This window comes from Collimonas sp. PA-H2 (assembly GCF_002564105.1).
Classification (GTDB): Bacteria; Pseudomonadota; Gammaproteobacteria; order Burkholderiales; family Burkholderiaceae_D; genus Collimonas.
This window is the reverse complement of sequence record NZ_PDBX01000001.1, coordinates 4,756,876-4,814,546: the sequence shown is the minus strand read 5'-3', so window position 1 is coordinate 4,814,546 and position 57,671 is coordinate 4,756,876. Positions and strand designations below refer to the sequence as shown.

The 57,671-nt window shown below is 57.0% G+C and carries 48 protein-coding genes and 1 pseudogene (2 of these 49 only partly in view); 18 read left to right on the top strand and 31 right to left on the bottom strand.

What is annotated here, in order from left to right:
- The 4 genes from greA to BCF11_RS22090 all read right to left on the bottom strand — a co-directional run.
- On the bottom strand, window positions 1-430 hold the 5' portion of the coding sequence (gene greA / locus BCF11_RS22105; protein ID WP_098496648.1) for a transcription elongation factor GreA. It extends 47 nt beyond the left edge of the window; the window shows 430 of its 477 coding nt (coding positions 1-430); its start codon is at window positions 428-430; its stop codon lies off the left edge, out of view.
- A 217-nt stretch (window positions 431-647) separates the two neighbouring features.
- A complete protein-coding gene (gene carB / locus BCF11_RS22100; protein WP_098496647.1) occupies window positions 648-3,869 on the bottom strand; it encodes a carbamoyl-phosphate synthase large subunit in 3,222 nt (1,073 codons plus the stop codon).
- Complete coding sequence (carA, locus tag BCF11_RS22095) at window positions 3,862-5,040, bottom strand: glutamine-hydrolyzing carbamoyl-phosphate synthase small subunit (protein WP_098497644.1); 1,179 nt, start codon at window positions 5,038-5,040, stop codon at window positions 3,862-3,864. Before carA ends, carB begins: the two co-directional genes overlap by 8 nt.
- A gap of 405 nt (window positions 5,041-5,445) precedes the next feature.
- A complete protein-coding gene (locus BCF11_RS22090) occupies window positions 5,446-5,853 on the bottom strand; it encodes a heme-binding protein (protein WP_098496646.1) in 408 nt (135 codons plus the stop codon).
- A 273-nt stretch (window positions 5,854-6,126) separates the two neighbouring features.
- On the opposite strand from BCF11_RS22090, the gene BCF11_RS22085 reads away from it, so the two are divergent.
- Window positions 6,127-6,693, top strand: coding sequence for a C40 family peptidase (locus tag BCF11_RS22085; protein WP_098496645.1), 567 nt, complete (start codon window positions 6,127-6,129; stop codon window positions 6,691-6,693).
- A gap of 210 nt (window positions 6,694-6,903) precedes the next feature.
- Window positions 6,904-7,260, top strand: coding sequence for a hypothetical protein (locus BCF11_RS22080; protein ID WP_098496644.1), 357 nt, complete (start codon window positions 6,904-6,906; stop codon window positions 7,258-7,260).
- A 40-nt stretch (window positions 7,261-7,300) separates the two neighbouring features.
- Here the strand turns inward: BCF11_RS22080 and BCF11_RS22075 are convergent, their stop codons facing one another.
- The 8 genes from BCF11_RS22075 to pstS all read right to left on the bottom strand — a co-directional run bounded on the left by BCF11_RS22075 (window position 7,301) and on the right by pstS (window position 15,262).
- The gene (locus tag BCF11_RS22075; protein WP_098497643.1) at window positions 7,301-8,239 is read right to left on the bottom strand and encodes a patatin-like phospholipase family protein; all 939 of its coding nucleotides are present in this window, start codon (window positions 8,237-8,239) and stop codon (window positions 7,301-7,303) included.
- Between the two features lie 91 nt (window positions 8,240-8,330).
- Window positions 8,331-9,635 (bottom strand): phosphate regulon sensor histidine kinase PhoR, encoded by a 1,305-nt coding sequence (gene phoR, locus BCF11_RS22070; RefSeq protein ID WP_098496643.1) that lies wholly within the window; start codon window positions 9,633-9,635, stop codon window positions 8,331-8,333.
- Window positions 9,636-9,738: 103 nt separating this feature from the next.
- A complete protein-coding gene (locus BCF11_RS22065) occupies window positions 9,739-10,428 on the bottom strand; it encodes a winged helix-turn-helix domain-containing protein (protein WP_098496642.1) in 690 nt (229 codons plus the stop codon).
- 33 nt (window positions 10,429-10,461) lie between these two features.
- Window positions 10,462-11,166, bottom strand: a complete 705-nt coding sequence (gene phoU, locus BCF11_RS22060) for a phosphate signaling complex protein PhoU (RefSeq protein ID WP_098496641.1) — start codon at window positions 11,164-11,166, stop codon at window positions 10,462-10,464.
- A gap of 48 nt (window positions 11,167-11,214) precedes the next feature.
- A complete protein-coding gene (gene pstB / locus BCF11_RS22055; protein ID WP_233212591.1) occupies window positions 11,215-12,015 on the bottom strand; it encodes a phosphate ABC transporter ATP-binding protein PstB in 801 nt (266 codons plus the stop codon).
- A gap of 52 nt (window positions 12,016-12,067) precedes the next feature.
- On the bottom strand, window positions 12,068-12,958 hold the full coding sequence (gene pstA / locus BCF11_RS22050; protein WP_098496640.1) for a phosphate ABC transporter permease PstA: 891 nt from the start codon (window positions 12,956-12,958) through the stop codon (window positions 12,068-12,070).
- On the bottom strand, window positions 12,958-13,986 hold the full coding sequence (gene pstC, locus BCF11_RS22045) for a phosphate ABC transporter permease subunit PstC (RefSeq protein ID WP_098496639.1): 1,029 nt from the start codon (window positions 13,984-13,986) through the stop codon (window positions 12,958-12,960). Before pstC ends, pstA begins: the two co-directional genes overlap by 1 nt.
- A gap of 232 nt (window positions 13,987-14,218) precedes the next feature.
- Entirely contained in the window at window positions 14,219-15,262 is a 1,044-nt protein-coding gene (gene pstS, locus BCF11_RS22040; RefSeq protein WP_098496638.1) for a phosphate ABC transporter substrate-binding protein PstS, read from the bottom strand.
- A gap of 351 nt (window positions 15,263-15,613) precedes the next feature.
- On the opposite strand from pstS, the gene ppk1 reads away from it, so the two are divergent.
- The 6 genes from ppk1 (at window position 15,614) to BCF11_RS22010 (ending at window position 21,883) form a co-directional block, all read left to right on the top strand.
- Entirely contained in the window at window positions 15,614-17,770 is a 2,157-nt protein-coding gene (gene ppk1 / locus BCF11_RS22035; RefSeq protein WP_098496637.1) for a polyphosphate kinase 1, read from the top strand.
- Between the two features lie 13 nt (window positions 17,771-17,783).
- Entirely contained in the window at window positions 17,784-18,242 is a 459-nt protein-coding gene (locus BCF11_RS22030; RefSeq protein WP_098496636.1) for a histidine phosphatase family protein, read from the top strand.
- 198 nt (window positions 18,243-18,440) lie between these two features.
- Complete coding sequence (locus BCF11_RS22025) at window positions 18,441-19,676, top strand: polyhydroxyalkanoate depolymerase (RefSeq protein ID WP_098496635.1); 1,236 nt, start codon at window positions 18,441-18,443, stop codon at window positions 19,674-19,676.
- Between the two features lie 122 nt (window positions 19,677-19,798).
- Window positions 19,799-20,533, top strand: coding sequence for an electron transport complex subunit RsxB (gene rsxB / locus BCF11_RS22020; protein WP_098496634.1), 735 nt, complete (start codon window positions 19,799-19,801; stop codon window positions 20,531-20,533).
- Window positions 20,530-21,180, top strand: a complete 651-nt coding sequence (gene nth, locus BCF11_RS22015) for an endonuclease III (RefSeq protein WP_098496633.1) — start codon at window positions 20,530-20,532, stop codon at window positions 21,178-21,180. The genes rsxB and nth overlap by 4 nt, the downstream gene beginning before the upstream one ends.
- Window positions 21,181-21,184: 4 nt before the next feature.
- Window positions 21,185-21,883, top strand: coding sequence for a VIT1/CCC1 transporter family protein (locus BCF11_RS22010; protein ID WP_098496632.1), 699 nt, complete (start codon window positions 21,185-21,187; stop codon window positions 21,881-21,883).
- Window positions 21,884-22,481: 598 nt separating this feature from the next.
- Here the strand turns inward: BCF11_RS22010 and BCF11_RS22005 are convergent.
- From BCF11_RS22005 to BCF11_RS21975, 7 genes and pseudogenes are all read right to left on the bottom strand, one after another.
- Window positions 22,482-22,940: pseudogene (locus tag BCF11_RS22005) on the bottom strand (IS3 family transposase); the annotation flags it as partial.
- A 98-nt stretch (window positions 22,941-23,038) separates the two neighbouring features.
- Window positions 23,039-23,737: a group II intron maturase-specific domain-containing protein gene (locus BCF11_RS22000; protein ID WP_233212590.1), complete on the bottom strand. Its 699-nt coding sequence runs from the start codon at window positions 23,735-23,737 to the stop codon at window positions 23,039-23,041.
- A 391-nt stretch (window positions 23,738-24,128) separates the two neighbouring features.
- On the bottom strand, window positions 24,129-24,407 hold the full coding sequence (locus BCF11_RS21995; RefSeq protein ID WP_098496631.1) for a PAAR domain-containing protein: 279 nt from the start codon (window positions 24,405-24,407) through the stop codon (window positions 24,129-24,131).
- A gap of 35 nt (window positions 24,408-24,442) precedes the next feature.
- Window positions 24,443-25,093, bottom strand: coding sequence for a M949_RS01915 family surface polysaccharide biosynthesis protein (locus BCF11_RS21990; protein ID WP_098497641.1), 651 nt, complete (start codon window positions 25,091-25,093; stop codon window positions 24,443-24,445).
- A gap of 11 nt (window positions 25,094-25,104) precedes the next feature.
- Complete coding sequence (locus tag BCF11_RS21985; RefSeq protein ID WP_098496630.1) at window positions 25,105-26,844, bottom strand: LysM peptidoglycan-binding domain-containing protein; 1,740 nt, start codon at window positions 26,842-26,844, stop codon at window positions 25,105-25,107.
- A gap of 9 nt (window positions 26,845-26,853) precedes the next feature.
- A complete protein-coding gene (locus BCF11_RS21980; protein WP_098496629.1) occupies window positions 26,854-27,420 on the bottom strand; it encodes a hypothetical protein in 567 nt (188 codons plus the stop codon).
- A complete protein-coding gene (locus BCF11_RS21975; protein WP_233212589.1) occupies window positions 27,417-30,230 on the bottom strand; it encodes a type VI secretion system Vgr family protein in 2,814 nt (937 codons plus the stop codon). Before BCF11_RS21975 ends, BCF11_RS21980 begins: the two co-directional genes overlap by 4 nt.
- A gap of 450 nt (window positions 30,231-30,680) precedes the next feature.
- Here BCF11_RS21975 and BCF11_RS21970 point away from each other — a divergent pair, with 450 nt between their 5' ends.
- On the top strand, window positions 30,681-30,998 hold the full coding sequence (locus BCF11_RS21970; protein WP_098496628.1) for a hypothetical protein: 318 nt from the start codon (window positions 30,681-30,683) through the stop codon (window positions 30,996-30,998).
- Between the two features lie 147 nt (window positions 30,999-31,145).
- On the opposite strand, the gene BCF11_RS21965 is transcribed toward BCF11_RS21970, so the two are convergent.
- The 4 genes from BCF11_RS21965 to BCF11_RS21955 form a co-directional block, all read right to left on the bottom strand.
- Window positions 31,146-31,508 carry a hypothetical protein gene (locus BCF11_RS21965; protein WP_098496627.1) on the bottom strand — a complete coding sequence of 121 codons (363 nt, stop codon included), beginning with the start codon at window positions 31,506-31,508 and terminating at the stop codon, window positions 31,146-31,148.
- A gap of 453 nt (window positions 31,509-31,961) precedes the next feature.
- Entirely contained in the window at window positions 31,962-34,223 is a 2,262-nt protein-coding gene (locus tag BCF11_RS21960) for a M9 family metallopeptidase (RefSeq protein WP_098496626.1), read from the bottom strand.
- A 220-nt stretch (window positions 34,224-34,443) separates the two neighbouring features.
- Complete coding sequence (locus BCF11_RS27740; RefSeq protein ID WP_143751408.1) at window positions 34,444-34,662, bottom strand: hypothetical protein; 219 nt, start codon at window positions 34,660-34,662, stop codon at window positions 34,444-34,446.
- A gap of 18 nt (window positions 34,663-34,680) precedes the next feature.
- Window positions 34,681-35,985, bottom strand: a complete 1,305-nt coding sequence (locus BCF11_RS21955; RefSeq protein WP_158229256.1) for a hypothetical protein — start codon at window positions 35,983-35,985, stop codon at window positions 34,681-34,683.
- Window positions 35,986-36,054: 69 nt separating this feature from the next.
- Here BCF11_RS21955 and BCF11_RS28070 point away from each other — a divergent pair, with 69 nt between their 5' ends.
- Window positions 36,055-36,612, top strand: a complete 558-nt coding sequence (locus tag BCF11_RS28070; RefSeq protein WP_158229255.1) for a tyrosine-type recombinase/integrase — start codon at window positions 36,055-36,057, stop codon at window positions 36,610-36,612.
- An 83-nt stretch (window positions 36,613-36,695) separates the two neighbouring features.
- Window positions 36,696-37,121 carry a DUF1841 family protein gene (locus tag BCF11_RS21945; protein ID WP_098497640.1) on the top strand — a complete coding sequence of 142 codons (426 nt, stop codon included), beginning with the start codon at window positions 36,696-36,698 and terminating at the stop codon, window positions 37,119-37,121.
- Between the two features lie 80 nt (window positions 37,122-37,201).
- On the opposite strand, the gene BCF11_RS21940 is transcribed toward BCF11_RS21945, so the two are convergent.
- From BCF11_RS21940 to BCF11_RS21925, 4 genes are all read right to left on the bottom strand, one after another.
- Window positions 37,202-40,375, bottom strand: coding sequence for a CusA/CzcA family heavy metal efflux RND transporter (locus tag BCF11_RS21940; protein ID WP_098496623.1), 3,174 nt, complete (start codon window positions 40,373-40,375; stop codon window positions 37,202-37,204).
- Between the two features lie 23 nt (window positions 40,376-40,398).
- The gene (locus BCF11_RS21935; RefSeq protein ID WP_098496622.1) at window positions 40,399-41,979 is read right to left on the bottom strand and encodes an efflux RND transporter periplasmic adaptor subunit; all 1,581 of its coding nucleotides are present in this window, start codon (window positions 41,977-41,979) and stop codon (window positions 40,399-40,401) included.
- Window positions 41,980-41,988: 9 nt separating this feature from the next.
- Window positions 41,989-43,299 carry a TolC family protein gene (locus BCF11_RS21930; protein WP_098496621.1) on the bottom strand — a complete coding sequence of 437 codons (1,311 nt, stop codon included), beginning with the start codon at window positions 43,297-43,299 and terminating at the stop codon, window positions 41,989-41,991.
- A gap of 145 nt (window positions 43,300-43,444) precedes the next feature.
- Window positions 43,445-43,678 (bottom strand): hypothetical protein, encoded by a 234-nt coding sequence (locus BCF11_RS21925; protein WP_098496620.1) that lies wholly within the window; start codon window positions 43,676-43,678, stop codon window positions 43,445-43,447.
- Window positions 43,679-43,859: 181 nt separating this feature from the next.
- Between BCF11_RS21925 and BCF11_RS21920 the strand changes: the two genes are divergently transcribed.
- Window positions 43,860-44,531 carry a heavy metal response regulator transcription factor gene (locus BCF11_RS21920; protein ID WP_098496619.1) on the top strand — a complete coding sequence of 224 codons (672 nt, stop codon included), beginning with the start codon at window positions 43,860-43,862 and terminating at the stop codon, window positions 44,529-44,531.
- On the top strand, window positions 44,528-45,937 hold the full coding sequence (locus tag BCF11_RS21915) for a heavy metal sensor histidine kinase (protein WP_098496618.1): 1,410 nt from the start codon (window positions 44,528-44,530) through the stop codon (window positions 45,935-45,937). The genes BCF11_RS21920 and BCF11_RS21915 overlap by 4 nt, the downstream gene beginning before the upstream one ends.
- Before the next feature lie 62 nt (window positions 45,938-45,999).
- Here the strand turns inward: BCF11_RS21915 and BCF11_RS21910 are convergent, their stop codons facing one another.
- The 3 genes from BCF11_RS21910 to BCF11_RS21900 form a co-directional block, all read right to left on the bottom strand.
- Window positions 46,000-46,353, bottom strand: a complete 354-nt coding sequence (locus tag BCF11_RS21910) for a cytochrome c (protein ID WP_098496617.1) — start codon at window positions 46,351-46,353, stop codon at window positions 46,000-46,002.
- 12 nt (window positions 46,354-46,365) lie between these two features.
- Complete coding sequence (locus BCF11_RS21905) at window positions 46,366-46,686, bottom strand: cytochrome c (protein ID WP_098496616.1); 321 nt, start codon at window positions 46,684-46,686, stop codon at window positions 46,366-46,368.
- Window positions 46,687-47,046: 360 nt separating this feature from the next.
- Window positions 47,047-49,260, bottom strand: a complete 2,214-nt coding sequence (locus BCF11_RS21900; RefSeq protein WP_098496615.1) for a site-specific recombinase — start codon at window positions 49,258-49,260, stop codon at window positions 47,047-47,049.
- Between the two features lie 151 nt (window positions 49,261-49,411).
- Between BCF11_RS21900 and BCF11_RS21895 the strand changes: the two genes are divergently transcribed.
- Window positions 49,412-50,266, top strand: coding sequence for a MoxR family ATPase (locus BCF11_RS21895; protein WP_098496614.1), 855 nt, complete (start codon window positions 49,412-49,414; stop codon window positions 50,264-50,266).
- A 27-nt stretch (window positions 50,267-50,293) separates the two neighbouring features.
- The gene (locus tag BCF11_RS21890) at window positions 50,294-51,463 is read left to right on the top strand and encodes a VWA domain-containing protein (protein WP_098496613.1); all 1,170 of its coding nucleotides are present in this window, start codon (window positions 50,294-50,296) and stop codon (window positions 51,461-51,463) included.
- Between the two features lie 44 nt (window positions 51,464-51,507).
- Here BCF11_RS21890 and BCF11_RS21885 read toward each other — a convergent pair whose 3' ends face one another.
- A complete protein-coding gene (locus BCF11_RS21885; RefSeq protein WP_098496612.1) occupies window positions 51,508-52,353 on the bottom strand; it encodes a PleD family two-component system response regulator in 846 nt (281 codons plus the stop codon).
- 338 nt (window positions 52,354-52,691) lie between these two features.
- Here BCF11_RS21885 and BCF11_RS21880 point away from each other — a divergent pair, with 338 nt between their 5' ends.
- The 3 genes from BCF11_RS21880 to parC all read left to right on the top strand — a co-directional run.
- Window positions 52,692-54,680, top strand: coding sequence for a DNA topoisomerase IV subunit B (locus tag BCF11_RS21880; protein ID WP_098496611.1), 1,989 nt, complete (start codon window positions 52,692-52,694; stop codon window positions 54,678-54,680).
- 321 nt (window positions 54,681-55,001) lie between these two features.
- Window positions 55,002-55,862: a lytic transglycosylase domain-containing protein gene (locus tag BCF11_RS21875; protein ID WP_098496610.1), complete on the top strand. Its 861-nt coding sequence runs from the start codon at window positions 55,002-55,004 to the stop codon at window positions 55,860-55,862.
- 37 nt (window positions 55,863-55,899) lie between these two features.
- Window positions 55,900-57,671: the 5' portion of a DNA topoisomerase IV subunit A gene (parC, locus tag BCF11_RS21870; RefSeq protein WP_098496609.1), read on the top strand. 550 nt of this gene lie beyond the right edge of the window; only the first 1,772 of its 2,322 coding nucleotides appear in the window; its start codon is at window positions 55,900-55,902; its stop codon lies beyond the right edge, outside the window.

Here is a 57,671-nt window from a genome sequence, read left to right as displayed (position 1 = left end):
GCGCTTGCACGCCGACCACGTCGCCGGCGGTCTTGCCGATCAGCGCACGGGCAATCGGTGATGTCACGGAAACCTTGGACAGCTTGATGTCGGCTTCGTCAGTACCGACGATTTGATAAGTTACCTTGTCGCCCGATTCCAGGTCTTCCAGATCGACCGTAGAGGCAAACACCACGCGCCCGTCCGCATCCAGGGTTGCCGGATCAATAACCTGTGCGGCTCCCAGCTTCCCTTCCAGGTCGGCAATCCGGCCTTCGACAAAACCTTGCCGCTCTTTCGCCGCATCGTAATCCGCGTTTTCCGAAAGATCGCCATGTGCGCGCGCTTCTGCGATGGCCTTGATGACAGTTTGACGCTCTTTGGTTTTCAAATGATGCAACTCATCTTTCAACAATTGTGCGCCATGCTTGGTAAGAGGTACTGAGCTCATAGGGATGGTATTCAACAAATATTAAATAAGGTTTATGACGCTGGTTTTATCACGTACGCAATAAAAGGTCACGGAGGTCAAAAACGTACCGAAAAAGGGCGCGCTTATGACCTCCGCAGGAACTTCTGTAGCTAAATTGTACGTTTCGGCGGCTTCCAGACAGCAAATGCGACCCGGAAGCGATTCAGGATGTGCCTAGGCACATCCTGATCTGACCTTAGTGTAAGGTTTTATGCAGCCCTTGTAAATCATAGACGTGCAACTCGTCCAGATGGCGCATTCCCTCGACTGCCGCTTCCGCACCGGCAATCGTGGTGTAGGTGGTGGCGTGGGCTGCCAGCGCCGAAGTGCGGATCGCCCGCGAATCGACAATCGCGCTGCGTTTTTCTTCGACAGTGTTGATCACCAATGAAATTTCATTGTTCTTGATCATGTCGACAACGTGCGGACGTCCTTCGACCACCTTGTTGACGGTTTCCACAGGAATCCCGGCAGCACTGATAGCCGCAGCCGTACCCTTGGTCGCCACCACGCTGAAGCCGATCGCCACCAGATCCTTGGCGACCTGCACCGCGCGCGGCTTGTCGCTGCCCTTGACGCTGAGGAACACCTTGCCCGATTTCGGCAGCTTGATGCCGGCGCCCAGCTGCGACTTGACGAACGCTTCGCCGAAGGTCTTGCCAACGCCCATCACTTCACCGGTGGATTTCATTTCCGGTCCGAGAATGGTGTCGACGCCCGGGAATTTAACGAAGGGGAATACCGCTTCCTTGACGCTGAAGTACTTCGGCACCACTTCGTTCTTGATGCCCTGGCTGTCGAGCGACTGGCCGACCATGCAACGCGCTGCGATCTTGGCCAGCTGCAAGCCGGTCGCCTTGGAGACGAACGGCACGGTACGCGAGGCGCGCGGATTGACTTCCAGCACGAACACTACGTCCTGGCCATCGATCTGCTGGATTGCGAACTGCACGTTCATCAGGCCGACCACGTTCAGCCCCTTGGCCATCAACGCTGTCTGCCGCTTGATCTCTTCGATGGTTGCCGGCGCCAGCGAATACGGCGGCAGCGAACAAGCCGAGTCGCCGGAGTGCACGCCAGCCTGCTCGATATGCTCCATCACGCCACCGATAAAGGTGCGGTCGCCGTCGGACAAGCAGTCGACATCGACTTCGATGGCGTCGTTCAGGAAACGGTCCAGCAACACTGGGGAATCGTGCGAGACCTTGACCGCTTCGCGCATATAGCGCTCGAGGTCGCGCTGCTCATGGACGATTTCCATCGCCCGGCCACCCAGCACGTACGATGGACGCACCACCAGCGGATAACCGATTTCCTGCGCCAGGCGCAAGGCATCTTCTTCCGTACGCGCGGTGCGGTTTGGCGGCTGGCGCAAGTTCAGGTCGTGCAGCAGTTTCTGGAAACGCTCGCGGTCTTCGGCAGCGTCGATCATGTCCGGCGAAGTGCCGACGATAGGCACGCCGTTGGCTTCCAGGTCGAGCGCCAGCTTCAAAGGCGTCTGGCCGCCGTACTGCACGATCACGCCGTACGGCTTTTCCTTGTCGACGATTTCCAGCACGTCTTCCAAGGTCACCGGTTCGAAATACAGGCGGTCGGAAGTGTCGTAGTCGGTCGATACGGTTTCCGGATTGCAGTTGACCATGATGGTCTCGTAGCCATCTTCGCGCATCGCCAGCGCCGCGTGCACGCAGCAGTAATCGAATTCGATACCCTGGCCGATACGGTTAGGACCGCCGCCCAGCACCATGATCTTCTTTTTGTCAGTCGGATTCGATTCGCACTCTTCCTCGTAGGTCGAGTACATGTAGGCCGTGTTGGTCGAGAATTCGCCGGCGCAGGTATCCACCCGCTTGTAGACTGGACGGATATTCAGCGCCAGGCGCTTCTTGCGCACGTCGGTATCGGTGGTCTTCAGCAGCTTGGCCAGGCGGCGGTCGCCAAAGCCCTTTTGCTTCAGGCGGAACAAGGTGTCGCGATCCAGCGCTTCCAGCGTCTGGCTGTTTTCCAGCCACAGTTCGATATCGACGATTTCCTTGATCTGCGACAGGAACCATGGATCGATATGGGTCAGCTGATGCACTTCTTCCAGCGTGAAGCCCTGGGCGAACGCATCGCCCACATACCAGATACGGTCCGGACCCGGCTCGCCAAGTTCTTCTTCGATGACTTCGCGGTCTTGCGTTTTTTCGTTCATGCCGTCAACGCCGACTTCGAGGCCGCGCAAGGCTTTCTGGAACGATTCCTGGAAGGTGCGGCCGATCGCCATCACCTCGCCCACCGATTTCATCTGGGTGGTCAGGTGGTTGTCGGCCGTCGGGAATTTTTCAAATGCAAAGCGCGGGATCTTGGTGACCACGTAGTCGATTGATGGCTCGAACGATGCCGGCGTGGCGCCGCCGGTGATTTCATTGCGCAACTCGTCCAGCGTGAAGCCAACCGCCAGCTTGGCCGCGATCTTGGCGATCGGGAAGCCGGTCGCCTTCGACGCCAGCGCCGAAGAACGCGATACACGCGGATTCATTTCGATGACGATCATGCGGCCATCGGCCGGGTTGACCGAGAACTGCACGTTGGAGCCGCCGGTGTCGACGCCGATCTCGCGCAATACCGCCAGCGAGGCGTTACGCATGATCTGGTATTCCTTGTCGGTCAGGGTCTGCGCCGGCGCCACGGTGATCGAGTCGCCGGTGTGCACGCCCATCGGATCCAGGTTTTCGATCGAGCAGACGATGATGCAGTTGTCCGCCTTGTCGCGCACCACTTCCATCTCATACTCTTTCCAGCCGATCAGCGATTCTTCGATCAGCAGTTCCTTGGTCGGCGATGCTTCCAGGCCGCGCTTGCAGATGGTTTCGAATTCTTCCGCGTTGTAGGCGATGCCGCCGCCGGTGCCGCCCATGGTGAACGAAGGCCGGATGATGACCGGGAAGCCAAGTTCCTTCTGCACGCCCCACGATTCATCCATGGTGTGGGCGACGCCGGAACGGGCCGAACCGAGGCCGATCTTGGTCATCGCTGCCTTGAACTTGGAACGGTCTTCCGCCTTGTCGATGGCTTCCGGCGAAGCGCCGATCAGTTCGACCTTGTACTTTTCCAGGATGCCGTGGCGATGCAGGTCCAGCGCGCAGTTCAGCGCGGTCTGGCCGCCCATGGTCGGCAGGATCGCGTCCGGCTTTTCCTTGGCGATGATGCGTTCCACCGCCTGCCAGGTGATCGGCTCGATGTAGGTGACGTCGGCCATTTCCGGGTCGGTCATGATGGTCGCTGGATTGCTGTTGACCAGGATCACCTTGTAACCCTCTTCGCGCAACGCCTTGCAGGCCTGGGCGCCGGAATAGTCGAACTCGCAAGCCTGGCCGATGATGATCGGGCCGGCGCCGATAATCAGAATATTTTTTAAATCACTACGCTTAGGCATTTTTATTTTTCTCCAACATCGTTTGATTCATCAATTGAATGAAACGATCGAACAAGGGGGCGATGTCATGCGGGCCAGGCGACGCTTCCGGATGACCCTGGAAGCAGAACGCCGGCTTGTCGGTGCGGGCGAAGCCTTGCAGCGAACCGTCGAACAACGATACGTGGGTCACGCGGCAATTCGCCGGCAGGGTCGCGCCATCGACGGCGAAGCCGTGATTTTGCGAGGTGATCAGCACTTGCTTGCTGTCCAGGTCCTGCACCGGGTGATTGGCGCCATGGTGGCCGAACTTCATCTTCAGCGTCTTGGCGCCGGAAGCCAGCGCCATGATCTGGTGGCCGAGGCAGATGCCGAAAGTCGGCACGCCGCGCTCGATCAGCTCCTTGGTGGCGGCAATCGCGTAATCGCATGGCTCCGGATCGCCCGGGCCGTTGGACAGGAAAATCCCGTCCGGATTCAGCGCCAGAGCATCGGCAGCCGTAGCCTGGGCCGGCAGCACGGTGATCTTGCAGCCGCGTTGCGCCAGCATGCGCAGGATGTTGAACTTGACGCCGTAGTCGAACGCCACCACGTGGTACTTAGGCGTGATCTGCTGGTCGTAGCCGCGGCCGAGGCGCCATTCCGTCTCGCTCCAGCTGTAAGCCTTGGTGGTCGACACCACCTTGGCCAGGTCCATGCCGGCCAGGCCGGGGAAGCCGCGCGCCAGTTCCAGCGCTTTCGCGGTAGCTGCTGCAATGTCCGTCTCGCCGGCGACGATGGCGCCGCCCTGCGCGCCTTTTTCACGCAGGATGCGCGTCAGCTTGCGGGTATCGATGCCAGCGATGGCGACGATATTCGACTCCTGCAGGTAGGCATCAAGGCTTTGGGTGGAACGGAAATTCGATACCAGGCGCGGCAGATCACGGATGATCAGGCCGGCGGCGTGGATCTGGGAAGATTCGACATCCTCTTTATTGACGCCGGTATTGCCGATATGCGGGTAAGTGAGAGTGACGATCTGGCGGCTGTAGCTTGGATCGGTAAGGATTTCCTGGTAGCCGGTCATGGCAGTGTTGAATACGACTTCACCTGTCGTATGACCAACGGCGCCAATGGAAATACCTTGGAAAATCGTCCCATCTGCTAGCGCGAGGATGGCCGGTACGGTGAGGCCAGAAAAAAATGGCTGCAAGGGGTAACTCCTGATGTTGTTACCGCCGCTGCGCTGCGCCAAACGACCGCTATAAAACCCCAAACAGTGTTGATTTGGCGGCTTTATCAGTCTTTTTGGGACGAAATGGAAGGTGGTATGCGCTACGGCGGAGTAAATTGGGCTAAACCCTGCAATTATAGCCGACAACCACCTGCCCGGCAATCTGAACCGATGCCATACCGAGGATTTTTGTATAAATAATTACGCAAGACGATTGCCGTTGATGCGGCGACAACAAACCTGACAAACGAGGCTCGCAAAACCGTCAAATCTGCCAATAATTGTCAGCTTGCCGGTTTGGCATTCAAACACGGACGCACACAGTTGCAGATTGCCGGGACGGCAATCCCGCCCCTCTCCGCAACTGCATTTCACAACTTCCGCTTACACGCCCAAGGCAGCAATACCAGCCTTGGCGATTTGCACGTCTTCAGTCGACTTCACGCCGGATACGCCGACCGCACCCAGATATTCACCGCCGACGACGATAGGCACGCCGCCTTCGAGCAGGCCTTCCAGGTTTGGTGCAGTGATGAACGAAAAACGCCCGTTATTGATCATGTCTTCGTAAATCTTCGATTCGCGCTGACCCAGAGCGGATGTCTTGGCCTTGGCCGGCGAAATGTGCGCCGAAATCGGAGCCGCGCCATCCATGCGCTGCAGCCACAGCAGGTGACCGCCGTCGTCGACGATGGAAATCGTCACCGCCCAGTGATTCGCCAGCGCTTCCGCTTCTGCTGCAGCGGCAATTTTCTTGACATCATCGAGTGTCAACACTTGTTTCGATTTCATTTTTGCTCCTTGTGAAAATAACTGATTATTGTACTTTAGTGCCTCGCAATAGACATCAACCACCAACACCTCCCGCCCAGATAATTTCTGGCGCGATATTTGCTTTACAGAAACCACGAAAATCGAAGCATGCCGGCCATCTGTCAGATACATCTGATATTAATTGCAACATTGTCATGGTAAAGTAGCTCCCTTTCGCCTCTCCGGTTTGACAGGCGACTCTTATTCACTTACATTCATGCGGTCGTAATGTCACAGAGCCCATCTAACACGATGACGATTAAAGAAGCCTTTCCCTATTTCCAGACCTTGGTCCTGGCTTGCACGCTGATCGCCAGTTTGTGGCTGTGCAGCCCCGCGCGGGCTTCTGACATTACCGTCTTTGAGCCACAACCCCAGCCTCTCACCACCCGCAGCAAACTCCAGCAATTTACAGACCGGGCCTCGGACTTGGCGGTGAGCGCGATGGGCATGATCGGAATTCATTATAAATACGGCGGCAACAACCCGGAAAACGGCCTCGATTGCAGCGGTTTGGTACGCTATGTATTCAAAGACGCTTGGGGCGTCAACGTTCCACGCACAGCGGCGGAGCTGAGCCGCAGCGGCGAAAAAATCGACAAGCAGGATTTGAAGCCGGGCGACCTGGTGTTCTATAACACTTTGCGCCGCAGCTTCTCCCACGTCGGTATCTACCTCGGCGACAACAAATTCATCCATGCCCCATCCAGCGGCGGCAAGGTTCGTATCGAGAGCATGGACCTGGCCTACTGGAAATCGCGCTTCAATGGTGCGCGCCGCATCAACGACCCGGAACCGGGTAGCGACAACCAGCAATAAGCAGTGCTCAATTACAATTGAGCGCAAAAAATCCCCTGCCAGTGCGAGACTGCCAGGGGATTTTTGTTATTTGGCGCCACTCACCACTTGTCGATTACAGCCAAATGCCTAAAACACTGCATTTTTTCGTTCAGTGCGCGACAGCGGCGGTAGCATGATAAAAACGTAGCGCACAGCAGCGCGGATTCCAAGGGTAAGCGTGATTCTCAAATGCACAATCCGAAGCCTTCGCAACTGGACAAACCACAAACAAGCATTGACAAACCTGTCATGTCGCAACAAGATAATCCAATGGAACGTTTAGCTACCTTGGAAGCAAGATTTGATGCGGTGTTGCTTACCTTGGCGACACGGGCAGATATTCAGTCCGTGAAAAGCGAGATTCACAAGGCTTCCGGTGAAACGCACAAATGGATGCTGGCTACCGTTATCGGCCTGTTCCTAGGATTTGGCGGCCTGTTCCTGGCCATGAGCAACACTCTCAAACCGGCGCCGCAATCATCGTCGCAAGCGCCAGTGGTGATACAGCTACCGGCAACTCCGCAACAGAATCTCAATAAAAACTAGGCATACTGCCGGTCCCCGAATGGGATTGCAGTACGTACAGTCATTCTTCGCGCTTGTCCTTCAGCTTCTTCTTGATGGCGGCCATTTGCGCCATTGCCGCCTGCTCGCCCGCCAGGATCGCGGTATTGCGAGCGGCAAAGTCATTGCCCTTCATCGCCCCCAGCTCAGGACGGATGACGATGTCCGCATCTTTCAATTCATAGCTATTGATGCTTTGGCCCATGATGGCAAAAGTCTGCAGCAGCACATCGACCGAGCTGGAAGCGGCCTGCGCTTCCGGCGATGCGGAAATATTCACGGCGATCACGAAATCCGCTCCCATTTCATGGGCAAAACGCACCGGTACCGGCGATACCAGGCCGCCATCGACATATTGGCGGCCGCCGACATTCACTGACTGGAATACGCCCGGCACAGCTGAAGATGCGCGCACGGCAGTGCCGGTATTGCCACGACGGAATAATATCGGCGCGCCGCTATTCAAATCGGTCGCCACTGCGCCGAACGGGATCTTCAGTTTTTCAATCGGCACATTGTGGATAGTCTTGTTGACATAGTTCTGGATCGCCTCACCCTTCAGCACGCCGCTGACCTTGGCAAAAAACGGCACCGACCAGTCTGAAATCGCCGCCTCGTCCATCTGCAGCGCAATTTTTTGCAGCGCAAAGCCATTGTTGCCGGCCGCGTACAGGGCGCCAACAACACTGCCGGCGCTGGTGCCCACCACGATGTCAGGGACGATTCCTTGCGACTCCAGCGCCTTGATCACGCCGATATGGGCAAAGCCGCGCGCTGCGCCACCACCCAGCGCCAGGCCGATCTTGACCGGCTTGCTGACTTTCGGCTGCACAGTGGGTACCACCGCCACCGGCTGTACCGGCGGTGTTATCAAACCGCCGCAAGCCGACAAGATGACGGACAAGACGGCACACAAGGCAAGACTGATGGCAAGACGTGGTGATGGGCGCAAAGATGGCATGGCGGTCGGCAGGTTGGCGGGCAAATGGGCGACAGGTTGTCGCCGCAGAATTGTAGCCGATGTTGACGATTTCAGCCCGTGCCGCGGAGACTCAAGCTTCCTCCTCAGCAACAATCGAACTTGCCGGCAGCCTGACGGTGAAGACGCTGCCCTCGCCCGGCCGCGACTCGACGCCCAGAGTGCCATGATGGCGCAGCAGCACATGCTTGACGATCGCCAGGCCGAGGCCGGTGCCCTGGGTTTCCCGCGAACGGCTCTTGTCGACCCGGTAAAAGCGCTCGGTGAGGCGAGAAATATGCTCGCTGCTGATGCCGATGCCCGAATCCCTGACCACCAGCTGCGGACCGGCTTTGCTGTTTTGCCAGGCGATCTGGATTTTGCCGCCGGCCGGCGTGTAGCGCACCGCATTGGAAATCAGATTGCTGAAAGCGCTGCGCAACTCGTCGCTGCTGCCATTGATGTCCGGGCCGTCGACCGTCAGCGACAGCACATGCTTGCCGGCCGACAGGATTTCCGCCTCCAGCAGCAGGTTGTGCAGCATGGCGTCGATATTCACACGCTCCGGCCGCAAGGGATAATCGACCGATTCCAGCCGGGTCAGGGTCAGCATGTCGCCGATCAGATTTTGCATGCGATGACCCTGTTCTGTCATCAGCTGCAAATGCGCGGAGCGGGTTTTCTGGTCCAGGTCGGGCTGGGTCTGGGCGATTTCCAGGAAGCCGTTGATGACGGTCAGCGGGGTACGCAGTTCATGCGAAGCATTGGCGATGAAGTCGCGCCGCATCATGTCGATCCGCTCCGATTCGGTGGCGTCATGCGTCACCAGGATCTGGCGGCGGTTTTCGAACGGGATGATCTGCACGATCAGCTTGCGTTCGCGCAAGCTCAGCGTCAGCGGCTGGTCGTAACGGCCAAGGATGATGTAGTCGATGAAATCCGGAGTGCGGATCAGGTTGGTGACGCGCATCCCTTTGTCGCGCCCGTGCTGCAGACCCAGATGCCGTTCGGCGGCCGGATTGCACCACTCCAGGAACAGCACGTCGTCCATGATGACAACGCCGTCCGGCAGCAGGTGCATGGCCTGGCGGAAGCGCGCCAGCCATTCGCTCAGTTCGGTCTGGTGCTTTTCGTCGTCGCGCCGCAACCTGTAAAGCCGCGAAAAAATATCGGTCCAGGCGCCCCAGCCATCCGGCAGCTTCTCGCTGCGCGGATTATCCAGCCAGCCGCTGAGACGGAACAGGTAATGCAGCTGCACCACCACTGCCACCGACATCAGGGCGAGTCCCAGCAGCAGGCCGGGGGTGGCGCCAAACAAGGCCCACACCACGCCTGAGACGACAAAGATCAACAGGATCCGCAGCAAGGCCGGGATCCAGAACAGCATCTGTGGATTCATAAATCACTATTTTGCGATGGAAGCATCGGTTATGTCGCACAACCGTCCAGCCGGACGCTCCGGGCCGGCGGCCTGCCAGGACCAGGCTGACGTGTATTCTGCGCTACTTTGCCGAAAGCATGTAGCCGACGCTGCGCACTGTGCGGATCAGGTGCTCCGATTCCCGCAGCGCCTTGCGCAAGCGCAGCACGTGGACGTCGACGGTACGCTCTTCGATCACCACGTGGTCGCCCCATACCTTGTCCAGCAGCTGGCTGCGGGAAAACACCCGGTCCGGATTCGCCATGAAAAATTTCAGCAGGCGATATTCGGCATGGCCGATATCGATCTTCTGGTTCTCCAGGCACACCGAGCAGCTGGCCGGATCGAGCGACACCGCGCCGGCCGACATCATGCCGGGCGCCTCATCGCCGCCCTTGCGCCGCAGCAGCGCCTTCACCCGCGAGGTCAGCTCGCGCGGCGAGAATGGCTTGGTCATGTAGTCGTCGGCCCCGTTGTCCAGCCCTTGGACCTTGTCCTCTTCCATGCTTTTCGCAGTCAGCATCATCACCAGCATCGATTGCAGCTGGCGGTCGGCGCGCATTTGCGACAGCAGGCGCAAGCCGCTCTGGTCGGGCAGCATCCAGTCCAGCAACACCAGGTGCGGCATGCGGCGCTGGACGAACTCCCAGCCGTCGGCAGCGGTATGAACGATGGATGGAGTCCAGCCAGCTTCCTTGATGGTGAAGCCTATCAATTCGGCAATTGCCGGCTCATCTTCGATAATCAGGATAGAGGTTTTATCGGCAGCCATTTTTCAATGCGTAGTTAATATTCATCAAAAACATTAAACTTCGTCGTCGAGCTGGCTGGTCGCGTAATCGGTGTGGCGGATATCCTTGCCCTCGACAATATAGATCACGTATTCGGCAATATTCTTGGCATGGTCGCCTATGCGCTCGACCGCCTTTGCCACCCACAGGGTATCCATGGAGGCCGAAATGGTGCGCGGATCTTCCATCATGAAAGTGATCAGGTTGCGCATGATCGAACGGAAATCGCGGTCGATCACGGCGTCCTGGGCGATCAGGCGCATCGCCTGCTTCTCGTCCAGCCTTGCCAGCGCGTCCAGCGCATCGTGCAGCAGATCGGCGGCGCCGCTGGCGATCACGCGTACCGTTTCGGTATGGTCGATAGTGCCGATGCCGCGCTTGTGCAAATGGATCGCGGTGCGGGCGATCTTGGCGGCCTCGTCGCCGATGCGCTCGAGGTCGGTAATCACCTTGATGGTCGCCATCACGGTACGCAAATCGTTGGCGGTCGGCTGGCGGCGCACGATCAGGTGGCTGCAGGCATCGTCCAGCTCGACTTCCAGGCGGTTGACCTGGTCGTCATCCTTGATCACGCGCTCGGCCGTATCCAGGTTGCCGTTGCGGAAAACGTTGATCGCTTCCTGGAACTGCCGCTCGACCAGGCCGCCCATGAGCAACACCTTGGAGCGGATGGTTTCCAGGTCGGTGTCGTACTGTTTTGAAGAGTGTTCGCCTGTCATCTGATTTCCTTCTGTTCTTTGCAGAGTGTATTGTTAGCCAGGGTCGGATCAGCCAAAACGGCCGGTAATGTAATCCTGGGTTTCCTTGCGCGCCGGATTCATGAAAATCTGGTCGGTCTCGCCGAACTCCACCAGTTCGCCCAGGTACATATAGGCGGTATAGTCCGAGCAGCGCGCTGCCTGTTGCATGTTGTGGGTGACGATGGCAATGGTATAGTCCTGCTTTAGCTCGCTGATCAGTTCTTCCACCTTGGCGGTCGAGATCGGGTCCAGCGCCGAAGTCGGCTCATCCAGCAGCAGTACGTCAGGACGCACCGCAACGCTGCGGGCGATGCACAAACGCTGCTGCTGGCCGCCCGAGAGACTCAGGCCGCTCTTGTTCAGCTTGTCCTTGACTTCGCCCCACAAGGCGGCTTTCGACAGCGCCCATTCGACGCGCTCGTCCATTTCGCCCTTAGGCAGGTTTTCGTAGAGGCGAATGCCGAAAGCGATGTTGTCGTAGATCGACATCGGAAACGGCGTCGGCTTCTGGAATACCATGCCGACCTTGGCGCGCAGCATGTTCAGATCCTGCCCCGGTTCCAGGATATTGCGGCCGCCGTAGATGATCTTGCCTTCGGCGCGCTGGCCCGGATACAGGTCGTACATACGGTTGAGCGTTCGCAGCAAGGTCGACTTGCCGCAACCCGAAGGACCGATGAATGCCGTCACCTTCTTTTCATTCACTTGCAGATTGATATTCTTCAAGCCCTGGAAATTACCGTAAAAGAAATTCAGCTGCGAGATTTCTATGGTCGGCTGCTTCATTGGCGCCTTTATCGAAGTCATATCGAGTTGATTCGGTTTCATTGAAGTTTGCATGATATGGATGGCAATCTAAGTGAATACATAAGCTTGAAAATTAGCCTGGAATTTTCTGGCTGAATAATGAACGCGATACGATGTTCAAGGCCAGCACGCTAAAGGTGATCAGCAACGCCCCGCCCCAAGCCAGCGGCACCCAGTTGTCAAACGGGCTCATCGCAAACTGGCTGATGACTACCGGCAGGTTGGCGATCGGCTTGTTCATGTTGGTGCTGAAGAACTGGTTGTTCAACGCCGTGAACAACAGTGGCGCGGTTTCACCGGCGATACGCGCCACCGCCAGCAGCACGCCAGTGACAACACCGGCCTTGACCGCACGCAGGCGCACCAGCAAGGCGACCTTCCAGCGCGGCGCGCCGAGTGCAAAAGCCGCTTCACGCAGATTACCCGGCACCAGTTTCAACATGTTGTCGGTAGTCCGCACCACGACCGGCACCGCAATCAGCGACAGCGCGAAGGAACCAGCCCAGCCTGAAAAGTGGCCGACCTTGGCGACGTAGATCGCGTACACGAACAAGCCGATGACGATCGATGGCGCCGACAGCATGATGTCGGTAACGAAACGCGTCACCTGCGCCAGCTTGCTTTCCTCGCCGTATTCGGCCAGATAGATGCCGGCCAGGATGCCGATCGGAGTGCTGAACACCGTCGCCAGGCCGACCAGCATCAGGCTGCCGATGATCGGATTCAGCAAGCCGCCGGCGCCGGAACCTGGCGCCGGGGTGTTTTGCGTCAGGATGCCCAGGTTCAGGGCGCCGAAGCCCTTGATCACCAGGGTCGCCAGGATCCAGGCCAGCACGGCGAGTCCCAACGCCATCGCCAGGAATGACAGCACCATGCCGAAGCGGTGCATCAGCAGGCGCTTGCGGTAGACCTGGTTGACCAGCGGAGTGGCCAGGACGTCGATATTGGTTTGCGGAGAGTTCATTATTTGGCGCCTTCTTTACGGGACATGCCCATCAACATGATTTTGGCGATCGACAAGACGATGAAGGTGATCACGAACAGGATCAGGCCCAGCGCAAACAAGGCCGATACGTGCAGCGTGGTGGAAGCTTCGGCGATTTCATTGGCCAGGGTGGAGGCGATACTGTTGCCGGAGGCGAACAGCGACCACGACAGGCGCTGCGCATTGCCGATCACGAAAGTCACCGCCATGGTCTCGCCCAAGGCCCGTCCCAGGCCAAGCATGACGCCGCCGACGACGCCGGTCTTGGCATACGGCAGGACCACCTTGCGCACCACTTCCCAGCGGGTGCAGCCGAGGCCATAGGCCGATTCTTTCAATACGGCGGGGACGACTTCAAAGACGTCGCGCATCACCGAGGAAATGAACGGAATGATCATGACCGCCAGGATCAGGCCGGCAGTCAGCAGGCCGATGCCCATTTTCGGACCACTGAACAAGACACCGATGAACGGCACGTTGCCCAGCGTGGAAGCGAGGAAAGGCTGGCCGTATTCGGCAAACAGCGGCGCAAACACGAACAAGCCCCACATGCCGTAGATGATGCTTGGCACGCCGGCCAGCAGTTCTACCGCGGTGCCTAGCGGCCGGCGCAATTTGGCCGGGCAGATTTCAGTCAGGAACAGGGCGATGCCGAAACTGACCGGGAATGCAATCACCAGCGCAATGAAGGAAGTCACCAGGGTGCCGACGATGGCGATCATGGCGCCGTAATGGTCGTTGACCGGATCCCATTCGACGGTGGTGATAAAGGAAGGGCCGAATTCGCGGAATACCGGCCAGGCGCCGATCGCCAGGCAGACGATGATCCCCAGCAGGACGAACAGCACGATCAGCGAAAACAGCAGCGTGACCTTGTGGAACAGGAAATCCTGAATCCGTTGCTTGCGCATGGTCGCCAGCAAGGTCTGGTGCGATATGCCCGCCTGTTCCGCGGTACTTGCCTGGGGAGAAATCGATTGTGCCATGACAGGAATATTTGCACTCATGAGTAGCGATATCCGATGAAGAATAAGATGCGGCGGCAAAAACGTCCAGCAGCCGGACCGCGCTCGACCTGGAGATGTTTCGCGTGGAGACTAATTTACGATTAAACAATATTCAACGACACGGGCAGCGCTCAATCTTCCCTGAGTTGCTGCCCGCTGTACTTCTGAACTATCTGCATCGGCAAACACTGCCGCCGCCAGGCAAAACCGGACTGGCGGCCGCTTGCAACAATTACCAGACTGCCTTGCCGGCATTGTCCTTGATCTGCGCTTTCCAGGACTCTTCCACCAGCTTCACGACCGATGCCGGGATGGCAACGTAGTCAAGTTCGCTGGCTGCCGCGCCGCCGTTCTTGTAAGCCCATTCAAAGAATTTCAAGACTTCCTTGCCCTTGGCTGCATCAGGCTGGGTTTTGTGGATCAGGATGAACGAAGCGCTGGTGATAGGCCAGCTGGACTTGCCGGCCGCGTCCGTGAAATCGACTGCGAAACCTGGTGTCTTGGCCCAGTCGGCGCCGGCTGCGGCTGCCTTGAAAGTTTCATCGTCCGGCTGCACGAAGCCGCCGTCACGATTCTTCAGCTGCGTGTGCAGCAGCTTGTTTTTCTTGGCATAGGCATATTCAACATAGCCGATCGAACCCTTGATCTTTTGCACGTTGGCGGAAACGCCTTCATTGCCCTTGCCGCCGACGCCGACTGGCCACTTGACAGCAGTACCGGCGCCAATGCCGCTCTTGAAGTCAGGGCTGGTCTTCGACAGGTAGCTGGTGAACACGAAGGAAGTGCCCGAACCGTCAGCGCGGTACACCACGGTGATGTCAGCCGCAGGCAGCTTCACGCCTGGATTGAGCGCGGTGATTTCAGGTGCATTCCACTTAGTGATCTTGCCCAGATAGATGTCGGCCAGAACGGGGCCGGTCAGTTTGATCTCGCCTGGAGTCACGCCGTCCAGGTTGACGACAGGCACCACGCCGCCCATGATCGCAGGGAACTGCGCCAGGTTGTCAGCGTTCAGGTCTTCCACCTTCAATGGCATGTCGGAAGCACCGAAATCCACGGTCTTGGCCTTGATCTGCTTGATGCCGCCGCCGGAACCGATCGACTGGTAGTTCAGGCTGTTGCCGGTTGCGCCCTTGTAGGCTTCAGCCCACTTGGAGTAAATAGGGTAAGGAAAAGAAGCGCCGGCGCCGGTGATTTCGGCAGCCATGACTGAAGAAACCGCCAGTGTCGAACCCATTGCGAGAATGGCGGCTTTAACGAGGTGATTCAATCGCATTTGTTACTCCCTTGTTGACTGTAGATGTGGTGTGCCCAGATCGAGACTGTTGTGAAATTAATCTCCTTGCAAGGAAGCCAGTTTCACAACAGCCCCTAAGACAGGGCGAACTCTAACCAAGATTTATGACAGCTTTATGACGAAGAAAAAATGAATGTTAAGGACATTTAATTGCCGTTAAAATAACAATTGCTGCACCGCAATTAAAGATGGCTATACTAGGCATGCCGGACGGGTCCGCCTCGCGCCGGATAACATTGCCGAACCTCTCAAGCTCTTCCATTTTCTTCATCAAGCTGTCATATTCACTACATACACTTCGCCCTAACCATGAGACCAGCCGCCTGATTCATGAACAAAAAAACCAAGTCGGACGATGATACGAAGCAACTTAGCGCCCGGTTAGGCGCCGACCCCAGCTTTTTGAATCGCGAATTGTCACAACTTGCCTTCAATCGCCGCGTCATGGCCCAGGCTGAAGACCGCCATATACCGCTGCTGGAACGATTGCGATACTTATGCATAGTCAGCAACAATCTCGATGAATTCTTTGAAGTCCGCATTGCCAGCCTGCTGGCCAGCAGTCAGATTGAAGGAGTAAGCGCCGATCCGCCGGCCCTGGTTGCTGCGCTGGAACGCACCAGCATCGAGTGCCACCAGATCGTTGACCTCCAATACGCCATCCTAAATAAGACAATTCTGCCGCAGCTGTCGGCCAGCGGCATCCACCTGCTGCGGCACAGCGAGCGCAACGACGAACAGCGGGCCTGGGTAAAAACCTTCTTCGAGCAGGAAATCCGGCCGCTGCTGACCCCAATAGGGCTGGATCCAGCCCATCCCTTCCCCCAGGTAGTCAACAAAAGCCTCAATTTCATTGTCGAAATGGCAGGCAAGGACGCCTTCGGCCGCAATACCTCGATCGCCATCATCAAGGCGCCGCGCGTGCTGCCACGCGTGATCCGGCTGCCGGATGTGCTGTCTCCCAACGGCGCCTCGTTCTGCCTGCTATCGTCGATCATCCATGCCCACATAGGCGATCTGTTCAGCGGGCGGCAGATACTGGCCTATTCGCAATTCCGGGTCACCCGCAACAGCGATCTGTGGGTGGATGAAGAAGAAGTGAAAAACCTGCGGCAAGCCCTGCAAAGCGAATTGCAAAGCCGCCAGTTCGGCGTCGCCGTAAGGCTGGAGGTGGCGCGCAACTGTCCGCACCATCTGGCGCATTTCCTGCTCGAACAGTTTGCTATCGCCCCCAACCGCCTGTACGCCGTCGACGGCCCGGTCAACATGGTGCGGCTGTCGGAAATGATTGATCAGATTAACGTTCCTGCCTTGCGTTTCCCGCCCTTCGCTGCCGGCCTGCCGCCGCAGCTGGACTCGGACGGCGACATTTTCGAACAGCTGAAACAGAAAGACATCCTGCTGCACCACCCTTTCCAGTCGTTCCAGCCGGTAGTCGATTTCGTCCGCTCGGCGGCTTTCGACGGCAATGTCGTCGCAATCAAGCAGACTATTTACCGTACCGGCATGAATTCCGATCTGATGGAAGCGCTGATCCTGGCGGCGCAACGCGGCAAGGAAGTCACCGTGGTGGTGGAGCTGATGGCGCGCTTCGACGAAGAAGCCAATATCAACTGGGCCGACAAGCTGGAACGCGCCGGCGCTCAGGTTGTATACGGCGTGGTCGGCCTCAAGACCCATGCCAAGCTGTCGCTGGTGATCCGCCGCGAGCGCGACAAGAGCGGCAACGGCGAGCTGCGTTATTACGCCCATCTCGGCACCGGCAACTACCATCCGACCACCACTAAACTGTATACCGACTTCGGCCTGCTCACCTCGAACCAGAAGCTGGCGACCGAAGTCAATGAAGTCTTCATGCACCTGACCAGCCTGACCAAGCCCAAGAAAATGGATTACCTGTGGCTGGCGCCCTTCCTGTTGCAAAAGGAAATCATCCGGGCCATTCACAATGAAGCCGAGATTGCCCGCAAGGGCCGGCCAGCGCGCATCGTCGCCAAGATGAATGCGCTGCTGGACGAATCGGTCATCCGCGCCCTCTACCAAGCCTCGGCCGACGGCGTCAAGATCGAGCTGATCGTGCGCGGCGCCTGCGCGCTCAGGCCCGGCGTTCCCGGCCTGTCCGAGAATATCCATGTGCGCTCCGTCATCGGCCGCTTCCTGGAGCACAGCCGCATCTATTACTTCCGCAACAATCTGCAGCATGACGTCTATCTGGCGAGCGCCGACTGGATGAACCGCAATCTGTTCCGGCGCGTCGAGGTCGGCTTCCCGGTACTCGACAAGATGCTCAAGCGGCGAGTCATCAACGAAGGCTTGACGCCTTACCTGAAAGACAACACCAACGCCTGGAACCTTGGTTCTGACGGCAACTGGAGCAAACCCAAGCAACATCGGCGACAAAAACAATACAATGCGCAACGCCACCTGATGCTGGTGCTGGGCGCGCTTTCCCCGTCGCAGTCGCCCTCCCATTCCGCCAACAAGTGAGCAAGGAAAAAACATGGAATTGATCCTATGGCGTCACGCTGAGGCGGAAATCGGCGAACCGGACGAAGGCCGCGCCCTGACCGGTAAAGGCCACAAGCAGGCGTGGAAAATGGCTGACTGGCTGGACCGCAACCTGCCGCACAGCTGCAAGATCATCAGCAGCCCGGCCACCCGCACGCTACAGACCGCCGAGGCGCTTGGCCGTAAATTCAAGATCCATCCCGACCTCGCCCCCGACTGCAGCGCCGAGCAATTGCTGGCCGTCGCCAACTGGCCCAACAACCGCGAGCCGGTGCTGATCATCGGCCACCAGCCGACGCTGGGCCAAGCCGCGGCCTTGCTGGTAGCCGGCCAGATGCAGGAATGGTCTATCCGAAAAGGCAGCATCTGGTGGATTGCACAACGCGAGCGCGGCGATATCACCACCAACTTCCTGAAAGCGGTCATGTCGCCGGACCTGATCGCCAAATAGAAGCCCGTTCGAAAACCTGCATGGCGCGCTGGCAGGTGGTATATTTGCGGCCAGCCGTTTAAATGTATTTCGATTTATACCGTTGTTGTGAAACTACAGGATTTTTGCGGCATTTCTGTGCATAAGATAAAATAGGACTTACGTTGCATAATTTGCAACTACTGATCCCGTTGTACTGGACCACCCAAGAGGTAAGGCATGCTCTATCAATTCCACGAATTCAACCGCTCTCTGCTGCATCCGCTGGTGCAATGGGCAGATGCAGGCACCCGACTCTTCACCGATCCGATCTCGCCGCTGGCCCACACGCCATTTGCACAGCGCATCGCCGCCGGTTACGAACTGATGTACCGCATCGGTAAGGAATATGAAAAGCCAACATTCGACATCGCCAATACGCTGATCAAGGATAAGGAAGTCGGGATTACCGAAGAAGTCGTCACCTCCCTGCCGTTTTGCCGTTTGTTGCATTTCAAGAAAGATTTAAGCAACAAGGAAAGCGCCGCCCTGAAACAGCCGACCGTGCTGCTGGTAGCGCCGCTGTCCGGCCATCATTCGACGCTGCTGCGCGATACCGTGCGCGGCCTGTTGCCGGAACACGATGTCTACATCACCGACTGGACCGATGCCCGCATGGTGCCGGCCAGCGCCGGCGCTTTCCACCTGCATGACTATATATATTACGTGCAGGCGTTCATCCGCCTGCTGGGCCCGGACCTGCACGTGATCTCCGTCTGCCAGCCGACCGTGCCGGTACTGGCGGCGATTTCGCTGATGGCAACGGAAAAAGACAGCCACCTGCCGAAAAGCATGACCATGATGGGTGGCCCGATCGATCCGCGCAAATCACCGACCGAAGTCAACAACCTGGCCACGGACAAGCCGTTCAGCTGGTTCGAGAATACCGTCATCTATAGCGTACCGGCCAACTACCCTGGCTTCGGCCGCAAGGTCTACCCGGGTTTCCTGCAGCACGCCGGCTTTGTCGCCATGAACCGCAGCCGCCATGCCCAGAGCCACTGGGATTTCTACATGCATCTGCGCGAGGGCGACAACGAATCCGCGGAAAGCCATCGCAAGTTCTACGACGAATACAATGCGGTGCTGGACATGCCGGCCGAATATTATCTGGAAACCATCAAGACGGTATTCCAGGATTTCAGCCTGCCGCAAGGCACTTGGGAAATCGAAGGCAAGCTGGTCCGTCCGCAGGATATCAAGACGGTGGCGCTGTTCACCATCGAAGGCGAACTGGACGACATTTCCGGCCCGGGACAAACCCAGGCGGCCCACGATCTGTGCAGCTCCATCCCGAAAGCCAAGAAACAGCATTTCACCGCCGACAAATGCGGCCATTTCGGCATCTTCTCCGGCCGCCGCTGGCGCGAGATCATTTGCCCGAAAATAACCGCGTTCATCAAAGCCAACGCCTGAACGTTAGCGCTATCTGCCGACGTCGCGCCAATGAAGCCGTTCCTTGCACAGGAACGGCTTTTTTCATTTGACTTGGCGCCGCTATACAGCGCCGGCATTGCAGCCCCGGTATAATACGGGCTATGTTGTCATCACCCAGCCTCCCGCCACAAGTGCCCGCGCCATCCTCGCCCTCCCTCGCCGACCGCATTGAAGCGCTGCTGCCGCAGACGCAATGCACCAAGTGCGGCTATCCTGCCTGCCGGCCGTATGCCGAAGCTGTCGCCGACGGCAGCGCCAGCTATAACCAGTGCCCGCCCGGCGGCCAGGAAGGCGTAGCCCGCCTGGCGCAATTGCTGCAGCGGCCAGTAATTCCGCTCAATCCTCTGAACGGCGCCGAGCGGCCGCGGCCGGTAGCGGTCATCGATGAAGCCGTCTGCATCGGCTGCACCCTTTGCATCCAGGCTTGTCCGGTCGACGCCATCGCCGGCGCCGCCAAACAGATGCATACGGTGATCGCCGAGCTCTGCACCGGCTGCGACCTGTGCGTGGCTCCCTGCCCGGTGGACTGTATTGCGATGGTGGATGTCAGCGGCGAGCAAACCGGCTGGGATGCATGGACCCAGCAGCAGGCCGACGCTGCGCGCACGCGCCATGACTTCCATAGCTTCCGGCTGCGCCGCGAGAAGCAGGAAAATGATGACCGGCTGGCAGCCAAGGCGGCAGAAAAACTGAAGGCAGTCGCCGCCGCGGCAGCCACTACCCCGGAACAGCAAGCCGAGCAGCAGCGCAAGAAAGCCATCATCCAGGCCGCCATCGAACGCGCCCGCCTGAAGAAAGAACAACAAGCCGGACAGGCTGCTAAGGACTCTCAATGAACGCCGAAAAACGCCGGGAAATATTCAGCCGCCTGCGCGCAGCGCTGCCGCATCCGACTACCGAACTGGAATACACCTCGCCGTTCGAACTGCTGATCTCGGTGATCCTGTCGGCGCAGGCGACCGACGTCTCGGTCAACAAGGCAACCCGCAAGCTGTACCCGCTCGCCAATACGCCGGCGCAAATTCATGCGCTCGGCGTTGACGGCCTGATCCCGTACATCCAGACCATCGGCCTGTACCGCACCAAAGCCAAGAACGTGATCGAAACCTGCCGCATGCTGGTGGAGCTGCACAGCGGCCAGGTGCCGCGCACCCGTGAACAGCTGGAAGCGCTGCCCGGGGTCGGCCGCAAGACTGCCAACGTGGTGCTGAATACCGCTTTCGGCGTACCGACGATTGCCGTCGACACGCATATTTTCAGAGTATCCAACCGCACGGGCATCGCGCCGGGCAAGGATGTCGACGCGGTGGAACACAAGCTGATGAAGCTGGTGCCCGCCGAGTTCCTGCTGGACGCCCATCACTGGTTGATCCTGCATGGCCGCTATACCTGCATCGCGCGCAAACCGCTCTGCTGGAACTGCAGCATCGCTGACCTGTGCGACTTCAAGGCGAAAACACCGCTGCCGGAAAAAGGGGTCTGAATCCATGCCGCACTCTCATCCGCATACCGAACACCACTTTGAAGCCAGCGACACCGTACGCGATATCGTGATCGGCATGGCCGATGGCCTGACCGTGCCGTTTGCGCTGGCGGCCGGCATCAGCGGCGCGGCGGTCGGCATCGATATCGTGGTCACCGCCGGCGTCGCCGAAATCGCCGCCGGCTCGATCGCCATGGGCCTGGGCGGTTACCTGGCCGGACGCACCCAGCGCCAGCATTACTACGCCGAGCGCGAGCGCGAAGAGCAGGAAATCCTCAAAGTACCGCATCGCGAGCGCAAGGAAGTGATCGACATCATGGCGCAATACGGTGTCACCAAGCAGGAATGCGAACCGATGCTGGCCGGCCTGGAACGCAACCCGGTAGCCTGGCGCGATTTCATGATGCGCTTTGAACTGGGCCTGGAAGAACCGCAAGCCGGCGCCGCCAGGAAAAGCGCAATCACCATCGCCCTCTCCTACCTGGTGGGCGGCCTCATCCCGCTGGCGCCGTACATGCTGATGCACTCGATTCCACAAGCGCTGGCGGCTTCCACCGTCGTCACCCTGCTGGCCTTGTTTATCTTCGGCTTCCTGAAAGGCAGCGTCACCGGCACCGGCGCTTTCAAATCGGCGCTGCAAACCTTGATGGTGGGTGGCCTGGCCGCCGCAGCAGCCTTTTCCATCGCCAGACTGATCAGTTGATTATCCATGTTTAATCCATCACTACATAGCATGAATACGTAAATTTCGATAATTATCATGCACTTAACGATGTTTTAAGTTTCCAAGCACTGTATATATACAGCACTGTACGGCACTATATAAAACAATGATTTACAACTGTATTTTGGACGATTACTGTGCGGTTTGATGTGGAAATTCTGCAGAAAAAAGAGGGGCTAAATGAAATTCAGGTTCGGGATTGTAGCCATGGCTTTACTCTCCCTCCTCTCCGGATGCGCAGTTGGATTCAACAAAAAAGGCGAATTTTATTGTACAGAAGGCCCAGTCGAAGCAGCTCCACCCTGCTTCGGCTCCGGTCCTCAGTAGAAAATTCAGAAATATGGTTCCATTTCGACTTGCAGCCCTTAACTCCATAACAGGCTATGAACCTGTCGCAAACGTATTCTGAGGGCAATGGAGGCAGTCCGTTACAGTGGCATCTACCCTTGGATGCACTAAGATATACGTACACTATTCCCGAAAAAATCCCCAAGAGACTTAAAATCTCTCGCTCGTAAGGGTGTCCCGGTTCAAGTCCGGCCTCGGGCACCAATATCTAAAAGGCTCTCTGTAGTGGTCAAGTAATCCCGGACACCGCGTTAAGTTTTTCTTCGGCTACTGCCGGGGCGAGTCCGTCATTGAACTGATGCGGCCGTATCCAGTTATATCGTTGCATCAGATAGTGACTGATGTCTCGATGTGCTTGCTGTGCCGTCATGTAGCCCATGTTCGGTACCCATTCAGATTTTAAGCTCCTGAACAATCTCTCCATCGGCGAGTTGTCCCAGCAATTCCCGCGACGACTCATGCTCTGTCCGATTCGATAGCGCCACAAGCGCTGACGAAACTTACGGCTGGCGTACTGACCACCTTGATCCGAGTGAAACATCAGACCTTGAGGACGACCACGCTGCTCGTAGGCCATGTCCAACGCCTGCACGACCAGATCGGCATCTGGTCGTGTCGAGAATGCCCAGCCAACGACCCGGCGTGTGTACAGGTCTAGTACGGCAGCCAGATAATGCCAACAACCCTGCCCCCAGAGTAGAGTAAGAGACAGGGCGTAGTCGAACTATTTTCCTGCCTCTCCTCTCCGAACCGGACTTGCACCTTTCAATGCATCCGGCTCTCCATTTAAGTGCTGCTCATAGCAAAAGCAACATCGGCGTAGCGCGACTCAATGGTTCGCCGTGCCTCGCCGCACACGATGTACGGATTTTCCGATGGGGTCCGCCATTTGAATTGCCCCTTGCGGCTTGTGATGAGACGCCGAAGCGCTATCGCCCCATACCAGCCACGACTATTTCGGCCTTCTACTACCCATGTTTTTGCTTGCCCCGGTTCTGGTTCACAGATATGCTCACGCATCAATGACGGGAAACCCCGCCGATATTTACGCGCAAGCCAATGCCCAAATTTCCAGAAGACAGTGCGATCCATCTTGCTAAATATGGTGGCCGTAAAGTCGGTGTACTGATAGAAGTTCGCCCATCCCGCAAGTTGCCGATTCAGGCTTTCCACGACATCCATCCGATTTGCACCGTAATCGCCCGACAGTTGCTTGACCAGTTTCTCGGCAAAGCGTCGGTACTTCTCCCACGGTATTGTGCTGACAGGCCGCATGCGGCCGCGTGGTCCTCGCTTACGTATGATGCGATGGCCGAGAAAGACGAAACCATCGTTGACGTGTGTAACATGGGTCTTCTCCATGTTCAGCATCGGAGAGGCAAAGCCCACCATGTTCGCCGGCAATCCGTCGCATAGCATCCAGTTCATTGTTCGCAACACAAAGCCGACACCATTGGCCAAGCGATGTTCGATTCTGTGAAGCATGCCACTGGTGCTTGTTGGCGCATTGCCATAGCATGGGCGTCCGGCTATTCACGTAAATGTCGGACAGGCAGCGACCGCCGCGCTCCTTTGCCATCTCCTGCACTTTCTTCAACCAGACAGCGGCCACACAGGCCTTGCACCAGGATCCGCTTTTGACGTAAGCAGGCGTTTCATGCCAACGATGGCGGTTGGCGCATTGCCACAGCAAGGGAGTCGTGACATTGACATAAGCGCTGGACAAGCATTGGCCGCCACGAGTGGCGGCAACCTGCTGCATTGCTTCAATCGTCAAGCGTTGACTGGCTTTGGGATCGCGAAGTGATGTACTAGGCGGCGTTTTTTTTTGAATCATTGAAAAATCTTTGAAGGTTATTCCGCTATAGAGAAGGAACTAACCTACAGTCGCATTCGTGTTGCCCATTAGCTTACAACCACACTCGGTCAAACAGTCTTGCACCGCGACCGGAACACCGCCAACAGTATAGGTGGGATGGGCGGTGACGATTTTATTGATGCCGTGCGGCCGGCCATCTGGGTAATGCTCCGGACACCTCACCTCATCGCCAAGGCGTGCAACTGGCTTACCCTTGATGTCATGCGTCGGCAAACCACTGATGACTTTGCCACCGTGATCAGTGCTGTCACCCACAGTTATAATTCTCAGAGACATCTTGGTTTTATATCACAAAAAAATTGGGTCAGAATTTAACGGCGATCGATGACAACTTTGCTCCACACCGAATCAAGGAATTTTTTATATATTGCATTCTTTGGCAGCATTAAGGATTTATCGTAGGTCTTCTCCCCACCGTAGGGTGCCTGACCTTGAAGGATGATTTGGGACTCGCCTCTGATCGCGAATTTCTCTTTGCCTTTTCGCATTATGACTTTAACGGTGCTGGGATCCATCCCTCCCCCACAAAACGTTTCGTACGGAACAGTAATTTCGGCGATTCCGTCTTTGTTCAAATTACTAACCATCACATTGCTTGCGAAAAAAGAGCCGCTAGAATCTAAGCCAGGGCAGTCAACAAAATCCGTAATGACCCACTCTTCAATCCAATTTGCATTTTCCTTTATATAATAAGCAGCCCGCAAATCAATGCGCTCATTTCTTGAAAGGTCAGGTTCTGTTTTAGATGGCCCCTCTTTTCTTGTCAGAACCAATACGTGCTGCCCAACGTTATCTTGCACGCCAATCGCAGAAATTAAATCTCCGTTTAGTTTGATCTGTGCTTCAGAGAGAAATGCTTTATTAATTTTCGATGTCACTATTTCTGAGGCAAAGACATCGCCGCAAACCAGAGGGACAAGAAAAGCTACGAACATTACAATTTTCGGAATATTTTTTTTCATCGTCATCTCATCTATCTTGTTGCATTTCCTTTTTTGCTTTTTACCTTGATCTCAAATTCTTTGTTTAATTCTTCTGCAGAATGTTCAGCCAAAGTATTGGCTTTTTCTATGTCTTTTTTTGCAAATTCCAGATATGCAACTGGAACAAAAAAACGAACTCCCTTGGCAAATGGCGAGAAATTTATTTGATCGTGTTGATTGCCGCCCAAACAAATAAAATTACTCCCTGATTTGGCATATACCAAGGTGACGTGATGTGTACTAATAAGTGCGATTGCCCCAAACACCGGTGTTTTAATCTCGACGAAATTCCAACTTTTGGAGATATCATTTGCTCGCTGTGGCAAACTCCATTTTGCATAACTAGGCGCGGCGGTCGACAAACAGTAGTTCACAAAAGATGAACACCATGCATTTTTTGTTCCAACCATCGAAGATTCATGCGCCCCCACCAACTCATGATAGTTCGATGTCTTTTCAATTACATCCTCAGTTGCTCCTTTCCATCGCTTTGCTTCTGCGATGGCAACCACCATCCATGGCGCACGTTGCTGATCAGGCTGCAACAACGCGATAGGCTCCCCCTTACCATCCTTGCTACGTGCGAGCTCTACTTTTTCGGCAGGTGGTTTAGGCGGCTTTTTTTCTTCAATCTTTGGTGCCGGAGCGGGGGCAGAATGTGCTGGTCCCGCAACGGGCTCAACCTTCTTTTTAGGAATTTGCTCAAGTTTTGGTGGAGCCTGCTTTGCAACTGAGTTTGTCGAGGCGGAAAGGCTTCCATAAATAGAGATGACTTGCGATGGAAAAATCTTTCTCTCGTCCTTGATTTGCGGATTATCTTTCTTTATCTCGTCAACAGTAGTTTTATAAATTTTAGCAATTTTACCAAGTGTGTCGCCTGGTTGAATTACATAGTGTAAAGGTTGCCGCTTAGACGGCTCATCATTTTTAACTTTCTTTAGATCCGTCGGCGCTACGAATGTCCGAAGATTGTTGAACAATACGAATGAATTCGAATTATCTCCCATTACGAAATCGTGGATTTTCTTCCATTCCCCTTCGACGCTAGCAACAAAAATATTGACCGTTTTCCCAATATCTAAGTGTGTGATAAGGGGCAATTGTCCTTTGCTATTAGTCTTCGTTTGATGGCTTGCGTCGCCAATATCGATTTTTACTGGGAGATTTGCCTTTGGCTTTGCACCATCTGAGATAGTTACAGTAGTAGTATTTACTACTTTTTCTTGTCTGGTCGATTTCTCATTGTTGAAGCCTTCCTTTTTTTCCATGGCGTCAAGAACGCTGTCAAGCTGAGCATCGGTAAGATCACTGATTTTTGTTGTCGTTGCAAAGCCTGTTGCTGTGCTTATGCTATCCGCATAGGCTTGGGGATCGTTGTTATCACTCTCGGGAGCATATCCTTGAACCACGTTCCCGTTCTTGTCGGGCACCCCAGCAAGCATGGTGTAAATAGTGCGTTCATTGTATTTACGTCGAAGCAAAGCTTTCTTCTCTGCCCGCCCCTTCTCGTAACTGGAGAAAATTAAAAATTCACCGTTATTTTTAGTTTTTCCAACACCGATGGCACCATAAATCGTCACACCGGGCTTTGCTGGTCGCAAATTTCCCGGGTTGTTAAAACGCCAGGCAATTGTGCCGCCTGTACGCAGCAAATGGCTGCCATCGGCAGCCGCATAGTCGACTGTTTTATGCTCATAAGTATATTCAGCGCTGACAAATTCTTGACTCATATCAAACCTTTATTTCACAGGCTTCAGAGCGAACTCTTTATTTAATATATTTTCGACGCTCAAATTGGGTGTCTTGGAATAGTGTCTTGTAAACACGGGCTTCAGAAAGTATGGAGGATCGTCTGGATGATCATTGTCCGATTCCGAAAATTTGAACCAAGTGACGACAGATTCACCTTTTTCATGCGAGCCGTTATCTACTCGCTTATCGGCCAGCACAAAATAAACACCGTTTGTCTGCGCGGAGACAATACCGTCAGCTAAAGTGACGTCTCCGCCGCCCGCGCTTGACCAAGTGAACTGCAGGTCATTTTGTGCACGTACGATCGGAACTTGATTCCAATCCGAACTGTTTTTTGCTTGGAAATAAAAATTATAACTGCGCTTATATGTCGTCGAATCTTGATAGGTGCTGACGACCAAGATAACTTTACCTGATGAGATTTGCCATTCATGCAGACCTTGACTCATCGGGAAGACGTCTTTTGCGAACGCACTCTGGGAGAAATTTGCACCGAAGTGCAGTATGACTAAGAGACATATCTTCAATAAAAATTGCTGCTTGCGACGAATCATTCTTCCCCCTCAGGATTTTTAATATAGTAGCCAATTATGTCCGCCGAGAGATGTAGGCTTTCGTCGTCATCTGCCAATGCTTCAAGATACGGATCATCTTCATGGTGTAGCCCAGCATCGTCTATGTCAGTGATTGTTTGGTCGGAGGATGGATCCGCTTTTGCCGATGGGGGATCAAATAACGTCCACTTATCTTCTCCAATATGCAAGGTCAACTTTTTCCCTTCTTCAAAATCCTGCCTCGGGAAACGCCCATCTTCATTGATTGCCCCCTTTGCAACGGCCCCGCCAGTCTCATCTACAATCTTAAAAGGCAGGCCGCTCAATCCGAGGATTCCAGCAATTTCGTCAGCACCAGAAAAAGCAAATCGTTGACTGTGCGGACCGGGCTGAGCGATGAGCGCATCAGTTTGATGTTCATCAAAGCTCCTTGGCCCCGGGAGACTGTGGGTGGCGGCGTGTGCTATATAACCGCCGTTAGTACCGTGTTCAATGCCTCCCGCATTGAATTTGACGTAACTACCGCCGCCATTGATCAGCACTTCTTCCTTGGCGGTGATCGTGATGCGGTTTGCCGTGTGCGTGATATTGAGTTTGGCCAGCAGGTTAATACTGTCAGTCAAAGCCTTCACATCAATGTCGCCGGCAGCAGCCACCATCTTCATGCCGGCTTTCTGCACCATCAGACGAAAGGTTTTGCCAATACTCGCGAACAGGCTGTCACCGCTGGCGATAGACAAGCTCTTGCCGGTCGTGATGGCCGTGTTCTGGTCACTGGCGATATGGGTGCTGCCGCTGGTGGTCTCGATACCGGCAGGACTGGCCAGAACAAGATGCGGTTGTGACAGTTCCGGGAAACTACCCTCTTCACTTGCGCCCTGCCCCTTGATCGCATCGTTCTGCGCTTTCAAGGTCTGTGCGACATCAGCCTGCTGCCCCTGCTTCTCCTGGGCTCCAGCCTGCTGTGCAGCATCCGCCAGCGACTCGTGCTGGTCGCGCGCTGCAGTCAAGCGGCTGACCGTCTCACCCATATCCTTGATATGCGAAGCCGCATTATTGCGTGCCTCAGTGGTGATCAGCATCCCCTTAGCCGCACGCGCCACGCCATGGCCGTCGCTGCGCAGTTCCCAGCCCTCGCCACGCGCATCCTTGCGCCCCGCATTGTCTTCAATCCGGCTAATGCTACCCAGACTCAGCTGGCTATGCTGGTGATCGCTTTTCAGCTGTGCCTGGATCTTGCCGTTGGTGTCGTCCAGCACCAGGTGGTTGCTTCTCCCTCCTGGCTGGTTGCCGCCGTTGGGTGTCAGCTCACGGCTTCTGAAGCCCATCAACGACTGCTGGGTCGCCAGCTTCCAGGGCGGCATGTTGCGCTGGTTGTAGACGCTGCCGGTGACAATAGGGCGGTCGGGATTGCCATCGAGCCATTGGACCAGGCATTCCGATCCGACGCGCGGGATAGATTTGGCGCCCAGCTCGCCGCCGGCCCATGCACTGGCCACGCGCACCCAGGCGGAGCTGCGTTCATCGTTGTTGCCGATGCGGTCCCAGTGGAACTGGACACGGATGCGGCCGAATTCATCAGTATGGACGCTACCCTGGCCGGAAGGACCGACCACCGTGACAGTTTGCGGCGACAGGATCTTGGTGTTGACGCTATTGAAATTGCGGCCGGGACGCCAGGGGATGGTCTTGCGCAGGCAAGTCAATTCGTTGCGGTACTCGGCCTTTTGATCTGCCTGCTGCAGATAGTTATTGCTGGCGATGTGGTGCACCGAGATGATCAGGAATTCATTTTTCCCTGCTTCTTCATGGCTGGCAAACGGGCTGGAAGAGAAATGGCCGGTCAGGCGGTACCAGCGACCAGGCAGCACATAGCGGTTATTGCCCGCTGCTTCAAAGTGTTTACCTGCGGCTTCGATCTCTTCCATGCGCAGGCGCGATAGCTCGTCTGCATCCTGGCTGCCCTTGACGCCGTAAGCGCCGGCATATTCATAGGATTCGACATCGAGTACACTGCCCTGCTTGTTCAGGGTCGGCACGCCGGCATTGATCGGCACCGGGCTCTTGAAGTTGAAGCCGGACAGCGACACCGAACCGGGGACGATCTGGCGCACCGGGGAGAACTCGCCAATGCCGTCTTCCTCAAACGCGCCGCCATGGCGCTGGAAGCGGATCTCTGCACCGCCGTCGATGGGAGCTGCCTGGGTCGAGTCATCGGTGATGACCAGCTTGTGGCCCTTGTCCGTGTGTTCGTAGTAGTACAGCAAGCCGGCGGCTTCTAACCGCCTGTGGACGTAGTTATGGTCGCTTTCGTCGAACTGGATGGCGTCCGTCATGATTGGATCTTCGCCGCTGACGCGGAAATCCCAGTCGGGCAATGTGCCGTAATCGGCGCAGATGCTGTCGATCTGTTCGCGCAGGGTCTTGCCGTGGAAGATGTAGTTGTCCTTGCGCAGACGCAGGTACTGGGTCCAGGGGCCTAATTTGGCCTGGTAAAAGGTGATATTGCCGTCGGTGCGCGAGAGGCGAAATTCGAAGCAATATCCGGAGAAGTAGCGCAGGCTGCCGTCCGCTCTCACTAATTCCACGCAGAACAGCTTGCCTTGCAAATCCTTCAGGGCCAGTTCAGCATCGTCTGAGAGTAATTCAACGGTGTATTCAAAATCGCGCGACAGGCTTTCCACGGCGTTGAGCTTGTTCACCAAGAGCTGGGCGTGCGGACCGTCGTCGTGAGGGAAAGACAGCCGAAGAATACGGTTGTTCTGCCTGCCGCGGACCAAGGCGGACAGGGATTGAAGCACGCTACTCATACGGGAGTCCTCGAAATTGAACCGTCATTAATACGCAATTTTTCAGCAAAACAGACCGATCATTCTACTTAATAAATATTCTATTAAATTATAACGGCCCGCATCTTTAGTTGCCAGCGTGAAATACTCAGTGCGTAGATAATTTTGCAAGAATTCACACTTTTGTGGAAGTTTTGAAACAGCATAGAAAGGAACAATAGGATTCCCTTGCTATTCATTTATCGCAATTCAATGCCTCGCGAATTTCATGTACCCAGATCACGCGTGCACCTTGCTCCATTTAAAAATACTTGGGTATATTACAATGTTTTTTTGAGAAATTAAATGCGCCGATTTAGTAAAATTGAAACGATATAGACATATGAAATTGAAAACAATTTTGCTATATTGATTATTGTCTCTATGTTAAAAATGGCGTTTCTTGAAAGTAATTTTAGGAGTTAATTTGACATGAGTACCACCCTTCCATCGGCCGCTCCAAGCCACAACAAGCTCAATGAGCAGGCGACCTATGATCCAAATCACCTCCTTGATTCCTTAATTGAGAAATTGCTTTTAAAAAATGATGCGGCGCTAGCGCGCGTGCTCGATGTCGCACCGCCAGTCATCAGCAAAATCCGGCATCACCGTTTGCCGGTTGGCGCGTCGCTTCTGGTCCAAATGAACGAAATAACTGATCTCCCAATCAGAGAATTGCGCGCCTTGATGGGAGATCATCGGGCCAAATTCCGCATGGGCGACAGTCATCCCAAGTCAAAGGATGTTTGACGGTCATCGCGAAAAATTGCCGGCTAACGGAGATCACGGCTTGAAGAAGCTCGTTGGTGCAATCGATCGCAAGCCTGCGCCACCACCTTCGCCGCCAAAAAAATCGTGGCGGCATTCCTCTTTATAGATGCGACCTCGAAACTGAGGCTAAGGACGCTCCATCTTCAATTGAAATTTCTGGAACAGACTAGCGATTTGTGCTGAGTCGACAGACTTCATATGAGGAGGAATGCGCGTCATTCGTATAAGCAACGCCGCATCATGCAGCGTCTTTCTGTAGGACGTCATACTGTCGTCCGCACGGTCGGCCAGCGTCGTCAAACCGTTTTTGAATGCCAGCAGAAAACCATCGGGATCGCGTGGCTTGTTCTTATGCAAGTGGTGAAAAACACTATCGATGACACCGTCAACAGCGGGCTGAACATTGACACCGTACAGCGTCAGTGTAGCCAATCCCAAAATCTTGTTGAGACTGTCCTTCATAAATGGATCGTTGGTGTAGGTTTTCATAGGTCCTAATGCAGGCAACATTGTAGTAGACGATGAAAATCATCCTAGATACCCATGTGCAACTTGTCCATCGGCAATTGCAGCATTTAACGTTTGTTTTCAAAAACAAAGATTCCATGTCGAACAAGTGTCTTTTTCAGAGTATGCGCTACCAATTTCATGACGCGCGCATATCCTCTGCGGTCTGGCGCGCCCCGCGCAGGCAGAGCATTTTGATCTGTGCCGGCAAAAATGGCTGTGACAATGATTGCTGGCAATAGGGTCATCGGCTCCAATGTACCGACGGAGGGATTTACGAGCGGACGCATATTGACGAAACGGATTGATCGAGCTCGATGGTGCTTTTTCTCCGGATATGACGTGTCACGCGTCCGTATCCCATCACACAGTATTGGCACGGCCCTGTAATTCAAGTGGGTACCGTGCCAACACGCTGATGGCGACACCGATAGCTTAATCGTAGGTAGCGCTCAGTGACACGCCGTCAAATGCTTGCTTAGCGGTGAGCAAAATGTAGTACCAGTGCCCTGCAGCAGGGGTTGCCAGAGCAATGTTTTCCCTGTTACCCGCATTGGTGGAGGCGGCATCGTAAGAGCTGGTGGTTGGGTAACGATCAAGGGCAATGTACATATCGACATCACCGCTACCGCCGGTGGTGCGCAAATTTAGGTTTTTTGCCCCGCTCGGTAGCTGGATATAAGCGTATATGTGATCAGAAGACGATAAGCCCTTGATCGAGCAATTCTTGCCCAGATAACTGGATGATGTACAGCTTGGTAGTACCGGACCATCGGGTAACGGCGGTTCACCGGCAGTGCTCGCAGTCTTGACCCAGCTGACAAACTCGTCGTCGTAGCGGGCGCCTATGTAAGCCATCGTATTTTGATAGCCGTCGTAATCGCCGACGCGGAATTTGGCTACCACGGTATCGACATCATTACGATGGCGTTCAACCATAAAACGAGTTGCCATGTAGCCCCAGCGATATGCTCGCGGCACATAATCCGCCATCGAATACGTATTATCGAATATTTGGCTCAGGCGGTAAGTGCCGGTACGGGCGACATCGATCGATTCCTGGTTGTCATTTTTCTTGGATAAATACTCGGCAAGGCCTTCAATCCACCAAACGGTCGGCTTCACTGTAGCTGCGCTGAAATCTCCGTACATGTCGAAGCGCCCATCCAGATAATGGACATATTCGTGTTCCAGGTTCCATACCTGAAATACCGGACGCAACCAAGATGCTTCGTGGGCAATGAAACGCGCCTGGTTGCCAGGCACGGCGGGGCTGCCTTCCAAATACATCCCGCCGTTATTGGTACTGATACCGAAAATTACTCCGGCATACCTGTTGTAGTTGGTGTAATCATCAAATACCACCACTTCCAGCGAAGTATTATAGTCGTTAGCCACAGGTGTACGATTGGTTTGCAGCATGTCATGGAAATAGGACTCTTCCGTCTGTAGCAGATTGCACGACGATTGCATTTGCGCCGGTGTCATCTGCTGAGCACGGATCCGTATGGTGGGGCTACAAGTATACTTATTTTGCAATACGGCATCGGCAAGTCGAGTTTCGAAATCACAAGTACCGTATTCCGCACAATTAGCATTGTCGTTATATTTCACCGCTGTCGCTGCAGCCAACCAGAGATCACTATCTGCGCCCGTCATGGTGGTTGTTGCCAACTGATTTTTGATCATGATTTTGACACCAGCTTTCTGTGTCGGATATTGCATGAAACGAAATGCCTCGTTTGCTGTGTCAGTGAGTTGATACGCAGTTTCGGTTCCCAGAAGTGCGGCCTTATTGCTAACGACAAAATTATTCAGTGCTGCTGGATATGAAGTGTCATTTTGCAGCAACAATTTCCCTTCGCTTCTCCCATGCGCGGAGAACAGCACGGTCAACACGCCAGTAAAGCCACCAGCGGCGCTAGGTTGGCGCAATGCATTGACGGCATTAGGGTTGCTGTCGGTATTGGTATAGCGCTGCACCAGGGCTTTCATACTCCCCAGGTAGTAGGCTTCGTCGTGCATATTAGTGATCAAATTAAACGTTTCGCCAGCTGTACTTGGACCCACAGCATTTGCCTTGAATAGCATGTCGCCATCGACCAGTTGTTTGATTGCAGGGCGTAGAATGTCCGTCAATGAAGCGGAAGGGCCCGGAATGACATTATTACTGGCTAAATAATATCCGGCGCGTAGATAAATCAACAGATTGACCAAAGCCATATTGCCGGCGTTGTAATTGTTGCCTTCCTGGACGAAACGCTTTGCGACCGCGTTGAAATTACCTGCAGAATAAACTTTGGCAGCTTGTTCGGCATTGAGCGAAAACAAACCATAGTGGCATTCGTAGTCGGGCAAATTGACGATGTAGTCGGCCAGCGCGCTGCCGTCGTAACTCGCCAGTTTGTTCATATCCTTGCAGTCCGGGGTGGTTGTCATCGCTTTCGCGCGATTTTCTTTGGCTTGGCGACTCTTGGGATCCATCAAGTCGACACGTGGTTTCTTGGTCGGCGGCAGATTGTATTTAGATTGTTCAGGTGAAGGCGGCAGAGTTTGCCTGGCACGCGGCATCGGTGCCTGTTTGGGTAACGCCGGCTCTGCACCGAGATTGTCTGGCACGGTCCCGGCGTAGCCGGACTGCGATATGCAGACTAACATCAGACCTGCAAACAAAAAATTTATTTTTGAAGTAAGCATCAGTTTTTTTCCTCCGTGAATTGCATTAGGGCGCCTCACAGCGAAATGCCATGAGATCACCTCACTTCTAGGTACAACGAAGCTTGTGAAATTGAGGCTATGTCCAGTTTGCAATTCTCGAAGCCATGCGCAACGAGATTCATTGTCTAAGGTGGCTTAAATCGAAACCGGATCGGATGATTTTTTACGACCGACACAACCGCATGGATGAGCGATGCCATCACGCATCAAAGTGCGCTGTATAAATAAAGCTGCCCGCATCGGAATTTACCGCAAGAAAACAAACGCAAATAGCTGTCAGAATTGACAGCGTGATGCGGAAGAAATGGCTCCAGAAATTCTGAACATTAGGCTCTAAGTGTTCACTTTGCTTCACAAGCTCGACCGAAAAGTCGGTTGCAGGAGCAAGGACATGACCAAGAGAACGAGACGGAATCACATTGGTACTCCATGCAACTTAAGCCCCTGCAAACGCGTCCTCCGCAGCTCTGCGCGCCGCATCCAAGTATGACTGAGCAGAGTCATAGTCTGCCGATCCAATGTAATGAGCACTCTCTAAGAAAGCCATGCAGACGGTATCCCATAGATCGGGGGATGGAATGCCCTCTTCCTTCATCTTGTCTTTCGGCTCGATGTGATACCTGGCCTTCTCATCGAAGAAATAGGGAATCTTGGACGCTTGGTCGAGCAGATCTTGGACGTGCTGATTGGAGAACGTGATTCGGGTGTCCTTCACAGCCTCAGCAGCCAGCACTGAGCACTGTGCCCGGAGGTTGAAGAAGCGATCCTTATTTTTCTTTTTGAAGCATGGGTTGCCCCAGTTGATCTTGACGACGCTGGGGCAACCTAGGTTTTCCAGCATCTTGGCGAACTGGATGCCTTGCCCGCCGACGTCGACCAGCATGGTGCAGTTGGACAGGCGCTGCGTGTAGTGGAATACCTCGCCGGCGATGTGCTGCCAATCTAGGGCGTTCGAGAAAATGGGCACGTCCATGATGTCCACGCGCCGCGGATCAGCATCGATGCGGTCCCCGTTGCCGATCACCCTCGCGTAGGTGCCGACGGTCTTATCGCGGAATACGCCGGCAGCCACGTCGATGATGAACAGGTTTCCATAGGGCTCGCCGGCGCTGATCGTGCGCTCGACACCAACCAGCCTCTCTACCTGGCTGCGGCCTAGCAAGAAGCGCTCAGACTGCTCAGGGAACAGGCCCAATACGCGGATCTGATACTCGACCGAGTCCCGGCCACCGCTTTCCCTCTCACGCTCCTTGAGCCATTTGGTGGTCGCGAAGGGCGAGCGCTCGGAGTTGAACCTCAACGCATGCCAAGAGCCGCCATTGCGCGCCGATAGCTTGTGATGCGAGGCGTGGTGTCGGCCACTGCTACGGACGCCCTGCGAGGCAATCAGCGTGCGGTTGCAAGGCTGCGTCTGCGTGCCATCGATCACGTCGAAATGGTCGTCACTCACACCGGCGGCCTCATCGACAATGATCAGCTGCGCCCAGCGGTGCTTACCCGCGATGCCGACGGACTGCCCCTTGGCGAGCGCGACACGGCCAACAAACCACTGCTCCTCGAAGCCGGTCACATACACGCGGGTCTTCGTGATAACGAAATAGTCGCACAGCCAGGAATGGGGGCCGTTCGCCATGGCAATCTTCGAGTCCTGCATCTCCATCCATACGCCGTCGGCGACCTGCTGCAGGTTCGGCGCGCCAATGTAGGTGTTCGAACCGATCTCCAGCTTGCCGTCATACACCGCATAGAGGCAGGCAAGAATCCAGTCTCTGTTACCTATTCTCCTGAATATAATCCAACTCGGGATCGTATGACGCTGGAAAATTTCCTGCTCATAAGGGAAAAAGCCGTACCGTGGCTAAAAAATGCAATGGATCTCGCTCTAGTAACAGGGCAGCGCCGCGACGATATTGCCAATATGCTGTTTTCCGACGCGAGGGACGGTTTTCTATATGTGGCACAAAGAAAAGGGGGCGGTCGCACGAAGCTAAAAATTGACACGAATGTACATTTGACCGCTTTCGGGATGTCGATTGATGATGTCATAAAGCAATGCCGAGACAACATCCTGAGCAAATACATGGTTCATCATGTTCGACACAGAGGCATAAATAAGCCAGGTGACCCGACTTCTCCCCAAGGAATTTCAGATGCGTTCAGAGCGGCGCGGGGATTCGCCAATGTATTGCCAGGCGAAGGAAAAACCCCGGTAACGTTCCACGAGATTCGCTCTTTAGCAGAGAGATTATATAAAGAACAATACGGTGCCGACTTCGCGCAAGCAATAATGGGGCACAAAGAAGCTAAAACAACGGCCATCTATGACGACCTACGCGGGACCGCTTATCAGGAAGTCTCTGTAAAATAGCGATATTCATTTTGGAAGAATTTTGGACGAATTTTGGACAATCTTCGCAAAACCGCATAAACAAAGGCTCTAAGACTTACCTCATGTTCAATCCATCCCAAGACGATGTCCGCCGTTTTTTCTGCGAGACCTACCGCAAGCATCGCGCCGGCGAAATCCTGACGCCGCTGGAAGCCATCGCCAGCGACTGGCTGGCGCAGCATCCCGAATACACCGGCGACCTGAAAGACGTCGACGCCGCGCTCGACGCCGACTACTCGGTGGAGAACGGCCAGACCAACCCCTTCCTGCACCTGTCCATGCATCTGTCGATCGCCGAGCAGATCTCGATCGACCAGCCGCCGGGGATCAAGGCCGCAGCGACAGCCCTGACACAACGGCTGCAATCGGAGCACGAGGCGCATCACCACATCATGGAATGCCTGGGCGAGATGATCTGGAACTCGCAGCGCAGCGGCTTGCCGCCGGACGGCGCCGCCTATATCGAGTGCGTGAAAAAGCGCCTGTAAAAAAACGCCCGGACACTGACAAGTATCCGGGCGCGCAAACCCAAGGGGACACTTGGGCGGGAAATACTCTCTTTAGCAGATCAACGCTGGACGGCCGCATCCTCAGCTAGCTGCTGCGGGTCGTCTTCATCGCGCCGATGGAACAACTGATACAGGATAGGCAGCACCAGCAAGGTCAGGATGGTCGACGACAAAATTCCGCCGATCACCACCGTCGCCAGCGGCCGCTGCACCTCGGCGCCGGTGCCGGTGGCGATCGCCATCGGCACGAAACCTAGCGAAGCCACCAGCGCCGTCATCAGCACTGGCCGCAAACGGGTCAGCGCGCCTTCCCGTATCGCCAGGTCGAGGCCACGGCCCTCCTCGCGCAAGCTGCGGATAAAAGCAATCATCACCAGTCCGTTCAGCACCGCCACCCCGCACAGCGCAATAAAGCCGACCGCCGCCGAAATCGACAAGGGAATCCCGCGCAGCCACAGGGCGACGATGCCTCCGGTCAGTGCGAATGGAATGCCGCTGAATACCAGCAGGCCGTCCTTGACGTTGCCGAACATCGCAAACAGCAGGGTAAACACCAGCAGCAAGGCTACCGGGATCACGATCTGCAGCCTTTGCGTGGCCGATTGCAGCTGCTCGAACTGGCCGCCCCAGCTGGTCCAGTAGCCGGACGGGATCTTGACCTGCCGTTGCAGCCGGGCCTCGGCCTCGCTCACAAACGAGCCGATATCGCGGCCACGCACGTTCGCGCTCACCACAATCCGCCGCTTGCCGTTTTCGCGGCTGATCTGGTTAGGCCCCGGCGCCAGTTCCAGGCTGGCTACTTCGCCCAGCGGAATGTAGTTGGTGCGCCCTTCTCCGCCGGCGCTGCGCGGCAAGGATATGGGTAGGCGCTTGAACGCTTCCAGGTCGCTGCGCAGCTCTTCCGGCAGGCGCACCACGATATCGAAGCGACGGTCGCCCTGGAACAGGGTGCCGGCTTCCTTGCCGCCGATGGCGGTAGCGACCACATCCTGCACATCCGCCACGTTGAGCCCGTAGCGCGCGGTCTTGTCGCGGTCGATATTCACGGTCAGCATAGGCAGGCCGGAAGTCTGCTCGATTTTCACTTCGGCGGCGCCGCTGATCTTGCCCAGCACCGCCGAGACCTTGTCGGCAGTGTCGTTCAGGACCGCCATGTCGTCGCCGAAGATCTTGACCGCGACATCGCTGCGCACGCCCGAGATCAGTTCGTTGAAGCGCAGCTGGATAGGCTGGGAAAACTCATAGTTATTGCCCGGCACATTGTTGGCAGCTTCCTGGATCGCTGCCAGCAGCTCCGGCCGTGTCTTCTTCGGCTTAGGCCAGCTGGCTTCCGGCTTGAGCATGATGTAGCCATCGGAAATATTCGGCGGCATCGGATCAGAAGCGATTTCCGCCGTGCCGCTGCGAGCGAACACGCGTTCGATTTCCGGGAACTGCCGCGTCAGCGTACTTTCAAGCTGCTTTTGCATTTCCAGCGACTGCGTCAGGCTGGTGCCAGGAATGCGCAAGGCTTGGATTGCAATATCGCCTTCGTTCAGACTCGGCACGAATTCGCTGCCAAGACGCGTCGCCAGCACCCCTGACAGCAGCAGCACCGCAAGCGCGCAGCCCAGCACCAGGGGCTTGCGCTGCATGACCCATTCCAGCACCGGCGCATAGAAGCGCTTGGCGCCGCGCATCAGGAAGTTTTCGGTTTCCGACACCCGCTTGCCGATGAACAAGGCCACCGCCGCCGGGATAAAGGTAATCGACAATATCATCGCACCGACCAGGGCGATCACCACCGTCAAAGCCATCGGATTGAACATCTTCCCTTCGACGCCGGTCAGGGCGAAGATCGGCAGATACACCACCATGATGATGACCTGACCGAACAGCAAGGGCCGGCGCGCCTCCTTGGAGGCCGCAAAGACTTCATGGAAGCGCTCGCTGCGGGTCAGGGGGCGGCCGTGATGCGCCTGCGCATGGGCTAGCCGCCGCACGCAGTTTTCCACGATCACCACCGCACCGTCGATGATGATGCCGAAGTCGAGCGCTCCCAGGCTGAGCAGGTTGGCGCTCACCTTGTACTGCACCATGCCGGTGAAGGTGAACAGCATCGACAGCGGGATCACCATCGCGGTGATGATGGCGGCGCGGATATTCCCGAGGAACATGAAGAGGATGGCGATCACCAGGATGGCGCCTTCCAGCAAATTCTTCTTGACGGTGTTGATCGCCTTGTCGACCAGCACCGTACGGTCATAGACCGTGATGGCTTCGACTCCAGGCGGCAGGCTGCGGTTGATTTCCACCATCTTGCGGTCGACTGCCTGCGACACCGCCCGGCTGTTTTCGCCGATCAGCATGAAGACCGTTCCCAGCACCACTTCGCGGCCGTTCTCGGTGGCGGCGCCGGTGCGCAGCTCACGGCCGATGCCAACTTCGCCGACATCGCGGATGCGGATCGGCACGCCCTGCACATTGCCCAGGATGATGTTGCGTATGTCGTCCATCGAACTGACCTGGCCCGGCGCCCGGATCAGCAGCTGCTCGCCGCGTTTTTCGATATAGCCGGCGCCGACATTGCTGTTGTTGCGGTCCAGCGCCGTCACGATATCCTGCAGGGTCAGGCCGTACGACGCCAGCTTCTCCGGCCGCGGCGCCACCTGGTATTCCTTGGCGAAGCCGCCGATCGAATTGATTTCAGTAACGCCGCTGACATTGCGCAACTGCGGCTTGATGATCCAGTCCTGTATTTCTCGCAGGTCGGTGGCCGTGTAAGCGCTGCCGTCAGGTTTCCTTGCGCCGTCCTTGGCTTCCACCGTCCACAGGTAGATTTCGCCGAGGCCGCTGGAGATCGGCCCCATGGCCGGCGCCACCCCGGCCGGCAGCTTGCCCCTGGCTTCCTGGATCCGCTCATTGACCAGCTGGCGGGCGAAATAGATGTCGGTGCCGTCCTTGAAAATCACCGTCACCTGGGACAGGCCGTAGCGCGACAGGGAACGGGTCTGCTGCAGATGCGGCAGGCCCGACATCACCGTTTCTATCGGGAAGGTCACTCGCTGTTCGGTTTCCAGCGGCGAATAGCCAGGTGCGGCGGTATTGATCTGCACCTGCACATTGGTGATGTCCGGCACGGCATCGATAGGCAGTTTCTGGTAGTTGTAGATGCCGAGTGCCGCCATCGCGAACACGGCCAGCATGATCAGCCAGCGTTGTTCGATCGAGAATCGTATGATGCGTTCAAACATGGGATCCGGTCCTTGGTGTGCGCTTAGTGTGCGTGCTCGGCGCTGCTCTTGCCGAGTTCCGATTTGAGAACGAAACTGCCTTCGGCCGCATAACGCACGCCTGCCTTGAGCCCCTTGACGATCTCCACCTGCTTGCCGTCGGCACGCCCGGTGCTAACCGGCTGCACCATGAAGCCGTCGGCGATGCGGACAAACACCACCTGCTTGCCGTCCAGCGCCTGTATCGCTTGCGGCGGCACCGCCACCGCTACCTCGACATCGCTGGAGACCACGTCGACATTGACGAACAAACCCGGCCGCCAAGCCATGTCCGGATTCGCCAGGGTGACGCGGGCCTTGGCGGTGCGGGTCTGCTCGCCCAGCAGCGCGCCGACGTAGGAAATGCTGCCGCTCGCACTCGACTGGAAAGCGGTGGCATTGATCTGGACTTTCTCACCCAGCCGCACCAGGTTCAGGTCCTTGGCCGGCACGATGATCTCGGCCCAAACGGTGCTCAGGTCGGAAATGGTGAAAATGCTGGCATCGGCTGCGACCGCTTCACCCAGGGCGATGTGCTTCTCGGTCACCAGGCCGCTGAACGGCGCCCGGATTTCGTAACGGTTCAAGGCGCCGCCGTTGCCGGCGCCGGTGCCCAGCACATTCAATTTTTGCCGCGCATTCTGCAGCGCGATTTCCGCCTCGTTCATGACCTGGCGCGCCTGCTGGTAATCCTGTTCGGCCGAGATCTTTTCTTCCCACAGCTTCTTTTCACGTTCATAGGTGGTCCGGGCAAAAGTGAAACGCTTCTGCGCAGCCAGCAGTTCGCTGCGCTGCTCCGCCAAGTCGGTGCTGGCGACCACCGCCAGCAGCTGTCCCTGCTTGACCTGCTGCCCCAGGTTGACGGCTACCTGCTCGACGACGCCCGCCAGGCGCGGCACCACGTGCGCGGTCTTGTCTTCATTGAAGCGGATTTCTCCCGGCAGCGTGATGGCTGTCTTGACTCGCGCAGCGCCGGCGCTTTCCAGCTTGACGCCGGATGCCGCCACCTGCGCTTCGTTCAGTTCAATCTTTCCTTCTTCCTGCGAGAATGCCGCCTGCAGCTTCTGCTCGCCATATTGCAGCAGGAACTTGGCATCGAACACATGCGGCTCCGCAATCGCCACGCTGCTGCTGAGAGAGCCGTTTTTCGACACGAAGCTGATGTTCTCGACCTCCCCATCGGGCCGCACCAGTTGTAGCGTCAATGTAGCGCCATCCGGCGCCAACGCCTTGCCGCCGTTGAACAGCCAGGCTTGAAAGTGCGCCTCTCCCGCCGCTTCCGCCATACTCACTTCCAGCGCCAGCTTATCCTCGGTAAACATTCTGCCGCCGTGCGGTCCCTTGCTGGCGGCCTCTGCTTTCTGATGATGTTCGCCGTCCTCATGCTGATTGGCATGGCCGTGTTTCTCGGTCGCCGTTTCGCCGTGGTGTTCGCCGTCGCCATGGGCAACCGCATCGCGGTGTACCTCTTCCTTGCCCTCCTGGCTCCCCTCGTTGGCGCTGCTGAAATACAGCCCGCCTGCTATCAGGAGGAGAATGGCCGTCGCGGCTGCGATAGCTTTGCTTTTGCTCAAATTGATTTTCATGTCGGCTGTTTACAAAGAGTCGGTTGACGGGAAAGCGCCTGCCACGCGCTCGATCTCGGTGGCGGCACGATGGGTTTCGGCGAGGGCGCGCAGCGCTTGCGATTTGGCCTGGAACAGCACGCGCTGGGCATCCAGCACTTCCAGGAAGCTGAACTTGCCGAGTTCAAAGCCCTTGCTTGTAATCTCATAGGTATTTTGTGCGGCCGGCAGGATCTCGCCTTGGAAGGCGGCCACCTGTTGCCGGCCCAGCTTGAGCCGCTCATAGGCGTCGCGCAGCTCGCCATCCAGCTTCAGCTGGGCGCCGCGCAGCTCATCGCGCGCCTTGTCGGCACGCTGCAAGGCTTCCTGCAGATTGCCTTGATTGCGGTCGAACACAGGGATGGGCACCGACAGGCCGAAGATCATCTGGTTTTGCCGGTTTTCTTCTACCCGCTTGCCGCCAATGCTGACGGTGACATCGGGGATGCGGCGGCTGCGTTCAAGCTGGACCAGCGCCTGGCGGCGCTCGACTTCCACCCGAGTCTTCACAAAGGCGGGAGAATTCTGCAAGCGCTCCAGCGCGACTGCCAGATCGGGCAAGGCTGGCAGATCATTGATATGGCCGTCGACTGTAGAAAAGGCCGGCGTCATATCGCCCCAGGTTACCGCCAGCGCCCGCCGCGCGATATTCAGGCTGCTGTTCGCTTGCTGCAGTTCCACCCGCACACCCGCCTCGGCGACACGTGCCTTGGTGGCTTCGATCGGCGCTACCTTGCCGGCAGCGACGCGCTTGGCCGCAATTTCGCTCGCGCGTTGGGCCAGTTGCAAGGAATTTTGCAGCAGTTGCAGGTTCTCCTGCGCTTCCAGCGCAGCAAAATAAGCGCCTACCACAGCGCCCCGGACATCGGCGCGCTTGGTCAGATAATCGGCTTGCGCCGCGTCACGACCCTTTTCAGCCGCCTTGATGCGGGCGTCGCGCTTGCCGCCGAGTTCCAAGGTCTGGTTCAGCTGTACGGTGCTGGTCCTGGTCGCCTTGCGGGTATCTTCCAGCAAGGCCGAGACTTGTGGGTTGGGTCTGGCGCCGGCTTGCAGAATCGACGCCTCGACCGCCTTTACTTCCAGCGCCGCTGCTGCCAGTTCGGGGTTGCTCTTGAAAGCCTGCCGCAACGCTTGCTGCAGCGTCAGCGGTCCCGCCAGTTCTTCGCTGCCAAGGCGCGGCAGCTTGTAGTTGATAACTGGCTGCGGCTCAGCTATCGGCGCCGATGCTGGCACAGCATCCTGCGCCAATGACGATTGGCATACCAATACCGCGAAACCGAGCGGCAAGAAAAACTTGTGCATAGCCTACTCCAAAAAAAGCCGGGATGGCTCGGACTGCATGGCGTGACTGGTTTGCGCCGCGCCATGGAATCCGCTTCATCAACCAGCCCCCTGAGTAAATCGGATCAATCCAAGACGCTGGAAAGCTGGTTATCGGATACGCCGCTCAGGCGCCCGAGTGAATTGTCTTTTTCGGGCCGTCATCTTTATGGTCGTGCGCAGAAGACTTCACCTGCTTGCCGTCCGCCTGGACTTGTTTTTTGTCCGTGCGGTTTTTTGTGTCTGCGCTTGCATTCTGGACGACTGCTCCCGCCGGCTTTTCAGCTACCGTGGCTTGCGCCATCGCGATACCCGAAGCAGACAACAGTGCGACGATGGAAAATAGTTGTTTAGCGTTCATATCAATCTCCAAAAATTAAAGGGTTTCAACGACCAGCCCTTGTCTGGGCCACATCGTTGAAGCAAAGTGTAGAAAGAAGACGGAAACGGGATGGTGACGGCGGGATTACGGTTTTGTAATCCACCGCCAAGGCTTTATGGAAGATAATCAGGGTTCAACCCGGACAACAGAAGGATGAAACATGCGTATCCTGCTGGTAGAAGATGAACCAAAAGCTGGCGAATACCTGCGCAAAGGATTGACCGAATCCGGTTACGTGGTCGACTGGGTGCAGACCGGCGCCGACGGCCTGCATTGCGCCACCACGGAAGGCTACGACCTGATCGTGCTGGACGTCATGCTGCCCGGCATGGACGGCTGGCAGGTGATCCGCGAATTGCGCAAGAGCCATGAAACACCAGTACTTTTTTTAACCGCACGCGACGAAGTCGACGACCGCATCAAGGGCCTGGAACTAGGCGCGGACGATTACCTGGTCAAGCCCTTTGCTTTTGCCGAACTGGTGGCCCGCATCCGCACGCTGCTGCGGCGCGGTCCGATCCGCGAATCGGACACGCTGCAGATCGCCGACATGGAAATCGACGTCATGAAACGCCGCGTCACCCGCAATGGCGAACGGATCGACCTCACCACCAAGGAATTTTCCTTGCTGTATCTGATGGCCAAGCGCCAGACCGAGGTTTTGTCGCGCTCGCTGATTGCCTCGCAGGTCTGGGACATGAATTTCGACAGCGACACCAACGTGGTCGATGTCGCCATCCGCCGCCTGCGCATCAAGATCGACGAACCCTACGCCCGCCCCCTGATACATACCGTGCGCGGCATGGGCTACGTGCTGGAGGACCGCGCTTGAAACCATCGGCGCCGCGCTCGCTGACGGTACGCCTGGCGCTGTTGTTTGCGCTGGCGACCTTGCTCACGTTCACCCTGGTCGGCAGCTATCTGTACTATTCGCTGGCGCGCCAGCTGGAGAGCCATGACGACCAGGAATTGCTGGGCAAGATCCAGCTGATGCGGCACCTGGTCGGCAAGGCCGGTTCGGCGCAGGCGATCCGCGACGATCCGCACCTGTTCATGGATGCCGCACTCGGCCACAACGACCTGCTATTGATACTGCGCAGCGCGGACGGTACGCCGCTGCTCGATACGCAACCCGCCGCCGGCAGCCTGCCAGCCCTGCCGCTCAGCGCCATCGATCAGATTCCGGATCTGCAAGCCAGGAAGAACCTGCGCACCTCCGCCGGCATGCCGGTGCGCGCCACGGCGCTGTGGGGCAAGATCGACCGCAGCGGCGAGCAGGTGCAAATCATTGTCGCTCACAATGTCAGCGACAGTCTGATCATGCTGGACAGCTATCGCAAGCAGATTATCGGGGCGGCATTGTGCGGCGCCCTGCTGGCGGCTTTGCTGGGATATGTGCTGGTGCGTCGTGGCTTGCGCACTACCCGCTTGATCGCCCAGCAGGCGCATTCGATCACCGCCCAGCACCTTGACCGCAGCCTCGACGTCGCCAGCGCGCCGTACGAATTGCAGCAGCTGGTGGTAGCTTTCAACGGCATGCTGGACCGCCTGCACGATAGCTTTCAGCGGCTGTCGCAGTTTTCCGCCGACCTGGCGCACGACTTGCGTACGCCTATCAACAACCTGATGGTGCAAACCCAGGTGGCGCTGGCGCAGCCCAGAAACGCGGAAGAATACCAGGGACTGCTGGTATCCAATGTTGAAGAATACGAGCGGCTGGCGCGCATGCTGGACAATATGCTGTTCCTGGCGCGTGCCGACAATGCGCATGTAGCGGCCACCTGCGAGCAGCTCGACTGCCGCCGGGAATTGCAACGCATCGCCGATTATTTTGAAGGCGTGGCAGACGACAGCGGTGTGCGCCTAAGTATTGCGGCAACCGGCACAGTGCATGCGGATCCGATGCTGCTGCGGCGCGCCATCGGCAATCTGGTCGCCAACGCGATCCGCTACACGGCGGCGGGCCAGGCCATCCTCCTGGAAGCGCAGCCGCAAGCCCACGGCACCAGCATCCGGATCGGCAATCCGGGAACGCAGATTGCCGAGTCCGCCATTCCGCGCCTGTTTGACCGCTTCTACCGCGCCGACCCTGCCCGCAGCGATTCGGCCTCTTCGGCCGGCCTCGGCCTGGCCATCGTGCAATCGATCATGAAACTGCATGGTGGCCGGGTTGAACTCAGCCGCTCAGCTGACCAGTTGACCGTGTTTACGCTGTACTTCCCGAACCCTGGGGCATAAAAAAACCACGCAAGAACGATTGCGTGGTTTTTATTCTGTCCCGGCCTCGGGTCCGGTTTGCTTTACTTGCGCAGCACCAGAGTCGTCGGCAGGCTATGCAGGTAGGCTGCAATGTCTTGCACATCCTGATGCGACAAGGCCTTGGCCTGGCCGCTCATGATGGCGTTGCTGCGGCCGTTGGGGCCATCGCTGCCGCGCTGATAAGCGATCAAGGCGTGCTGCAGGTAATCCTGAGGCTGGCCGGCCAGCTTGGGATAGCTGGGATCGATCGGGCTGTGGAAATCGGCGCCGTGACAGGAGGCGCAGGCATATTTTTTCGTCGCCGCTTCGCCGGCTGCGATATTGCCGGCAGCATGGGCACTCACGAACGCACTGGTGGAAAGCAGGAACGCCACGCCAGCAAGAGTCTTTTTCATTGTGTGGGTCCCTTATTTTTGCTGCGAATAGTAAGCTGCAATATCCGCCATGTCCTGGTCGGACAGGCTGGCCGCGATACCACGCATGGTCGGCATCTTGCGGTCGCCCTTTTTATAAGCGATCAGTGCATTTTCAATGTATTTCGCCGACTGCCCGCCTAGCATGGGCACTTGATAGACTTCCGGGAAGGTGGCCTTATAGCCGGGAATGCCATGGCAGCCGATACACATCGATATCTTGTTTTCCGCTGCCTTAGCATTGCCGACCACATCCGCTGCCGCGGCCATGTTGGCAAGACCCGCAAGCGCGAGAAGTGCAATTAGTTTTTTCATAGTAGCTGGGTAATTGTAGCGAAAACGTTTATTCGAAACTGCCACGAATACTGCCTCAAATGCCAGGAGATATACAGCGCAAGCAAGGCATATAAGGCCTATGCCGCGTCGCATATACTGCGCAGGCAAGGAATAAGGTAGCCCTGCCTGACGCCGACCGCCGTCGCCACCCTATACCAAAACCGGCTAATTTTACCCCAAGAAACATGCATAGTCCACGCCCGCCGATGCTAACCAGGCAGCATCGGCGGAGCAACCTCTGCCCCTGCCTGAAACCCCGTGTTTCGATGGAATTGCCGGCTTTTGGCGGAAGTTGTCCGCTACCGGCTCTTTTGGCAGCGAGTAGGCAAGTAAGCCATGTCAGCCGTGACGGCTGCCGGGATGCCTGTCCGGTGGCGTCGAATCCGACGACTGCCCCGCACCCGCCTGCTGCGTATCGCCAGAAGTCGTATCGGCGGCATCCGATTCTGCCTGCGCCCCTGGTTTGGCTGCAGCCATGGCCGCTTCAGGGAACAGGAAGGAACGCGGCGAGGCGCTGAAACGGCGCAGCACCGCCCGGAACACCAGCCGCCTGATACGCGCCGGCACGTCGCGCGCGCGCAAGGCGAGGGTCAGCGCGCAGGCAAATGAGACGCCGACATTCAAGATGCCGATACTGGCAATCCCGGCCACCGCCAGCCAGAACTGCGGCGCCGCCAGCGCTTCCCAGCCAAGGCTGCTGGCGGCGGCGGTCAGGCTGCCGGTGGCCAGCGTCACGTGCCGCACATCCAGCGGCAGACCGAAGAACTGCGCCAGCACCGGCGTCATCCCCAGCAGCAAGCCGAGCGAGACGTTGCCGGCAATCTGCGCCACATTGCGGTCCAGCCAGCCGGCCCAGCGCTCCGCCCGCATCGCGCCCAGCACGTACACCAGGCGACGCTGGTGCGCCAGCGCTTCGCGCAGGCGGCGCAAGGCAAACCAGTTGTCGGCAAAGCCGGAGGCCAGGCTCGACAGCCATAGCAGGATGCCGGTGAAGGCGGCAAACAGGGGCGTCGGCCCGATCACCGACAAGCTGTGCAGGCTGGCGTGGGCATGTTCCGCCGTCATCATGGGAGCATCGGTGGTCAGCAGGATGAGGCCGGATATCAGCAGCATCACCGGAATCACGCCCATCAGGTTGCCGAATACGGCCGCCGCCTGCGAGCGCAGCAGCTGGGCGATTTCGGTCAGCAAGGCACGCAGGCCTTCGACCGTATCCAGCTGCCCCATCTTGGAAGCCAGCACCGGCGCCGTCACCGCCGGCTGCTTGGTTGCCAGGACGCCGCCGACGGCGGAAATCGCCATGAAGCTGACAGCATAATTCAGCGACGCAAAAATACCCTCGAAAAAACGGGCGGCGCCGAGCGCTGTCACCATGGATTTGCCGAGCACGGTAAAGGCCGTGATGACGCCGCCGCGGCCGGCGGCTTTCAGCATCGCCCGATATTCCTTGCTGTCGCGCGCGATGTAGTGCTCGCCGTGGTCGGCATTGCGTTCGACCATCTTGCGCGCCAGCAGAGAGAAGCTGCGCTGCACCAAACCGCGCGCCGAAGAACGCTGGTGATGCGCTGCTATCAGGTCGCCCAGCAAGGCCTGAACCTGGCCTGCGCCCTGGCCGTCCTGCTGGCCGCCGTTGCCGTTGTTGTAGATCATGGAACGCAGATCGGTCAGCAGCGCCATGCGCGTCAGCTGGGCGCGCATGCGCTCGACCCGGTAGACCAGGCTGACCGACACCCCGTGTTCGTCCAGGTGGGCGTAGATGCGATCGGTCTGCGCCTGGCAGACGGCGATCAGCATGCGCACGCTGCGCAAGGCCGCCTCATCGCGCGGATTGACGTACAAATAGGTTTCCAGCTCGCGCCGCAACACCATGAACGGCGTCGCCTGCAGCGGCATCTTGGGATCCAGCTTCTGCCGGAACGCCTTGCTGATGCCGTCCGCCAGCACCATGGTGGCGAGATAGATCAACGCTTCATCGATCTGCTGCTGGTAGCTATGGGCGATACCGTCGTCGGCCATCAGCTTCCACAGTTGCGCCACGCTGTGGCGGTCCAGCGCCAGCAACCAGTCGGCATCTTCCGCGGTCGGAAACAGCACGGTAAAAAGTGCCGACAAGTCCGCCTCGAACGGCGGTTTCGGCAATGCCAGCTTGACGATATGCTCGGACAGTTCGCTGAAGAATGCAGGCTCGTGCGGCAGGCCGGTGGCGCAAAACAGCTCAGGCCCGGCAGCTTCGCGCAAGGTTTTCTGCAAGGTCGCCTGTACTACCCGGCGCAGGTCGCGGTTGCTGTCCAGCCATTGCAGCAGGAAATGCAGGCGCTCCCGTCTGAAGCGCAGCCTGTCGTCGTCGTCCAGCATGGATACCTTGGGTACATGGCGCAGCCAGTGGACCACGTCGATGATCCAGTCGGCGCGTTCCTGCCAGGCGGAAAAGGGATTGGCGCGACGCATCAAAGCATCGACTTGCCGGGTGTAGTGCTGACTATCTGCCTGGTGCTGCTCGCCGTGTCGAAACCGGCGCCACATCACTCGCAGGCGGAGAAGGAGAAATTTCATTGCCTATCGCTTATTGGCTATCTAGGTGACGGTGGAAACATGTTGCCTGATTACCATGGCAACTCGATGCTGAGTTGGGAGCCGTCGGGGCCAGCCAATTGGCCATCTCGTTTATACTCGCCTTTATTTGCTTACAAATGACTATCCACATATGCGACCCGAGACACGTTTTGAAAGTTCCGCCAGTTACGTTGCCACCGACGACCTGAAACTAGCCGTTAACGCTGCGCTGACGCTGCAAAGGCCGCTACTGATCAAGGGCGAGCCAGGCACCGGCAAAACCATGCTGGCGGAAGAAGTAGCCGCCGCGCTCGACATGCCTTTGATGCAATGGCATATCAAATCGACCACGAAAGCCCAGCAAGGACTGTACGAGTACGATGCCGTGTCGCGCCTGCGCGATTCCCAGCTGGGCGACGCCAGGGTCAAGGACATCCACAACTACATCGTCAAGGGCGTCCTGTGGCAAGCGTTCAACGCGGACGAACAAGTGGTGCTGCTGATTGATGAGATAGACAAAGCGGACATCGAGTTCCCCAACGATTTGTTGCGCGAACTCGACCGCATGGAATTTTACGTCTACGAAACGCGTGAAATGGTGCGCGCCAAGCATCGCCCGCTGGTGATCATCACCTCCAATAATGAAAAGGAATTGCCGGACGCCTTCCTGCGCCGCTGCTTTTTCCATTACATCAAGTTCCCTGACAAGGCGACCATGCAGGAGATCGTCAACGTGCACTTCCCGCATCTGAAAAAGGACTTGCTGGCGCAAGCGCTGGAAACCTTTTATCAGGTGCGCGATGTGGCCGGCCTGAAAAAGAAGCCATCGACCTCCGAACTGCTGGACTGGCTCAAGCTGCTGCTGGCGGAAGACATCCCGCCGGAAGCGCTGCACAGCAGCGACGCCAAGGCCGTGGTGCCGCCCTTGCACGGCGCCTTGCTGAAAAACGAACAAGATGTGCATCTGTTCGAGCGCCTGGTTTTCATGGCAAGAAAGAACCGGTAATCGGATAGATAAACGCGAACAACCAACATGCTGATCGATTTCTTCTTCACCTTGAAAGACGCCAGAATCCCGGTGTCGATCAAGGAATTCCTGATCCTTCTGGAAGCACTGCAAAAGAAGGTCATTTCACCGACGCTGGATAATTTCTATTATCTGGCGCGCACCACGCTGGTCAAGGACGAGGCCCACTTCGACAAGTTCGACCAGGCTTTCGGCCGTTATTTCAAAGGCATCCAGACCATCTTTGAAAAGAACGCCGAAATCCCACTGGACTGGCTGATGCAACGCATGAAGCGCGAATTGTCGCCGGAACAGCTGGCGCAGCTGGAAAAATTCGGCTACGACAAGCTGATGGAGCTCCTGAAAGAATTATTGGAAGAGCAAAAAGGCCGGCACGAAGGCGGCAACAAATGGATAGGCACCGGCGGCACATCGCCATTCGGCCACGGCGGCAGCAATCCCGAAGGGATCCGCATCGGCGGCAGCGGCGGCAACCGCACCGCGGTCAAGGTGTGGGATGCGCGCGCCTATCGCGACTATGACGATGAGCGCGAACTGGGCACGCGCAACATCAAGGTCGCCCTGCGCCGCCTGCGCAAGTTTGCGCGCGAAGGCATCGCCGAAGAACTGGCGCTGGACGACACCATCCGCGCCACCGCCAACAACGCCGGCTACCTCGACATCAAGATGCGGCCGGAGCGCAAGAACAACATCAAGGTGCTGATGCTGCTGGATGTCGGCGGCACCATGGACGACCATATCGCCCGCACCGAAGAATTGTTCAGCGCGGCCAAGACCGAATTCAAGAACATGGAATTCTTCTATTTCCACAATTGCGTTTATGACTACGTGTGGAAAAACAATCAGCGCCGCCATGCCGAACGTTTCCCGACCTGGGACATCTTGCGCAAGTACACGCCGGACACCAAGCTGATCTTTGTCGGCGACGCCACCATGAGTCCTTACGAAATCCTGCAACCCGGCGGCTCGGTCGAATACAACAACGAGGAAGCCGGCGCCGAATGGCTGCAGCGCTTTACCCGGGCCTTCCCCAAGTTCATCTGGCTCAATCCCGAGCCTGAAGGCTTGTGGCAATACCGGCAGTCGGTGGAAGTGATCCGGCAGTTGATGAGCAACCGCATGTTTCCGGTGACCATGGACGGCCTGGAACGCGGCATGCGCCTGTTAAGCAAATGAGCAGATGAAAATCGCCGTGCCGGCGGTTTTCCTTGTGCCGGCTCTTAAACCCTGTCCCGCATCGACAGGAACTTGCCCAGCGCCAGCAAGATTTGCGGCTGTTCCAGGTGGCGATCAAGAAAGCCGTCGCAACCGGCCTGGCTGGCCCGCGCCTGATCGTAGGCGAAGTCTTTATCGCTCAGAAAAACCACGGCTATCCGCGTATTCTCATGCTGACGCTTGATCGTGCTGCACAGCTCGTAGGGATCGATCTGCGCCAGCCTGGGGTTGATCAGCACTACGGAAATGCTGAGCCGCGTGTAAACCTCCGCCGCGGCATCCAGGCTGCCGGCCCACTCCACCGGCACCACGTGATGCGCCATGGCCATCGCCAGATCGTCGCGAAAGGTCGATTGATTATCGATCACCAGGATGCGGTCGCTTTGCGGCGCCTTGTTGCGCATGCGCTCGTATTCCTGCGGATCGGTCAGGTCGAGGTCGAGCCGTTCGCGCCGGCGCCGCTCAGGCACGTTGTTCACCAGCGCGGCATCGGCGGGATTCTGCTTGGCCAGCATGATCAGGCGCCGCTCCATCAGGGTGTCCAGCGCATCGAACAGCTTGAGCCAGCGGATCGGCCGCTCGACATTGGAAAACGGCAGATCCACATGCGGCGTGCCGACCAGCAGCGCCGGCCGTAGATTGTTCGGTTCCATGTCGGCCAGCATCGCCAGCGCTTTCAGATCGTCGGAATTGACCAGGTACAGGTCCGGCTCCTGCAAGCTGTCGGCGAATAAGCGAAAATACTGCTTCTGGCGATTTTGCTCGACCGAGAATGTGGCATCGAAAATATTAATTTCGCGCGCAGAAAATCCGATGAAACGAATGGCGAATGGTGCGTTATGATTTTTCATTTTTGTATGCCCCTGTTGCGCGAATCACGACAAACCATCATAGCAGCGTCTTTATTTAGCTTTTATTTTTATCAACATACTGTGCAAAAACAACAACATCTTATTGCCAGATCCCAACAAAATTGGCGCTAAACCCAGGCACGAGACCTCTATCTGGTTGCCGCGGGATGGTGCACGACAGCATGCAACTCCCATGCCGGACCACTCATACGTTTATTGCAAGCGCACATTGTGCCCACCCTGGCTGCTTTTTCATTAGAATGCGGTCAGGATATTAACCAGCAATTCCGAATTTAGTTGCAAATTAACAATATTTCACATTTACCTGAACCGACTGAATGGCAACCAAAAAATCACCGCAATCTGACTACAGCGAATCATCGATCCGTGTACTGAAGGGCCTGGAGCCGGTCAAGCAACGCCCGGGCATGTACACCCGCACCGAAAATCCGCTGCATATCATTCAGGAAGTGATCGACAATGCCTCGGACGAAGCGCTCGGCGGATATTGCAAGAATATCCTGGTGACCCTGAATGCCGACGGCAGCGTCAGCGTCGAGGATGACGGCCGGGGCATCCCGGTCGGCATGCATCCGGAAGAAAAAGTGCCGACGGTGGAAATCGTGTTCACCCGCCTGCACGCCGGCGGCAAGTTCGACAAGGGCAGCGGCGGCGCCTACTCCTTTTCCGGCGGCCTGCATGGCGTCGGCGTCTCGGTCACCAACGCCCTCTCCTCGCGCTTGGAAATTACGGTGTGGCGCGAAGCGGGCGTGCATCACATGGTATTTGCCGATGGCGACGTGATTGAGAAGCTCAAGTCGCGCCCGCTCGGCCGCGACGACAAGAAATCCGGCACCCGCGTCACCGCCTGGCCGAATCCTAAATACTTCGATTCGCCGGCCATCTCGCAACCAGAACTGCAGCGCCTGCTGCGCTCCAAGGCAGTGCTGCTGCCCGGCGTCAAGGTGACGCTGCTGAACGCCAAGACAGGCGACAGCCAGACCTGGCAATACGACCAGGGCTTGCGCGGCTACCTGATGGAATCGCTGGCGCAATCCTCGAATGCCGAGCCGCTGATCCCGCTGTTCGAAGGCGAGCAATACGCCAATGCCGACGCCGAAGGATTCGCCGAGGGCGAAGGCGCGGCATGGGTGGTGGCCTGGACCGAAGACGGCGCCATCGTGCGCGAATCCTATGTCAACCTGATCCCTACCTCGGCCGGCGGCACCCATGAATCGGGCTTGCGCGAAGGCTTGTTCGGCGCCGTCAAGAGCTTCGTCGAAATGCACTCGCTGCTGCCCAAGGGCGTCAAGCTGTTGCCGGAAGACGTGTTTGCGCGCGTCTCCTTTGTCTTGTCGGCCAAGGTGCTGGACCCGCAGTTCCAGGGCCAGATCAAGGAACGCCTGAATTCTCGCGATGCAGTGCGGCTGGTCTCGACCTATACCCGGCCGGCGCTGGAACTGTGGCTGAACCAGCACGTTGAGTACGGCAAGAAGCTGGCCGACCTGGTCATCAAACAGGCTCAGAACCGCCTGCGCTCAGCGCAAAAAGTCGAAAAGAAGAAATCTTCCGGCGTCGCCGTGTTGCCAGGCAAACTGACCGATTGCGAATCCAGCGATATCACCCGCAATGAACTGTTCCTGGTTGAGGGCGATTCCGCCGGCGGCTCGGCGAAAATGGGCCGCGACAAGGAATTCCAGGCGATCCTGCCTTTACGCGGCAAGGTCCTCAACTCTTGGGAAACCGAACGCGACCGCTTGTTCGCCAATAATGAAATCCACGACATCGCCGTCGCCATCGGCGTCGACCCGCACGGCAAAACCGACACCATCGATTTCAGCGGTCTGCGCTACGGCAAGATCTGCATCCTATCAGATGCGGATGTCGACGGCTCACACATCCAGGTGCTGCTGCTGACCCTGTTCTTCCGCCATTTCCCGCAATTGATCGACCGCGGCAACATTTGCATCGCGCGGCCGCCGCTGTACCGGGTCGATGCCCCGGCACGCGGCAAGAAGCCGGCGCAAAAGATCTACGCCCTGGATGACGGCGAACTGGAAGCCATCGAAGATAAATTGCGCAAGGATGGCGTCAAGGACACGGCCTGGTCGATCTCGCGCTTCAAAGGCCTGGGCGAGATGAACGCCGAGCAGCTGTGGGAAACCACAATGAATCCGGATACCCGCCGCCTGCTGCCGGTTTCGCTCGGCAATTTCGACCTGGAAGCATCGGAAAACCGCTTCAACATGCTGATGGGCAAAGGCGAAGCGGCAGCCCGGCGCGCCTGGATTGAAGAACACGGGAATGAGGCCGAGGCAGATATCTGAGTACGGCCCAAGATAAGCTACGGATTACGGATGTCAGGGGATGGCAAAATTAGTAACAATTTTACCGTCAGCCATCCGTAACGGCGAAACGTATTATCATGAGCACTGTTTTGAGATTCATTAGCCATGACCCGGCACACCGGGTCGCCAGCGCTCAACCGATCTTCCATGTAGTCGCGTCCCTGCAGCAGCATGGGCAGCCACCTTGTCCATGCGCGTGAGTTTGACCGCAGTTCACACTTGAACTTGCCAACACAAAGGATATTGCTTTTAATGAAACGCCGTAATGCCATACGCCCGAAGCTTGGCCAGCAGTAATAGATGAATCTGCTTCGCCATTGTTTGGGCCGACTCCTCGCAGCCACTTTGCTGACGTGCGCACTGCTGACCACGGTCACCAGTGCGCGCGCGGATATCTTCGGCTATATCGATGCCGAGGGCATGGGCCATTTTTCAACTGAAAAACTGGATGAGCGCTATCAGCTATTCATGCACGGCGACGGCGCTTTCGATTCCTCCCAGTTCACCAGCAAGAGCCAGAAGCCGCTCAATCCGGCGGTGCGCGACAGCGCTCTGTTCCGCTATCTGTCACAGCATCCCAATCTGAAAAAATACGAACCGCTGGTGAACCAGGCAGCGCAAGAGTTTGCGCTCGATCCCGCCTTGCTGAAGGCGGTGATGGCAGCCGAGTCTGGATTCAACCCCGGCGCCGTATCTCCCAAGGGCGCAATCGGCCTGATGCAGATCATGCCGGCTACCGCCGAACGCTACGGCCTGACCGGCGACAAGAAAAAGCCGATTGAGCAGAAACTCACCGATCCACGCACCAATATCCGCCTGGGCGCGCGCTATCTGCGCGACCTGCTCAAGCTCTATCCGGCCCAGCAGGAGCTGGTCATCGCCTCTTATAACGCCGGCGAAGGCGCGGTGCAAAAGTACAAAAACCAGGTGCCGCCCTATCCGGAAACTCGCAATTACGTGCAGCTGGTGCGGCAGTTTTATCAGCTGTACCAGCCAGCCCTGGCCAAATCGGGCGGCAATGGCGGCAACGGCCTGAAACGTATCCAGCTGGTGATTCCCGGCCGCCGCAGCATGCCGGCCGACATCGCGCCGGCGCCGGTTGCCGGCCTGATTCAGCCAGCCGCGGCACTGCCGGCGGCGACAACCCCTTTAATCGAATAACTGCCCGAATAATAGCCCGAATCATTTACGACTCTCCATGACCGACCAAAACGATCTGTTTGCCGCACCAGATGCACCAACTCCGGACGCTGAATCTTTAACCCTTGCCACCTTTGCCGAGCGCGCCTATCTCGACTACGCCATTTCGGTAGTCAAGGGCCGCGCCTTGCCGGACGTCTCCGACGGCCAGAAACCGGTTCAGCGCCGCATCCTGTACGCGATGAGCGAACTCGGCCTGAACGCCGCCGCCAAGCCGCGCAAGTCGGCGCTGGTGGTGGGTGACGTGCTGGGTAAGCTGCATCCGCATGGCGACCAGTCAGTCTATGACGCGCTGGTGCGCATGACCCAGGACTTCTCGCTGCGCTACCCGCTGGTCGACGGCCAGGGTAATTTCGGCTCGCGCGATGGCGACGGCGCTGCGGCAATGCGTTACACCGAAGCCCGCCTGACGCCGATCGCCCGGCTGCTGCTGGAAGAAATCGACATGGGCACGGTCGATTTCCAGCCTAACTACGACGGCTCCACCGAAGAACCGAAACTGCTGCCGGCACGCCTGCCCTTCGTCCTGCTGAACGGCGCCTCCGGTATTGCGGTGGGCTTGGCCACTGAAATTCCATCGCACAATTTGCAGGAAGTTGCCAAGGCGGCGGTTGCCCTGATCCGCAATCCGGCACTGAATCACGCCGAACTGATGCTAATCATCCCAGGCCCGGACTTTCCGGGCGGCGGCCAGATCATCACCTCTGCGACGGCGATTTCCGAGATGTACGAAAGCGGCCGCGGCAGCCTGAAAGTGCGCGCCACCTGGAAAATCGAAGACTTGGCGCGCGGCCAGTGGCAGGCAGTCGTCACCGAATTGCCGCCGGGCGCGTCGTCGCAAAAGATCCTGGAAGAAATCGAGGAACTGACCAATCCGAAAATCAAGCTCGGCAAAAAAACCCTGACGCCGGACCAGATCGCACTCAAGACTTCCATCCTGTCGGTGCTGGATACGGTGCGCGACGAATCGGGCCGTGACGCGCCGGTACGGCTGGTGTTTGAACCGAAATCGAAGAACCTGGACCAGACCGAATTCACCAACATGCTGTTGGCGCACACGTCGCTAGAGAGCAGCGCCTCGATCAACCTGGTGATGATAGGCGGCGATGGCCGGCCGCGCCAGAAGGGTCTGGGCATGATCTTGCGCGAGTGGATCAGCTTCCGCTTCACTACTGTAACGCGGCGCTCGCAATTCAAGCTGCAGAAGATCGACGACCGTATCCATATCCTGGAGGGCCGCGAAGCGATCCTGCTGAATATCGACAAGGTGATCAAGCTGATCCGCGAATCGGATGAGCCGAAGCCGGCGCTGATCGCCGCCTTCAACCTGTCCGACCGCCAGGCTGAAGACATCCTTGAAATCCGCCTGCGCCAGCTGGCGCGCCTGGAGTCGATCAAGATCCAGCAAGAGCTGGCCGAACTGCGCAGCGAAAAAGCCACGCTGCAAGACCTGCTCGACAATCCGGCATCGATGAAGCGCCTGATCATCAAGGAAATCGAAGGCGACCAGAAACAGTTCGGCGATGCCCGCCGCACCCTGATCGAGGCCGCCGAAAAGGCGGTGGTGGAAACCAAGATTATCGACGAGCCGGTGACCGTCATCATTTCGCAAAAGGGCTGGGTACGAGCACGCACCGGCCATGGCCATGACGCCGGCCAGTTCGGCTTCAAGGCCGGCGACGCCTTGTACGGCGCATTCGAATGCCGCACCGTCGACAATCTGCTGACCTTCGGTTCCAACGGCCGCATCTATTCGGTGTCGGTGGCGAC

Coding starts and splice junctions, on each gene's coding strand:
- carB (WP_098496647.1), bottom strand. CDS start 3,869: ATGCCTAAGCGTAGTGATTTAAAAAATATTCTGATTATCGGCGCCGGC.
- BCF11_RS22090 (WP_098496646.1), bottom strand. CDS start 5,853: ATGAAATCGAAACAAGTGTTGACACTCGATGATGTCAAGAAAATTGCC.
- BCF11_RS22085 (WP_098496645.1), top strand. CDS start 6,127: ATGACGATTAAAGAAGCCTTTCCCTATTTCCAGACCTTGGTCCTGGCT.
- BCF11_RS22080 (WP_098496644.1), top strand. CDS start 6,904: ATGCACAATCCGAAGCCTTCGCAACTGGACAAACCACAAACAAGCATT.
- BCF11_RS22075 (WP_098497643.1), bottom strand. CDS start 8,239: ATGCCATCTTTGCGCCCATCACCACGTCTTGCCATCAGTCTTGCCTTG.
- phoR (WP_098496643.1), bottom strand. CDS start 9,635: ATGAATCCACAGATGCTGTTCTGGATCCCGGCCTTGCTGCGGATCCTG.
- BCF11_RS22065 (WP_098496642.1), bottom strand. CDS start 10,428: ATGGCTGCCGATAAAACCTCTATCCTGATTATCGAAGATGAGCCGGCA.
- phoU (WP_098496641.1), bottom strand. CDS start 11,166: ATGACAGGCGAACACTCTTCAAAACAGTACGACACCGACCTGGAAACC.
- pstB (WP_233212591.1), bottom strand. CDS start 12,015: ATGAAACCGAATCAACTCGATATGACTTCGATAAAGGCGCCAATGAAG.
- pstA (WP_098496640.1), bottom strand. CDS start 12,958: ATGAACTCTCCGCAAACCAATATCGACGTCCTGGCCACTCCGCTGGTC.
- pstC (WP_098496639.1), bottom strand. CDS start 13,986: ATGAGTGCAAATATTCCTGTCATGGCACAATCGATTTCTCCCCAGGCA.
- pstS (WP_098496638.1), bottom strand. CDS start 15,262: ATGCGATTGAATCACCTCGTTAAAGCCGCCATTCTCGCAATGGGTTCG.
- ppk1 (WP_098496637.1), top strand. CDS start 15,614: ATGAACAAAAAAACCAAGTCGGACGATGATACGAAGCAACTTAGCGCC.
- BCF11_RS22030 (WP_098496636.1), top strand. CDS start 17,784: ATGGAATTGATCCTATGGCGTCACGCTGAGGCGGAAATCGGCGAACCG.
- BCF11_RS22025 (WP_098496635.1), top strand. CDS start 18,441: ATGCTCTATCAATTCCACGAATTCAACCGCTCTCTGCTGCATCCGCTG.
- rsxB (WP_098496634.1), top strand. CDS start 19,799: ATGTTGTCATCACCCAGCCTCCCGCCACAAGTGCCCGCGCCATCCTCG.
- nth (WP_098496633.1), top strand. CDS start 20,530: ATGAACGCCGAAAAACGCCGGGAAATATTCAGCCGCCTGCGCGCAGCG.
- BCF11_RS22010 (WP_098496632.1), top strand. CDS start 21,185: ATGCCGCACTCTCATCCGCATACCGAACACCACTTTGAAGCCAGCGAC.
- BCF11_RS22000 (WP_233212590.1), bottom strand. CDS start 23,737: ATGCTTCACAGAATCGAACATCGCTTGGCCAATGGTGTCGGCTTTGTG.
- BCF11_RS21995 (WP_098496631.1), bottom strand. CDS start 24,407: ATGTCTCTGAGAATTATAACTGTGGGTGACAGCACTGATCACGGTGGC.
- BCF11_RS21990 (WP_098497641.1), bottom strand. CDS start 25,093: ATGAAAAAAAATATTCCGAAAATTGTAATGTTCGTAGCTTTTCTTGTC.
- BCF11_RS21985 (WP_098496630.1), bottom strand. CDS start 26,844: ATGAGTCAAGAATTTGTCAGCGCTGAATATACTTATGAGCATAAAACA.
- BCF11_RS21980 (WP_098496629.1), bottom strand. CDS start 27,420: ATGATTCGTCGCAAGCAGCAATTTTTATTGAAGATATGTCTCTTAGTC.
- BCF11_RS21975 (WP_233212589.1), bottom strand. CDS start 30,230: ATGAGTAGCGTGCTTCAATCCCTGTCCGCCTTGGTCCGCGGCAGGCAG.
- BCF11_RS21970 (WP_098496628.1), top strand. CDS start 30,681: ATGAGTACCACCCTTCCATCGGCCGCTCCAAGCCACAACAAGCTCAAT.
- BCF11_RS21965 (WP_098496627.1), bottom strand. CDS start 31,508: ATGAAAACCTACACCAACGATCCATTTATGAAGGACAGTCTCAACAAG.
- BCF11_RS21960 (WP_098496626.1), bottom strand. CDS start 34,223: ATGCTTACTTCAAAAATAAATTTTTTGTTTGCAGGTCTGATGTTAGTC.
- BCF11_RS28070 (WP_158229255.1), top strand. CDS start 36,055: ATGACGCTGGAAAATTTCCTGCTCATAAGGGAAAAAGCCGTACCGTGG.
- BCF11_RS21945 (WP_098497640.1), top strand. CDS start 36,696: ATGTTCAATCCATCCCAAGACGATGTCCGCCGTTTTTTCTGCGAGACC.
- BCF11_RS21940 (WP_098496623.1), bottom strand. CDS start 40,375: ATGTTTGAACGCATCATACGATTCTCGATCGAACAACGCTGGCTGATC.
- BCF11_RS21935 (WP_098496622.1), bottom strand. CDS start 41,979: ATGAAAATCAATTTGAGCAAAAGCAAAGCTATCGCAGCCGCGACGGCC.
- BCF11_RS21930 (WP_098496621.1), bottom strand. CDS start 43,299: ATGCACAAGTTTTTCTTGCCGCTCGGTTTCGCGGTATTGGTATGCCAA.
- BCF11_RS21925 (WP_098496620.1), bottom strand. CDS start 43,678: ATGAACGCTAAACAACTATTTTCCATCGTCGCACTGTTGTCTGCTTCG.
- BCF11_RS21920 (WP_098496619.1), top strand. CDS start 43,860: ATGCGTATCCTGCTGGTAGAAGATGAACCAAAAGCTGGCGAATACCTG.
- BCF11_RS21910 (WP_098496617.1), bottom strand. CDS start 46,353: ATGAAAAAGACTCTTGCTGGCGTGGCGTTCCTGCTTTCCACCAGTGCG.
- BCF11_RS21905 (WP_098496616.1), bottom strand. CDS start 46,686: ATGAAAAAACTAATTGCACTTCTCGCGCTTGCGGGTCTTGCCAACATG.
- BCF11_RS21900 (WP_098496615.1), bottom strand. CDS start 49,260: ATGAAATTTCTCCTTCTCCGCCTGCGAGTGATGTGGCGCCGGTTTCGA.
- BCF11_RS21895 (WP_098496614.1), top strand. CDS start 49,412: ATGCGACCCGAGACACGTTTTGAAAGTTCCGCCAGTTACGTTGCCACC.
- BCF11_RS21890 (WP_098496613.1), top strand. CDS start 50,294: ATGCTGATCGATTTCTTCTTCACCTTGAAAGACGCCAGAATCCCGGTG.
- BCF11_RS21885 (WP_098496612.1), bottom strand. CDS start 52,353: ATGAAAAATCATAACGCACCATTCGCCATTCGTTTCATCGGATTTTCT.
- BCF11_RS21880 (WP_098496611.1), top strand. CDS start 52,692: ATGGCAACCAAAAAATCACCGCAATCTGACTACAGCGAATCATCGATC.
- BCF11_RS21875 (WP_098496610.1), top strand. CDS start 55,002: ATGAATCTGCTTCGCCATTGTTTGGGCCGACTCCTCGCAGCCACTTTG.